Annotated in this window: 60 protein-coding genes; 17 read left to right on the top strand and 43 right to left on the bottom strand. The window is 29.9% G+C overall.

Annotated elements, in window-relative coordinates; translation table 11 throughout:
• The first annotated feature begins 281 nt into the window (after positions 1 to 281).
• From FIA58_RS19705 to FIA58_RS19680, 6 genes are all read left to right on the top strand, one after another.
• The gene (locus FIA58_RS19705) at positions 282 to 1,637 is read left to right on the top strand and encodes a M28 family peptidase (RefSeq protein WP_140964413.1); all 1,356 of its coding nucleotides are present in this window, start codon (positions 282 to 284) and stop codon (positions 1,635 to 1,637) included.
• Positions 1,638 to 1,730: 93 nt separating this feature from the next.
• Positions 1,731 to 3,200: a Na+/H+ antiporter NhaC gene (nhaC, locus tag FIA58_RS19700; RefSeq protein ID WP_140964412.1), complete on the top strand. Its 1,470-nt coding sequence runs from the start codon at positions 1,731 to 1,733 to the stop codon at positions 3,198 to 3,200.
• Between the two features lie 152 nt (positions 3,201 to 3,352).
• Entirely contained in the window at positions 3,353 to 5,536 is a 2,184-nt protein-coding gene (gene katG / locus FIA58_RS19695) for a catalase/peroxidase HPI (protein ID WP_140964411.1), read from the top strand.
• Between the two features lie 241 nt (positions 5,537 to 5,777).
• On the top strand, positions 5,778 to 6,413 hold the full coding sequence (locus FIA58_RS19690) for a peroxiredoxin (RefSeq protein ID WP_140964410.1): 636 nt from the start codon (positions 5,778 to 5,780) through the stop codon (positions 6,411 to 6,413).
• 90 nt (positions 6,414 to 6,503) lie between these two features.
• Positions 6,504 to 6,812 carry a thioredoxin family protein gene (locus FIA58_RS19685; protein WP_140964409.1) on the top strand — a complete coding sequence of 103 codons (309 nt, stop codon included), beginning with the start codon at positions 6,504 to 6,506 and terminating at the stop codon, positions 6,810 to 6,812.
• 62 nt (positions 6,813 to 6,874) lie between these two features.
• Entirely contained in the window at positions 6,875 to 7,135 is a 261-nt protein-coding gene (locus tag FIA58_RS19680; protein ID WP_140964408.1) for a DUF6952 family protein, read from the top strand.
• A gap of 146 nt (positions 7,136 to 7,281) precedes the next feature.
• Here FIA58_RS19680 and FIA58_RS19675 read toward each other — a convergent pair whose 3' ends face one another.
• From FIA58_RS19675 to FIA58_RS19615, 13 genes are all read right to left on the bottom strand, one after another.
• A complete protein-coding gene (locus FIA58_RS19675; RefSeq protein ID WP_140964407.1) occupies positions 7,282 to 10,116 on the bottom strand; it encodes a T9SS type A sorting domain-containing protein in 2,835 nt (944 codons plus the stop codon).
• A gap of 399 nt (positions 10,117 to 10,515) precedes the next feature.
• Entirely contained in the window at positions 10,516 to 11,166 is a 651-nt protein-coding gene (locus tag FIA58_RS19670; protein ID WP_165928961.1) for an MIP/aquaporin family protein, read from the bottom strand.
• Positions 11,156 to 11,773, bottom strand: a complete 618-nt coding sequence (locus FIA58_RS19665; RefSeq protein WP_140964405.1) for an arsenate-mycothiol transferase ArsC — start codon at positions 11,771 to 11,773, stop codon at positions 11,156 to 11,158. The genes FIA58_RS19670 and FIA58_RS19665 overlap by 11 nt, the downstream gene beginning before the upstream one ends.
• A 158-nt stretch (positions 11,774 to 11,931) precedes the next feature.
• Positions 11,932 to 12,405, bottom strand: a complete 474-nt coding sequence (locus FIA58_RS19660) for a DUF6428 family protein (RefSeq protein WP_140964404.1) — start codon at positions 12,403 to 12,405, stop codon at positions 11,932 to 11,934.
• Between the two features lie 31 nt (positions 12,406 to 12,436).
• Positions 12,437 to 12,760 carry an ArsR/SmtB family transcription factor gene (locus FIA58_RS19655; protein WP_140964403.1) on the bottom strand — a complete coding sequence of 108 codons (324 nt, stop codon included), beginning with the start codon at positions 12,758 to 12,760 and terminating at the stop codon, positions 12,437 to 12,439.
• A gap of 111 nt (positions 12,761 to 12,871) precedes the next feature.
• Positions 12,872 to 14,641 (bottom strand): 30S ribosomal protein S1, encoded by a 1,770-nt coding sequence (rpsA, locus tag FIA58_RS19650; protein ID WP_140964402.1) that lies wholly within the window; start codon positions 14,639 to 14,641, stop codon positions 12,872 to 12,874.
• A gap of 245 nt (positions 14,642 to 14,886) precedes the next feature.
• A complete protein-coding gene (cmk, locus tag FIA58_RS19645; protein ID WP_140964401.1) occupies positions 14,887 to 15,570 on the bottom strand; it encodes a (d)CMP kinase in 684 nt (227 codons plus the stop codon).
• Positions 15,571 to 16,057: 487 nt separating this feature from the next.
• Positions 16,058 to 17,074, bottom strand: coding sequence for a type IX secretion system protein PorQ (porQ, locus tag FIA58_RS19640; RefSeq protein ID WP_140964400.1), 1,017 nt, complete (start codon positions 17,072 to 17,074; stop codon positions 16,058 to 16,060).
• 8 nt (positions 17,075 to 17,082) lie between these two features.
• Positions 17,083 to 17,928, bottom strand: a complete 846-nt coding sequence (locus FIA58_RS19635) for a hypothetical protein (RefSeq protein ID WP_208022836.1) — start codon at positions 17,926 to 17,928, stop codon at positions 17,083 to 17,085.
• 129 nt (positions 17,929 to 18,057) lie between these two features.
• Positions 18,058 to 20,511, bottom strand: coding sequence for an endopeptidase La (gene lon / locus FIA58_RS19630; RefSeq protein WP_140964399.1), 2,454 nt, complete (start codon positions 20,509 to 20,511; stop codon positions 18,058 to 18,060).
• 198 nt (positions 20,512 to 20,709) lie between these two features.
• Positions 20,710 to 21,717 carry a DUF6252 family protein gene (locus FIA58_RS19625; RefSeq protein ID WP_140964398.1) on the bottom strand — a complete coding sequence of 336 codons (1,008 nt, stop codon included), beginning with the start codon at positions 21,715 to 21,717 and terminating at the stop codon, positions 20,710 to 20,712.
• Between the two features lie 39 nt (positions 21,718 to 21,756).
• Entirely contained in the window at positions 21,757 to 23,046 is a 1,290-nt protein-coding gene (locus tag FIA58_RS19620; RefSeq protein ID WP_140964397.1) for an MFS transporter, read from the bottom strand.
• A gap of 61 nt (positions 23,047 to 23,107) precedes the next feature.
• Complete coding sequence (locus FIA58_RS19615) at positions 23,108 to 23,926, bottom strand: M48 family metallopeptidase (RefSeq protein WP_140964396.1); 819 nt, start codon at positions 23,924 to 23,926, stop codon at positions 23,108 to 23,110.
• A 106-nt stretch (positions 23,927 to 24,032) separates the two neighbouring features.
• On the opposite strand from FIA58_RS19615, the gene FIA58_RS19610 reads away from it, so the two are divergent.
• Positions 24,033 to 24,893 (top strand): alpha/beta fold hydrolase, encoded by an 861-nt coding sequence (locus FIA58_RS19610; RefSeq protein ID WP_140964395.1) that lies wholly within the window; start codon positions 24,033 to 24,035, stop codon positions 24,891 to 24,893.
• 65 nt (positions 24,894 to 24,958) lie between these two features.
• Here FIA58_RS19610 and FIA58_RS19605 read toward each other — a convergent pair whose 3' ends face one another.
• The 7 genes from FIA58_RS19605 to FIA58_RS19575 form a co-directional block, all read right to left on the bottom strand.
• Positions 24,959 to 25,519 carry a chalcone isomerase family protein gene (locus tag FIA58_RS19605; protein ID WP_140964394.1) on the bottom strand — a complete coding sequence of 187 codons (561 nt, stop codon included), beginning with the start codon at positions 25,517 to 25,519 and terminating at the stop codon, positions 24,959 to 24,961.
• 89 nt (positions 25,520 to 25,608) lie between these two features.
• Positions 25,609 to 26,172, bottom strand: coding sequence for a chalcone isomerase family protein (locus FIA58_RS19600; RefSeq protein ID WP_140964393.1), 564 nt, complete (start codon positions 26,170 to 26,172; stop codon positions 25,609 to 25,611).
• 23 nt (positions 26,173 to 26,195) lie between these two features.
• A complete protein-coding gene (locus FIA58_RS19595; RefSeq protein WP_140964392.1) occupies positions 26,196 to 27,122 on the bottom strand; it encodes a YihY/virulence factor BrkB family protein in 927 nt (308 codons plus the stop codon).
• Entirely contained in the window at positions 27,122 to 27,979 is an 858-nt protein-coding gene (nadC, locus tag FIA58_RS19590; RefSeq protein ID WP_140964391.1) for a carboxylating nicotinate-nucleotide diphosphorylase, read from the bottom strand. Before nadC ends, FIA58_RS19595 begins: the two co-directional genes overlap by 1 nt.
• 110 nt (positions 27,980 to 28,089) lie before the next feature.
• Positions 28,090 to 28,431 (bottom strand): DUF2853 family protein, encoded by a 342-nt coding sequence (locus FIA58_RS19585; protein ID WP_140964390.1) that lies wholly within the window; start codon positions 28,429 to 28,431, stop codon positions 28,090 to 28,092.
• An 89-nt stretch (positions 28,432 to 28,520) separates the two neighbouring features.
• Positions 28,521 to 30,191, bottom strand: a complete 1,671-nt coding sequence (menD, locus tag FIA58_RS19580) for a 2-succinyl-5-enolpyruvyl-6-hydroxy-3-cyclohexene-1-carboxylic-acid synthase (RefSeq protein ID WP_208022835.1) — start codon at positions 30,189 to 30,191, stop codon at positions 28,521 to 28,523.
• 239 nt (positions 30,192 to 30,430) lie between these two features.
• Positions 30,431 to 31,018, bottom strand: a complete 588-nt coding sequence (locus tag FIA58_RS19575; RefSeq protein ID WP_140964389.1) for a glutathione peroxidase — start codon at positions 31,016 to 31,018, stop codon at positions 30,431 to 30,433.
• A gap of 107 nt (positions 31,019 to 31,125) precedes the next feature.
• Between FIA58_RS19575 and FIA58_RS19570 the strand changes: the two genes are divergently transcribed.
• Positions 31,126 to 31,482, top strand: coding sequence for a potassium channel family protein (locus FIA58_RS19570; protein WP_140964388.1), 357 nt, complete (start codon positions 31,126 to 31,128; stop codon positions 31,480 to 31,482).
• An 81-nt stretch (positions 31,483 to 31,563) separates the two neighbouring features.
• Here FIA58_RS19570 and FIA58_RS19565 read toward each other — a convergent pair whose 3' ends face one another.
• Positions 31,564 to 32,040, bottom strand: a complete 477-nt coding sequence (locus FIA58_RS19565; RefSeq protein ID WP_140964387.1) for a hypothetical protein — start codon at positions 32,038 to 32,040, stop codon at positions 31,564 to 31,566.
• A 129-nt stretch (positions 32,041 to 32,169) separates the two neighbouring features.
• Between FIA58_RS19565 and FIA58_RS19560 the strand changes: the two genes are divergently transcribed.
• From FIA58_RS19560 to FIA58_RS19525, 9 genes are read left to right on the top strand one after another with little or no spacing between them, the layout of a single operon-like run.
• On the top strand, positions 32,170 to 32,676 hold the full coding sequence (locus FIA58_RS19560) for a GbsR/MarR family transcriptional regulator (protein ID WP_140964386.1): 507 nt from the start codon (positions 32,170 to 32,172) through the stop codon (positions 32,674 to 32,676).
• A 59-nt stretch (positions 32,677 to 32,735) separates the two neighbouring features.
• Complete coding sequence (locus tag FIA58_RS19555) at positions 32,736 to 33,068, top strand: hypothetical protein (protein ID WP_140964385.1); 333 nt, start codon at positions 32,736 to 32,738, stop codon at positions 33,066 to 33,068.
• A gap of 3 nt (positions 33,069 to 33,071) precedes the next feature.
• On the top strand, positions 33,072 to 34,061 hold the full coding sequence (locus FIA58_RS19550) for a YqjF family protein (protein WP_208022834.1): 990 nt from the start codon (positions 33,072 to 33,074) through the stop codon (positions 34,059 to 34,061).
• On the top strand, positions 34,058 to 34,273 hold the full coding sequence (locus tag FIA58_RS21540; RefSeq protein ID WP_243754712.1) for a thiol-disulfide oxidoreductase DCC family protein: 216 nt from the start codon (positions 34,058 to 34,060) through the stop codon (positions 34,271 to 34,273). Before FIA58_RS19550 ends, FIA58_RS21540 begins: the two co-directional genes overlap by 4 nt.
• 42 nt (positions 34,274 to 34,315) lie before the next feature.
• On the top strand, positions 34,316 to 34,879 hold the full coding sequence (locus tag FIA58_RS19545; protein ID WP_243754711.1) for a hypothetical protein: 564 nt from the start codon (positions 34,316 to 34,318) through the stop codon (positions 34,877 to 34,879).
• 2 nt (positions 34,880 to 34,881) lie between these two features.
• Positions 34,882 to 35,790 (top strand): TIGR01777 family oxidoreductase, encoded by a 909-nt coding sequence (locus FIA58_RS19540; RefSeq protein WP_140964384.1) that lies wholly within the window; start codon positions 34,882 to 34,884, stop codon positions 35,788 to 35,790.
• Positions 35,787 to 36,131, top strand: coding sequence for a hypothetical protein (locus FIA58_RS19535; RefSeq protein WP_140964383.1), 345 nt, complete (start codon positions 35,787 to 35,789; stop codon positions 36,129 to 36,131). The genes FIA58_RS19540 and FIA58_RS19535 overlap by 4 nt, the downstream gene beginning before the upstream one ends.
• Before the next feature lie 10 nt (positions 36,132 to 36,141).
• Positions 36,142 to 36,528, top strand: coding sequence for a hypothetical protein (locus FIA58_RS19530; RefSeq protein WP_140964382.1), 387 nt, complete (start codon positions 36,142 to 36,144; stop codon positions 36,526 to 36,528).
• Positions 36,529 to 36,579: 51 nt separating this feature from the next.
• Positions 36,580 to 37,038 (top strand): SRPBCC family protein, encoded by a 459-nt coding sequence (locus FIA58_RS19525; RefSeq protein WP_140964381.1) that lies wholly within the window; start codon positions 36,580 to 36,582, stop codon positions 37,036 to 37,038.
• Between the two features lie 5 nt (positions 37,039 to 37,043).
• Here the strand turns inward: FIA58_RS19525 and FIA58_RS19520 are convergent, their stop codons facing one another.
• From FIA58_RS19520 to FIA58_RS19415, 22 genes are all read right to left on the bottom strand, one after another.
• Complete coding sequence (locus tag FIA58_RS19520; RefSeq protein ID WP_140964380.1) at positions 37,044 to 37,598, bottom strand: AidA/PixA family protein; 555 nt, start codon at positions 37,596 to 37,598, stop codon at positions 37,044 to 37,046.
• An 86-nt stretch (positions 37,599 to 37,684) separates the two neighbouring features.
• Positions 37,685 to 38,233 carry an inclusion body family protein gene (locus FIA58_RS19515; RefSeq protein ID WP_140964379.1) on the bottom strand — a complete coding sequence of 183 codons (549 nt, stop codon included), beginning with the start codon at positions 38,231 to 38,233 and terminating at the stop codon, positions 37,685 to 37,687.
• 399 nt (positions 38,234 to 38,632) lie between these two features.
• Positions 38,633 to 39,691, bottom strand: coding sequence for a linear amide C-N hydrolase (locus tag FIA58_RS19510; protein ID WP_140964378.1), 1,059 nt, complete (start codon positions 39,689 to 39,691; stop codon positions 38,633 to 38,635).
• Between the two features lie 21 nt (positions 39,692 to 39,712).
• Positions 39,713 to 40,243 (bottom strand): hypothetical protein, encoded by a 531-nt coding sequence (locus tag FIA58_RS19505; protein ID WP_140964377.1) that lies wholly within the window; start codon positions 40,241 to 40,243, stop codon positions 39,713 to 39,715.
• A gap of 282 nt (positions 40,244 to 40,525) precedes the next feature.
• Entirely contained in the window at positions 40,526 to 40,876 is a 351-nt protein-coding gene (locus FIA58_RS19500; protein ID WP_140964376.1) for an aegerolysin family protein, read from the bottom strand.
• A 108-nt stretch (positions 40,877 to 40,984) separates the two neighbouring features.
• Positions 40,985 to 41,209 (bottom strand): hypothetical protein, encoded by a 225-nt coding sequence (locus FIA58_RS19495; protein WP_140964375.1) that lies wholly within the window; start codon positions 41,207 to 41,209, stop codon positions 40,985 to 40,987.
• Between the two features lie 168 nt (positions 41,210 to 41,377).
• Entirely contained in the window at positions 41,378 to 42,124 is a 747-nt protein-coding gene (locus tag FIA58_RS19490; RefSeq protein ID WP_140964374.1) for a LytR/AlgR family response regulator transcription factor, read from the bottom strand.
• Positions 42,117 to 43,838 carry a tetratricopeptide repeat-containing sensor histidine kinase gene (locus FIA58_RS19485; protein WP_140964373.1) on the bottom strand — a complete coding sequence of 574 codons (1,722 nt, stop codon included), beginning with the start codon at positions 43,836 to 43,838 and terminating at the stop codon, positions 42,117 to 42,119. Before FIA58_RS19485 ends, FIA58_RS19490 begins: the two co-directional genes overlap by 8 nt.
• A gap of 28 nt (positions 43,839 to 43,866) precedes the next feature.
• Positions 43,867 to 44,355: a hypothetical protein gene (locus tag FIA58_RS19480; RefSeq protein ID WP_140964372.1), complete on the bottom strand. Its 489-nt coding sequence runs from the start codon at positions 44,353 to 44,355 to the stop codon at positions 43,867 to 43,869.
• A gap of 163 nt (positions 44,356 to 44,518) precedes the next feature.
• Entirely contained in the window at positions 44,519 to 44,974 is a 456-nt protein-coding gene (locus tag FIA58_RS19475; protein ID WP_140964371.1) for a hypothetical protein, read from the bottom strand.
• Positions 44,975 to 45,004: 30 nt separating this feature from the next.
• Positions 45,005 to 45,580, bottom strand: coding sequence for an AidA/PixA family protein (locus FIA58_RS19470; protein WP_140964370.1), 576 nt, complete (start codon positions 45,578 to 45,580; stop codon positions 45,005 to 45,007).
• A gap of 439 nt (positions 45,581 to 46,019) precedes the next feature.
• Positions 46,020 to 47,351 carry a beta-1,3-glucanase family protein gene (locus FIA58_RS19465; protein ID WP_140964369.1) on the bottom strand — a complete coding sequence of 444 codons (1,332 nt, stop codon included), beginning with the start codon at positions 47,349 to 47,351 and terminating at the stop codon, positions 46,020 to 46,022.
• Between the two features lie 174 nt (positions 47,352 to 47,525).
• The gene (locus tag FIA58_RS19460) at positions 47,526 to 48,272 is read right to left on the bottom strand and encodes a LytR/AlgR family response regulator transcription factor (RefSeq protein ID WP_140964368.1); all 747 of its coding nucleotides are present in this window, start codon (positions 48,270 to 48,272) and stop codon (positions 47,526 to 47,528) included.
• A complete protein-coding gene (locus FIA58_RS19455) occupies positions 48,265 to 50,016 on the bottom strand; it encodes a tetratricopeptide repeat-containing sensor histidine kinase (protein WP_140964367.1) in 1,752 nt (583 codons plus the stop codon). Before FIA58_RS19455 ends, FIA58_RS19460 begins: the two co-directional genes overlap by 8 nt.
• Positions 50,017 to 50,108: 92 nt before the next feature.
• Complete coding sequence (locus tag FIA58_RS19450) at positions 50,109 to 50,615, bottom strand: hypothetical protein (protein ID WP_140964366.1); 507 nt, start codon at positions 50,613 to 50,615, stop codon at positions 50,109 to 50,111.
• Between the two features lie 83 nt (positions 50,616 to 50,698).
• A complete protein-coding gene (locus tag FIA58_RS19445; protein ID WP_140964365.1) occupies positions 50,699 to 51,886 on the bottom strand; it encodes a hypothetical protein in 1,188 nt (395 codons plus the stop codon).
• 6 nt (positions 51,887 to 51,892) lie between these two features.
• A complete protein-coding gene (locus FIA58_RS19440) occupies positions 51,893 to 52,378 on the bottom strand; it encodes a T9SS type A sorting domain-containing protein (RefSeq protein ID WP_140964364.1) in 486 nt (161 codons plus the stop codon).
• Between the two features lie 350 nt (positions 52,379 to 52,728).
• On the bottom strand, positions 52,729 to 53,346 hold the full coding sequence (locus FIA58_RS19435; RefSeq protein ID WP_140964363.1) for a hypothetical protein: 618 nt from the start codon (positions 53,344 to 53,346) through the stop codon (positions 52,729 to 52,731).
• 339 nt (positions 53,347 to 53,685) lie between these two features.
• The gene (locus FIA58_RS19430; RefSeq protein WP_140964362.1) at positions 53,686 to 54,615 is read right to left on the bottom strand and encodes a hypothetical protein; all 930 of its coding nucleotides are present in this window, start codon (positions 54,613 to 54,615) and stop codon (positions 53,686 to 53,688) included.
• 182 nt (positions 54,616 to 54,797) lie between these two features.
• Positions 54,798 to 55,649: a hypothetical protein gene (locus FIA58_RS19425; protein ID WP_140964361.1), complete on the bottom strand. Its 852-nt coding sequence runs from the start codon at positions 55,647 to 55,649 to the stop codon at positions 54,798 to 54,800.
• A 120-nt stretch (positions 55,650 to 55,769) separates the two neighbouring features.
• The gene (locus FIA58_RS19420; protein ID WP_140964360.1) at positions 55,770 to 56,213 is read right to left on the bottom strand and encodes a hypothetical protein; all 444 of its coding nucleotides are present in this window, start codon (positions 56,211 to 56,213) and stop codon (positions 55,770 to 55,772) included.
• A gap of 467 nt (positions 56,214 to 56,680) precedes the next feature.
• On the bottom strand, positions 56,681 to 57,121 hold the full coding sequence (locus FIA58_RS19415) for a hypothetical protein (protein ID WP_140964359.1): 441 nt from the start codon (positions 57,119 to 57,121) through the stop codon (positions 56,681 to 56,683).
• Positions 57,122 to 57,671: the final 550 nt, after the last annotated feature.

Raw genomic sequence — 57,671 nt, 5'->3', positions numbered from 1 at the left:
TTCTTTGATTGATTTTTCTTAAAAGTAATACAATTCACAATATAAATAGTAAGTTTCGTTGGTTTAATATTTCAACAGCTCATAGTCAATATTGTATTCACTCTCATAATCGCTGCATTTTTAATATTAAGAAAACAGTTTAGACATTCCTCAAAATAAGAAAAATATAGATTCAATTGATAATTAAACATTTTACAATAAAATACTAATAATATGTTATAAAATCTAACAACAAATCTTATAGTTGGATTTTTTTTACCTTTGAAAAAACTACCTCCTCAATGAAAAAGATAATTTTACTATTTTGCATCTTACACTCGTTAATCAATTCTGCACAACAAGATCCTAGAATCTTTGATATCATTAACAAAATATCTTCTAAAAGAATAGAAAAAGACATCACTACATTAGCTAATTTTGGCACAAGAAACACATTTAGCGATACCATTTCAACCACTAGAGGAATTGGAGCTGCAAGAAAATGGATAAAATCAGAGTTTGAATCCATTTCTAAAGAATGTAAAAATTGCTTAAATGTTTTTTACCAAAAAGACTTTGTTACCACTAATGATGGAGAAAGAGTTCCAAAAGACACTTGGATTGTAAATGTTATTGCTATCCAAAAAGGAACCAAATATCCAAATCGCTATGTAATAATGAGTGGTGATATAGACAGTAGAAATTCAGATACTATGGATTTCACCACTGATGCTCCTGGAGCAAATGACAATGCTTCTGGAATGGCTGGAACTATTGAAGCCGCAAGAGTATTATCAAAATATAAATTTGAAAGTAGTATTGTCTATATAGGCCTTTCTGGTGAAGAACAAGGGTTATTTGGTGGAAAAGGATTTGCTACATATGCAAAAAACAAAGAATGGGAAATTATTGGAGTCTTAAATAATGATATGATTGGTAATATCGAGGGAGTTGATGGAATCATTGACAATAGAGCATTCCGAATTTTTTCTGAGCCAACACCAGCCAATGAAACCGAAAAAGAACGCAATATGAGACGTTTTTATGGCGGTGAAGTAGACGGAGTTTCAAGACAATTAGCTCGATACATTGAAAAGACAACAAAAACTTACATGCCAGAAATGAACCCTATGCTGGTTTATCGGTTAGATCGTTTTGGAAGAGGTGGTCACCATAGACCATTTAATGACTTAGGCTTTGCAGGTGTTCGAATTATGGAAGCGCATGAAAACTACAACCGTCAGCATCAAAATATTAGAACCGAAAATAACATTAAGTATGGTGATGTTTTAGAAGGTGTCAACTTTGAATATGCTAAAAAATTAACTTCGGTAAATGCTATTACATTAGCTTCATTAGCTTGGGCTCCTCCTGCTCCAAAAAATGTATTGATTGGAGGAATTGTACAACCAAATGTAAAATTAAAATGGGATAAAATTGAAAATGAAACCATTTTAGGCTATAAAATATATTGGAGATTAACTACCGCACCACAATGGGAGAATAGTCGTTTCGTAGGCAATGTAGATACTTTCGAATTAGAAGGAATTGTAATTGATAATTATTTCTTTGGTGTCGCTTCAGTAAGTAGAAACGGTCATGAAAGTCCAGTTGTTTTCCCAAATGACATTATAAGAGAGACCTTTAGAAAAAGATAACTTTCAAATCCCACATATCAGTAGTAGTTAATTAGCAAACTTCTTTGCCAATAGCTTCACATTGGCTATATTGCGTCTTCAAATAAAAAATAAATGGATACAAAAATAAATCGAAATAAAGAATTAAATATTTGGGAAGCTTTAATTCCTGTAATTGCTTTAATTTCTATGTTAGCATTTAATGTTTTAGTAGTTTATAGTGGAGAAGACGATGACCCGTTAGGAGGAAGCAATCAATTCGTATTACTTTTAGGGGCTGCTATTGCTGTTATTGTTGGATTATTTAACAAAGTATCCTTTCAAAAAATGATAGACGAAGTAGCTGAAAACATTAAATCTACAGCAGGAGCTATATTAATTCTATTAATGGTTGGTGCTTTGGCTGGAACATGGCTTATTAGTGGGATTATCCCTTCAATGATTTATTATGGTCTTCAAATACTTAGTCCTAGCATATTTTTACCAGCAACAATGGTAATTTGTGCCATAATTTCCATAGCAACTGGAAGTTCTTGGACTACTTCTGCAACAGTAGGCATTGCATTAATTGGTATTGGTGGAGCTATTGGATTCCCGGTTGGAATGGTTGCTGGAGCTGTGATTTCAGGAGCTTATTTTGGTGATAAATTATCACCCATGTCTGATACAACTAATTTAGCACCAGCAATGGCAGGAACAGATTTATTTACCCATATCAGATATATGGCTTTAACAACTACACCTACATTCATAATTTCTTTAATTCTATTTATTATACTTGGTTTAACTGTTGATATAAATGGAGCTGCTGATTCATCTCAAATGCTAATTGATATACAAAAATCATTTAATATTTCAGGTTGGCTATTCTTAGTACCAATTATCGTTATAGGTTTAATTTTCAAAAAAACCGAACCGTTAATTGCTCTATTTATAGGAATTTTATTAGGGGCTATTTTTGCCGTAATTTTTCAACCTCAAATATTAAATCAAATTGCAGGTGTAGAAACAATGAGTTTCAAATCAGCCTACAGAGGAGCAATGGATGCCATTACCATTGAAACAATAATTCCAACAGAAAACGAAAGTTTAGTAAAATTATTTAAAGCCAAAGGAATGTATGGAATGCTAGGTACTATTTGGTTAATATTGTGCGCCATGGTTTTTGGAGGCGTAATGGATGCTATTGGTGCTTTAGCTAGAATAAGTCAAGCTTTATTAAAATTAGCCAAAACTACATTTGGTTTATTTGCTTCGACTGTAGGAAGCTGTCTAGCTCTAAATATTACTGCTTCTGATCAATATTTAGCTATCGTAGTCCCTGGAAAAATGTTTGCAAAAGCATATAAAGATAAAGGTTTAGCTCCTGAAAACTTAAGTAGAACTTTAGAAGATTCAGGAACAGTTACTTCTGTATTAGTTCCATGGAACACATGTGGTGCTTATCAATCAGGAACTTTAGGGGTTAACACATTAGATTATCTTCCTTATGCCTTTTTTAATATATTAAGTCCATTTATGACCTTAATTTTTGCAGCATTCAATATCAAAATAAAACAATTAGTTTCAACTATCAAAGAATAGAATTGCTATAAATAAAATCTATTTTTAAATAAAAATTAACCATTACTTAAAAGAAGTAGTGGTTTTTTTATTTGTATTTTTGAGTACTAAACAATTGACTTTAAATCATTTTATAAACAAACAATAATTAATAATAATAAATCAGCAAAATTATGGAAAACTCAAATAGCTTAGGAAAATGTCCTTTTCATCAAAAGGAAGATGTTATAACAACAGGAACTAACAATCAATATTGGTGGCCAGAATCACTAAATCTAGACATACTTCATCAGCATGATACAAAAACTAATCCTCTTGGCAAAGATTTCAACTATGCAGAAGAGTTTAAAAAAATAGACTTAGAAGCTCTAAAAAATGATTTAAAAAACTTCATGACCAAAAGTCAAGATTGGTGGCCAGCAGACTGGGGGCATTATGGCGGACTAATGATTAGAATGGCATGGCATTCTGCAGGTACTTATAGAGTCACTGACGGCCGAGGAGGGAGCAATACAGGAAACCAACGTTTTGCACCACTTAATAGTTGGCCAGATAATGCCAGCTTAGACAAAGCAAGAAGATTACTGTGGCCTATTAAAAAGAAATATGGAAACAAACTTTCTTGGGCTGATTTAATAATTTTAGCAGGGAATATGGCTTATGAATCTATGGGACTTAAAACTTTTGGCTTTGCGGGTGGTAGAGAAGATATTTGGCATCCTGAAAAAGATATTTATTGGGGTAATGAAAAAGAATGGCTAGCTGAAACCAAGGAACGATACAATAATGACGAAAACAGAGAGTCTTTAGACAATCCTTTAGCTGCTGTTCAAATGGGATTAATTTATGTTAATCCTGAAGGAGTTGATGGTAAACCAGACCCATTAAAAACTGCTATAGATGTTCGAACAACATTTAAACGCATGGCTATGAATGATGAAGAAACTGTCGCATTAACTGCTGGTGGGCACACTGTTGGTAAAGCGCACGGAAATGGGGATGCTTCAATCCTAGGAAAAGAACCAGAAGCTGGTGAATTAAACGAACAAGGGCTTGGTTGGCACAATCCTACAAGAACTGGTGTTGGTACCGATGCAGTAACTAGTGGACTTGAAGGAGCTTGGACCACAAATCCAACGCAATGGGATAATGGTTATTTCTACTTATTATTTACTTATGATTGGGAATTAAAAAAGAGTCCTGCAGGTGCTTGGCAATGGGAACCTATAAATATTAAAGAAGAAGACAAACCAATCGATGCTTTTGACCCTACAAAACGAAATAATCCAATTATGACAGATGCTGACATGGCTATGAAAATGGATCCTATTTATCGTGAAATTTCAGAAAAATTCTATAAAAACCCCGACTACTTTACTGATGTATTTGCAAGAGCTTGGTTTAAATTGACTCACCGTGATTTAGGACCAAAAGACCGCTACTTAGGAGCTGATGTTCCAAAAGAAGATTTAATCTGGCAAGACCCAGTTCCAAAAGTTAATTACAAATTAACAGATTCAGAAATTGAAGAATTAAAAGAAAAACTTTTAAATAGTGGCTTAACTAAAACAGAGTTAATAAATACAGCTTGGGATAGTGCTAGAACTTTTAGAGGATCTGATTTTAGAGGTGGTGCAAATGGAGCAAGAATTCGTTTAGCTCCTCAAAAAGATTGGATTGGAAATGAACCCGAAAGATTACAAAAAGTACTAGATACTTTGACACAAATCCAAAATGGATTAACAAAAAAGGTAAGTATTGCTGACCTAATTGTTTTAGGAGGAACTGCTGCTATTGAAAAAGCAGCGCATAAAGCTGGTGTTACTATAAAAGCTCCATTTCTAGCAGGAAGAGGTGATGCAACGGCAGAAATGACAGATATTGAATCATTTTCTGATTTAGAACCAACACATGATGGTTTTAGAAATTGGTTGAAAAAAGATTATGCAGTAAAACCAGAAGAATTAATGCTAGATAGAGCGCAATTAATGGGACTAACTGCTCCAGAAATGACAGTTTTATTAGGTGGCCTGAGAGTTCTTGGAACAAATTATGGAGGAACTAATCATGGTGTATTTACCGATAAAGTAGGCGTTTTGAGTAATGATTTCTTTGTCAACCTAACAGATATGAAATATTCTTGGAAACCTACAGGTAAAAATTCATACAATATAGTAGATAGAAAGACTGGAGAAACAAAATGGACAGCTACTCGTGTTGATTTAGTTTTTGGTTCTAATTCTATTTTAAGAGCCTATGCTGAAGTATATGCACAAGATGATGCTAAAGAAAAATTTGTTAAAGATTTTATCAAAGCATGGACAAAAGTCATGAATACTGATAGATTTGACGTATAAACAGATTGCTCAAATAAATATTAAAATTAAAAAACCACCTTCAGAAGGTGGTTTTTTACTATATCAACAATAAATAATAAAAATACTGGATTATTCGTGAAAAAATAGTTAATATTTTGTAAGGAATATAGGTATAATTATTCTCTATTACTCAATAAAAACAAACCATTACATCCATTTAATTATATCCTTTCATTTTGTAATTTTGCAGTATTAAAATAACATTAAAATTATTTAACTTATGTCATTAGTAGGAAAAAAATTCCCAAACATTACAGTTGATGCCATCTCAGAAATGGGAGACAATTTAAGAATCAACGTTTTAGAAGAAGCTACAAAAAACAACAAAAAAGTGTTATTATTTTGGTATCCAAAAGATTTTACTTTTGTATGTCCAACAGAATTACATGCTTTCCAAGCTGCTTTAGGAGAGTTTGAAAAAAGAAACACTATAGTTATTGGTGCATCTTGCGATACTAATGAAGTACACTTTGCTTGGTTAAACACACCAAAAAACAATGGTGGTATTGAAGGAGTAACTTATCCATTAATAGCAGACACAACAAGAAACTTATCAGCAGCATTAGATATTTTAGATGCAGAATGGGTTTATGATGAAAATTTAGAAGAAGAAATTCTTGAAGGATCAAATGTAACTTTCAGAGCAACTTATTTAGTTGACGAAGAAGGTAAAATTTTCCACGAAAGTGTAAACGATATGCCTTTAGGTAGAAATGTAAACGAATATTTACGTTTAATTGATGCTTACACTCACGTTCAAACTAAAGGAGAAGTTTGTCCTGCTAACTGGGAAGAAGGTAAAGACGCAATGAACGCAGACCGTTTAAGTACTGCTGCTTATTTAAGTCAAAACTAATAAAAAAGTAACATTTACAACAAATTCAATGGCAATATTAAACTATTATTTTAAGTTTGATATTGTCATTGTTATTAAATAATTTAAACTATGTTTACAGAAATAGAACAAGATAATTTATCAGATATAGTAAATTCAAATGATATTGTAATTGTACAATATTCAGCTTCATGGTGCGGTAATTGTAGAATTATGAAACCAAAATTTAAAAAATTAGCTTCAGAAAATGAAAATATTCCTTTCTTAATGATTGATGCTGAAAAATTCCCAGAATCTAGAAAATTAGCAAAAGTGGACAATTTACCAACATTTGCTACTTTTAAAAATGGAATTTTGGTAAACCAAACACAAACTAATAAAGTAGAAGTATTAGTTGAATTAGTAAATGAAGTACTCTAAATTGATTGTTAGATTTTGGCTATTCGAATATTCCAAAATTAAAAAATCTAAAATTCATAAAAATGAAATTACCCGTTATTAAACAATTGACACAATTCATTGAAGATAATGATGCAGATTATATAGTAGAAACCATTGAAGTTTTAGAAAACCTAACCGAAGTATCTTCTTTAAAAGATGAAGAATTAGATGTCTTAGGGGAATTAATATCTAATATGTATGGCGCACTCGAGGTTCATAAAATGACCAAAGAAGGGAGAGACAAAAAAACAGCTTTGAACGATTTTATGAAACGCGTACTTGGTTCAATTGATAAAGAATAAGCTCTCATTATTGAGAGTTTTTTTTTATTAATACTCTAAATGCGATAATAAATCATTTCGTTAAATTAAAAAACAGCATTACATTTTCATGAAGATGAAAACATAACACTGTTTTAAAGAAAAAATATTAACTAATTCAAATAACCTTATTGTTTTACAATTTTTGTATTTCTAACTCCTTTTTTACCTTCTAATTGTACAAAATAAATTCCTGGGCTTAAATTAGAGGTATTGATTACAACTTTTGTAGCATCATTAAAACTTCTTTTTTCTAGAATTTGACCCGCGTTATTCATTATCAAAACGGTATCAAAAGAATTTACACCCTCAATTTCAATAATAGCTTCTTCTTTTATAGGGTTTGGATATATTTTAAACATATCCTCCATTACATTTTTACTCTCTATTTCATTTTCAGCTATTCTAGCATTGTTACTTGTACAACTTCCAAGAATAAAATTCATTTTATCATTAGCCGTATTATTCTCACCACCAGTTGGCAAGCTATAAGTATAATAAAAATAAATAGTTTGTCCAGCAGAAGCATTTACCTTAAAAGGCACATTTGCTTGAGCCAAGTAACCTGGATAAGTTGTATTAACCGAAGTGTTATAATATAAAATAAGTGTACTACTTCCAACACCTGTTTTGTTTGGAACAAAAGTTACATAAGACCCTGTAGCATCATTAGTAATCACAGCGTTAAAATCTCCATTAGCAGCTACTCTTGTACAAGAGCCTACCGGAGGTGGTGGAGGCGTTTGAGAAACTTCAGTAAAAGTAAATTGTTCCCAAGTATCTTGCGAATTTGTATCCACTTGCTTTAAAGTTCCTACACTATTCATCTGTAGTCTTCTTAAATTACTTTCCAAAGTAGTTAAATAAAACTTACCATTCCCCGCAGTAGTAATTTGCCATCTCTCCCAAGTACCTGCATAACTAGAAGGTTGCATATCTGTAAAATCTGAATTGTCTGATCGAAGCCTAGGATTTCCTTGACCTCCCACACAGTCTATATAATAACTATTATTTGGAGCTGCAGTAAATTTCCACTCAACAGTTGGTCCAGTTGTATTTATTGCTGTACTAAAAGGATCTTCAGAACCATTTGCACCAATTCTTTTATTATGAAAAGGGTTTGCTATATAATAAGTTTTATTAGGATCTGGTGTAAAAGTATTAGTTACAGGAGCAACTGTTACTGCAAAAGTCACAGTAGATGCTGTTCCACATGTATTAGTGAAGGTAGCAATATAATTACCTGAATTAGATATTTGTACATTTGAAAGTGTAATTTCTCTTGTGTTTGCAGTAAAATTATTAGGGCCTGTCCATGACCAAGTACCACCAGTTGTAGGTTGAGGACCAAAAGTCACACTATTTCCAGATTGAAGTGAAACAGTAGTATTAGATACCCAACTTTGACCGTTTATATTATAATATGGAGTAACTGCTGTTGGTTGACAAACTGTTGTATTCCCATCAACCCAAACAATATCATCTATAGCAAATTGAAAATTATTAGCTGGAATAGTACCATCACTACCAATTCTAAACAAATAAGACATATCTTGAAAAGCTACCAATCCTCCTAAATCACTAATTGGAATAGTAACTTGACCCCATTCTCCATTTCTAACCAATCCATATTTAGTTTGACCAGCTGGAAATTTAACTTCGGCTGAATTCGTAAAATTATCGTTTACTCCTATTAAAAAAGAAACATCAGCTGGAATCTTTATTTTAAATTTTAAAGAACCATTTTGAGGGTAATTAGACATATTCTTTCCAAAAAGACTTATGATTCCAGCACCAAACCATCCTTTTGTTTTGTCATTTGTAAAAGACAAAACATTTGCCCCTTCATAAGGAGGAATACCAGTGTTTTCAACTAATGTTTCACCGAAAATATAAAATTCAGCATCTGTTCCAAATGCTAGTTTTTTGGTCGTAGGAGTAGTATCCGTGAAAACTCCAAAAGTACCTGTCTCAGCAGCGATAGTACCATCTGATAGTGTTACACTTCCATGTCCATTCCATTTATATACACGAACATAATCAACATACATTTTACCAGGCAAAGGTGCATTAATTCCATTATTTGAAGTAATTCCTGTTAAAGTTCCACCAACAGCTAAATTAAATAACATGTAAAATGGTTTTGTAAAAGGAGTTGTATTAGAATCATTAGCATCAATCGGAAATGGATTTTCATACAAATCATATTCTGTAGCACCGTCCACTACTGTAAAACGAATTTGAGTTGGCTCCCAATAAATTCTATACTTTACAAAACGATCATTTAAAGGAGTTGCTGCTACATAAGGTTTATTATAATTTACATCATAAGCAATATTACCTACTCCTCCACCAGGTGTTGGAAAAAACGTATTGGCACCAACATAAGTATTAACTGTCGAGTTTGGTTCTAATTGAGTATTTCTTGCTGCTTGGCTAAAGCCCATTTCCATCATATCAATTTCACCTTTTGTTGGCCAAGCCAAATTAGCCGTTCCTAACATCCAAGCAGCTGGCCACAAACCCTGACTCAAATTAGGTACTCTCACACGCACTTCAACCATTCCATAATGAATGGCTACTTTTTTATCGCTATTTACTTTTCCAGAAGTAAATACTCTAGAACCTGAATTTTCTCTTTTAGCTTCTAATACCAGCGCTTTATTTCCAGCTTCACCAGGAATATCTGCTACGTAAACATTATTCGATTCATACGATTGTAATTCTTGGTTTCCCCAACCACATAATCCAATATTGCATCCATCACCAATATCTTTAGTCCATTGTTGTGCATTAAAAGTATTGAAATTATCTTCCCAAATTACTGGACCAATTTGTGAAAAAGTATTTAATCCAATCAATAAAAAAAACAAACTCCAAAATGAGTTCTTTTGTAATATTGAATTACTTTTTACTTGTTGTTTACGAAATTGTATCGCATAGCAAAATTCATTTGTTTTCATAATAATGTAGAGTTTGTTTTGTTTGTAATTAATCTTTTAATAGAATAGTTATTTACCTAACACTTCAATTCAATGATAAAATGAAAAATCAGAAAAAATAAACTTCTATTTTTATGATATTTCAAAAATAATGTTAAAAAAACAAGTATTAATCAATATGAGTATTACAAAAAACATACAACATTTAAAAAAATAAAAAACAAAGGTTTTATATAAAAAAACTACTTTTTATCGGATTTTTTTGACTTTAATAGAGAAAAAAAAGAGTAATTTCTGTTAAAAAAAATTAGAGAATTAGAAACGAAAACGTTTTTGTATAGGTCATGTAGAGTTAAAAAAGAAGTAGAAAAATAAATTTTTAATTTTTAAAACCAGAAAACAACTCGAAATGAAATATTTTTAATTTTTATAAATGAAATTCAACAGAACTACTGCCAAAATCATCCCAGAAATTGGTCCTAAAATATAAAGTGGTAAAAAAAACATATTTTCTGAAACCGCTGCTGGTCCAAAACTTCTTGCTGGATTCATGGAAGCTCCACAAATAGGACCAGCTAACCACGCTTCCAGAAAAACAGTACTTCCAATTAAAAAAGGAGCAAATTTCAACAAAACCTTTTGAGTTGTAGAAATTAATATCACCATCATTAAAGCAAAACTCAGAAAAAATTCTAAAATAAAGGATTCTTGCCAACTTCCACTTGGTAATGTATTCCCTAAATTTTGATTAATTTCAAATAAAAAATGCAAGCATATACTTGCACATAACGCACCGATCAACTGAAAAAAAACATATAAAAGAGCTTGTTTAAACTGTATTTGTTTATTCCATAAAAAAGCAATAGTAACTGCTGGATTGATATGACAATCTGAAAACTTACCAAAGAATTGAACCAATAACCAAACGGTTACACCAAAAACAATTCCAATTCCAAACGCCTGAATGATTCCATTATATTCTTCACTAATTATAACAGAACCTGTTCCCAAAAAAACCAATAAGAAGGTTCCAAAAAACTCACTTATATAATAAATCCTTCTATTTTCCATTTTTAATTTTTGAAAACACATAAGCCATTTCAGAAGCTATCACTTCACTACTTTCTAGATATTTTTCATCCATTAGAGCAGTTCCATCATATTCCTTTGGATCATTGTATCGAATAGGAAATCGTCTTTCTGCACCAGCAATAAAAGGACAGCCTTCATCTGCTGACGAACAAGTCATTATAGCTGCAAAATTAGATTTTGGATTAAAACTATTATCAAATGTTTTTGAAAAACCAACAATAGGTAATTCATTTTCATCGTATTTAATAGCCAAAACCGGATTATTACCTTCACTTAATTTTTGAATTTCAAAACCTTGAACCTTTAATGTATCTATAACTTTAAAAAACACTGCAGTTGCTTCTGTTCCTCCTGAATATGTGGTTACATGCTTAATGTCATAATAAAACGCCATAGTTTGTGCCCATATTTGAGACAAATGACTTCTCCTAGAATTATGAGTGCAAATAAAATTCAGGTTAATACTTTGTTTGGCATCAACTCTCTTTTGAATATAATCGACAAAGGGTTGCAACAGTTCTTTTCTTTCTTCAGAAACAGAATTACTAGCTAAATTCTCTACAATATTAGAAATCTTCTTATACATTTTATTTATGTTTTAGCCCAGACAGTAGCAACATCCTTTTGCAGTTGAAAGCTAATTTTTGTTGGTCTTAAAAAGCGACCTTAGAAGCTCTTTTAAGACCAACAAAAATAGCTTGAGACAATGAAGATAAAGTGAATGGCTGGATTAGCTTCTACTAATTAACAACACCCTGAGTCTGGAGTACATGATTTTTCTTTAGCATTCCATTCTCCAATTTTAACTTTTAATTTTTCGGGCGGAATACCGCATTTATCTTGAGCCAAACAATTTGTTAACTTAGAAGTTAGCAAAAAGTTTTCACCATTAAAATCCAAATTAAATTTACCAATCGTATCTTTCATTTGATATTCCACTTCTATTTCTAAATCTTCTATTTCAATATTTTTTTCAGACAATTCTATTATGTGAATCAATTTTTCAGGATGTAAACGATGATCATAATCGTTAGCTTCCCACAATTGAAAATTAACCACTTCTTCTTTACGAACGATTCCTCCACAATCAATAAAATGCTTAGAGACTTTCCCTACTTCAGTAACATGAAAATGAGAAGGCACTAACTCTCCGTTTGGCAATTGAAATGCAATTGTTGATAGTTCTTTTAGTTTGTTTTTTATTTCTGATAGTTTCATAATATAGTAATTAGTTGTTAATAAATTGTGATTAGCAACATTTGTTTTGCAGTTGCTTTGTTATTCCTTTAAAGTAATCTTGAATTACTGCAATAGTATCTTGGTTTAAACAATAACAAATGGCAGTTCCTTCAATAGTACCTTTAATAATATTAGCATTTTTTAATTCTTTCAAGTGTTGAGAAACGGTTGGCTGAGCCAATGGCAATTCGTTTACAATATCACCACAAATACAAGAATCGACACTCAGCAAATATTGAATAATCGCAATACGAGCTGGATGTGAAATAGATTTAAACAAAGATGCCATTTGATTTTGTTCTTCTGTAAAAAATTCAGTTTTAGAAACTCCCATATAAATATTATTATATTGCAATATTACGATATAATAATTAAAAGAAAAAATAATTCATAAAAAAAGTCCTGATAAAAATCAGGACTTTTAGTATTTAAAAGAAATTAGAGTTTATTTTTTTTCTCCTTTTTCCATTTTAGCTTTTAATTCAGCTAATGCATCGATATCTCCTAAAGTTGATTTCTCTACATTATTATTAGAAGAAGAGCTAGTTTCGATAGTTTTAGCCGCTTTTTCTTCTTCTTCACGGAAGATAGCTGTATGAGAAGCTACTACTCTTTTGAATTCTTTGTTGAATTCAATAACTTTAAAGTCAGCAGTATCTCCTTTTTTCAATTTTTTACCATCTTCTTTTTCTAAATGACGAGTTGGTATAAAAGCAACAACATCATCACCAAAATCTACAGTTGCACCTTTGTCAACGATTTCACCAATAGTACCATTATGAACAGTTCCTACAGCGAAAGCATCTTCATGCTTATCCCATGGATTTTCAGTAGTTTGTTTGTGACCTAAAGATAATTTACGACCCTCTACATCTAATTCTAACACAACAACATCCATTTTGTCTCCAACGTTTACAAATTCAGATGGGTGTTTGATTTTCTTAGTCCAAGATAAGTCAGAAATATACACTAAACCATCGATTCCTTCTTCTAATTCTACGAAGATACCAAAGTTTGTAAAGTTTCTAACAATACCTGTATGCTTAGAACCTACTGGATATTTAGCAGTGATATCTGTCCAAGGATCTTGAGACATTTGTTTGATACCTAAAGACATTTTTCTTTCATCTCTATCAAGAGTTAAGATAACTGCTTCTACTTCATCACCAATTTTCATGAAATCTTGAGCCGAACGTAAATGCGTTGACCAAGACATTTCAGAAACGTGGATTAAACCTTCAACACCTTCAGCAACCTCAATGAAAGCACCATAATCAGCTAAAACAACTACTTTACCTTTTACTTTATCACCAATATTTAAATCAGCACTTAAAGCATCCCATGGATGAGCGTTTAATTGTTTTAAACCTAATTGAATTCTTGTTTTCTCATCATCGAAATCAAGGATTACAACATTTAATTTTTGATCCAATTCAAGAACTTCGCTTGGGTGATTGATTCTAGACCAAGATAAGTCAGTAATATGGATTAATCCATCTACACCACCTAAGTCAATGAACACACCGTAAGAAGTGATGTTTTTAACCACACCTTCTAAAACTTGTCCTTTTTCTAATTGACCAATAATTTCTTTCTTTTGTTCTTCGATATCTGCTTCGATAAGCGCTTTATGAGAAACAACTACGTTTTTGAATTCGTGGTTAATTTTAACTACTTTGAATTCCATAGTTTTGTTAACATACTGATCGTAATCTCTAATTGGCTTCACATCAATTTGAGAACCTGGTAAGAATGCTTCAATTCCGAAAACATCTACAATCATACCTCCTTTAGTTCTACATTTTACAAAACCATTAACGATTTCACCAGACTCATGAGCTGCAATAACTCTATCCCATGCTTTGATAGTTCTCGCTTTTCTATGAGATAATACTAACTGACCTGTTTTATCTTCACGAATATCGATAAGTACTTCTACTTTGTCACCCACTTTTAAGTTTGGGTTGTAACGGAATTCGTTTAAAGAGATAACACCTTCAGATTTAGCATTGATATCAACGATTGCGTCTCTATCTGTAATTCTAACTACAGTACCTTCAACTACTTCCTCATCTTTAGTATCAATAAAAGTTTTTGACACTAATTCTTCAAATTCTAATAAGTTTTTTTCATCTACTACATCAATTCCTTCTTGGTAATTGTGCCAGTTAAAATTTGCTAAAAACTCTTCTTGTGTTTTGTTAATTTCAGACATGCTGATTTAAAAATTTGTATGTTGTGTTTTTAAAGGGTTTTTAATACAGACTAAAAACTACAACAGTGTTTACATAAATAATTGATACCTAGTGAAAACCCATTTCCGTCAAAAGGTGTGCAAAATTACAAATAATTTATTAACTACCAAATATTTATAAGAAGAAAAGACTCTTATTGAAGAAGAGTAAAGTATGATTCTGAAATAAATTCAGAATGACAAATTTTTCAAATCAAACCTATTCATTAAATTTTCTCTTCGATTAACTTCATAACAAGTTCAAATTGTTCCTTTTTACTCATCGCAGAATTATCTATTTCAATAGCATCACCTGCTTTTACTAAAGGAGAATCTTCTCTATGTGTATCAATATAATCACGTTGTTGCACATTTTCAAGTACTTCTTGAAAGGTAACATTTTGTCCTTTTTCCACTAATTCTTCAAAACGCCTTTGCGCTCTTGTTTCTGCAGAAGCATTCATAAACAATTTTAATTCTGCATCAGGAAAAACTACAGTCCCAATATCTCTTCCATCCATCACAATAGCCTTGTTTCTTCCCATAGCCTGTTGTTGTTCTACCAATTTAGCTCTTACTTCAGAAATTTCAGCAATTTGACTTACATTTCTTGACACATCAATAGTACGAATAGGTTCCTCAACATTTACATCATTCAAATACATTTCTGCAAAACCTAAATCATAATTTAACTGAAACTGTAATTGAATATTAGACAACTCTTTAATTAAACCTTCTTTATCCAAATAATTTTCTTTAACAAAACCATTTTGCATAGCAAAATAAGTTACAGCTCTATACATAGCACCTGTATCAACATACACATAACCTAATTGTCTAGCTAATTGTTTAGCCAATGTACTTTTTCCTGTTGACGAAAATCCGTCTATTGCAATTGTAATTTTTTTCATCTCTCAATTATCACTTTCACTAGCATAAATTAACCCTTACTTAATTAGTCTTAGAAATTTTTCCAATCCTTTTTTTGAAAAAATTTGTCCATTTATACTATATTTTTTTGAATTGTCTAAATCCGATTTTATTTCAATAATTCTATCATACTTAGAGCCTAACAAAAACAGCAGACTCTTATGGAGCAAAGGTTTATACATTGTCTTTTTCCCATTTATCTTTTTTAAATCAATTTCTTTTATCGTAAATCCATAAATATTCTTAAAACAAAGCTTTCTGTTTTTAAACAAAACATTTACTTTAATGAAGTAAAGAGAAAAAAAAGAAAAAGTTAAAAACAACAATATCTTTTCGATAAATAATAATTGAATTTTAAAAAAAAGACTTAATAATATGAATACAAAAAAGAAAGATGTATTAATTAACATCAATAAAATAAATAAAAATTTGTTATCTCTTTCAATTTTAATCATTATACTATAATTCTTATTCTAAATTAATCATCAACCCAAACAAACTAGTACTTGCTGCTAATGTATATCTTGAATACGAATAATCAAATTTAATTTTACCAAATCGCAATCCAAATCCAGCTGAAATTCCTGAAAAACTTCTTTGGTCTAAAATTTTTAATTCTTGTCCTCTCCTAAAATTATACCCCAAACGTATATTAAATCCTTTTTCGGGAAACAATTCGGCTCCCATAATCACATGGCGCAATGCATTATTAAAAAAAGAAACTTTCTCTTCATTCGTTTCTCCATCCAAGGTACTCTCTGCTCTATTAGGATTTGAAAAAGCAATATTCCATTGTTGTAAATTTTCTAAGGTAAGATGCCAACGAATAGGCACATTTTCTAATAATTGAGAGACTCCTGCATCAATGGATAATGGTAATTTTTCTCTTATATCCTGATAAGGCGTGATTTGAAAACCTAAATTACGAACTGCTAAACCCCAATTAATATCATTTTTTTCATCGACATATAAAAACCCTAAATCAGTTGCTACACCCCAAGAATTATAAGATTCTAAAGTAGAAGAAATTAACTTTACATTAGTTCCAATATACATATCTGTCCATGGAATATTGTAAGCATAACCTAAAGATAAAGCCGCCTCACTTCCTGTAAAATCAGAAGTAATATTTCCTAATTCATCTCTTCCTTCAAAGGTTCCATAATTGATATAATTAATTCCTGCATGAAAAGTTTGCACATGCTGATCCCATGTATATGCATAAGCAGCTGTACCATAAGATACTTCTCCGTAATAATTTCCGTAATTAACAGACAATCTATTACTCATTTTCTGATTAATAGTTGCAGGATTATAGAAAGCTTGATTCACATCATAGTCAACTACAGTAACCGTTTTACCTCCTAAAGCAGCTTGTCTAGGAGATTGAGCCAAATTTAAAAATTGGTATACATATTTACCTCCTATTTGCGCTTGGCAAAAAGTAATTGATAAAATAAAAAACAATTGTAATCTTAATTTCATTCTTAATTTTAATTACCAACCAGCAACCAATAGTCTTTTAGCTGATTTTCACTGCATTTTTGATACTTAGCATATACTTTAGCTACCGCGTCAACTATCATAAACTCATTTCCTCCGTTACAGTATTGATTTATAGCATCATGAATCGAATAGGCTTCAGGGCACATCAAACCTGTTGTCCAAACTAAAGGTTTTGACTTAGCTTCATTCATATCTGAAGAAAAAAAGCGTTTACTATAGCAAGCTAATGTAATACAATCTCTTTCTTTATTATCAGTATTTTTAATTTCTTCATGGATTTTAAAATCCATTAATCCATCATGACCAATATAACCTACTAAATTTGAATTCCCGTTTATTCCCAAAGTCTTGTCACCAACAACTATTGCATCTTTTAATTGACCCGAACAACTTTTCAAAAAATCAATAGTACACTGTTTGATAAACTTTCCATTATAAGCATCCGCAACAATATAATTATCTTGAGTTACATGCTTAAAAACCAATCGTTCCATTTTAACACTATCAATTGCTATTGTTTTTATCAGTTTCCAGCTAGTACTTTTCTTAAAATAGGTTTTCACACCAAAAGCACATCCCCAATACAAATTATTTTTAGGATCTTGTCCGTTTCCAATACTTTTTGGAACTGGAACAATGCCTTGATACTTATTATCGCACAAAGCTACTAAAATATGTATAACTTTCTTCGATTTATTATGAGACTCATTATTAAATACAGTATTACATTCTATTGGAACAACAGAATGAGTTTTAGCAAATTGTTCTTTTTGGTTTTTAGCACCACTAAAAACCAAAAAAAAGAGTTGGATAACAGCAAAAAAATGATTCATCAAATAATTCAATTCTATAAGATAACGTATTTCTAAATTTAAAATTATAAAAGCAAATCCATAAAACAATAAAAAACCTAAACTTTATATAAAGTTTAGGTTTTCATCTTATTATAAAATTCTAAAAAACTAATCTAATTTCTTAGCATTTTTTACTTTTTGATCAGTAATTGCAATAGCAACTACTTCACTCATTCTATCAACATAATGAAAAGTTAGTCCTTTTAAATATTCTGGTTTAATTTCATCTATGTCACGTTTATTTTCATAGCAAAGGATTATTTCTTTAATATTAGCTCTTTTGGCTGCTAAAATTTTTTCTTTAATTCCTCCAACAGGCAACACTTTTCCTCTTAAAGTAATTTCACCTGTCATAGCTAAACTTTTCTTGATTTTCTTTTGTGTATACGTAGACACCATCGAAGTTAACATAGCAATACCCGCACTTGGTCCATCTTTTGGTGTAGCACCTTCTGGAACGTGAATGTGAATATTATTATTGTTAATTACTTCACTTGGTATACCCAATAATTCACTATTCGATTTAATATACTCTAAAGCAATTGTAACAGATTCTTTCATAACCGTCCCAAGGTTTCCCGTCATAGTCATTGCTCCTTTTCCTTTAGAAATAGTCGATTCAATAAATAAGATATCACCACCCACAGAAGTCCACGCTAAACCTGTAACCACACCTGCTGTATCGTTATTCTCATACTTATCACGCTCCATTCGAGGAGCTTTCAGAACCGTTAAAATATCTTCGTCAGTCAACGTTTTATTATACACTTCTTCCATAGCAATAGATTTTGCTGCATGACGTACTACTTGTGCGATTTTTTTCTCTAGACCACGTACACCTGATTCTCGCGTGTAACCTACCACAATTTTTTCTAATTGTTTTTTACCAATATGCAAATCATCTGAACTTAATCCGTGTTCTTTTAATTGTTTTGGCAACAAATGTTTTTTTGCAATCTCTATTTTTTCTTCAATAGTATAACCCGACATTTTAATGATTTCCATTCTATCTCTCAAAGCAGGTTGAATAGTTGACATGCTATTTGATGTTGCAATGAACATTACTTTAGATAAATCATACCCTAACTCAAGAAAATTATCATGAAACTCCCCATTTTGTTCTGGATCTAAAACCTCCAATAAAGCCGAAGAAGGATCTCCATTGAAACTACTTGATAATTTATCAATTTCATCCAAAACAAACACCGGATTTGAAGTTTTTGCTTTTTTAATACTTTGAATAATACGTCCAGGCATAGCACCAATATAGGTTTTTCTATGACCACGAATCTCAGCTTCATCACGCATTCCTCCTAAGGAAATTCGAACATACTCTCTTCCTAATGCTTCTGCTACAGATTTTCCAATAGAAGTTTTACCAACACCAGGAGGTCCAAATAAACAAATAATAGGAGATTTCATATCATTCCTCAATTTCAAAACTGCTAAATGCTCTATAATTCTTTGTTTTACGTCTTCCAATCCAAAATGATCTCTGTCCAAAATTTTCTGAGCTCTTTTTAAATCGAAATTATCTTTAGAGTATTCGCCCCAAGGTAAATCAAGAAACAATTCTAAATAATTTCTTTGGATTCCAAAATCTGGAGAATTTGGATTAGAGCGTTGCAACTTAGACACTTCTTTCTCAAAATGAGTAGCTACATTTTCATCCCATTTTTTAGCTTTCGCTTTCTCACGCATCTCTTCAATTTCAGCTTCATAGGAAACTCCACCCAATTCTTCCTGAATGGTTTTCATCTGCTGATGTAAGAAATACTCTTTTTGTTGTTGATCTAAATCAAATCGGACTTTAGATTGAATATCGTTTTTCAATTCAAGTTTTTGCAACTCTAAATTCATAAAACGAAGTGTTTCTAGCGCTCTCTCTTTCAGGTCATTAATAGAAAGAAGATTTTGTTTTTCCTCAACCGAAAGATTCATGTTTGAAGATACGAAATTGATTAAGAAAGGGTTACTTTCAATGTTCTTAATTGCAAAAGTAGCTTCCGTTGGAATATTTGGGCTTTCTTTAATAATTTGGATAGCCAAATCCTTAATAGAATCGACTATAGTATTAAATTCAACATCATCCACATTAGGCCTAGCCTCACTAACTTCCTTTATTGTTGCTTTTAAATAGGGTTCTTCCTGAGTAAACGCATCAATCTCAAAACGTTTTTTACCTTGAAGAATTACAGTAGTATTACCATCTGGCATTTTTAAGACTCTAATAATTCGAGCTACAGTACCTATATGATGAACATCATTTGGAGTTGGCTCTTCAACATTTTCATCTATTTGAGCTACAACACCAATAACTTTTCCTCCAGCATTAGCATCATTAATCAATTTAATCGATTTATCTCTTCCAGCCGTAATTGGAATAACTACTCCTGGAAATAAAACAGTATTCCTTAATGAAAGAATAGGCAAGTCATTTGGTAATTCTTCATTATTCATTTCTTCCTCATCCTCAGGGGTTAATAAAGGTATTAATTCTGCATCTGAGTCAATTTCTTGAAGTGACAAGTTGTCAAATGTTAGTATTTTTTGATTTGGCATAATTATAAAAGGGTCATTTTGTCATTAATAACTAGTACAAATTGTTATTATTGCATTACAAAATCAGCATTAAAACACTGATAATCAACAATAATAAACAATTTAGCTTTTTATAAGCATAATAAGAAGTCAAGAGTTGTGCCATAAAAAAATCCCGAAAGTAAATTTTCGGGATTTTTGTTTATTTTTATAATTTTCCTACTGATAATAAACATCAAAAGTTCCTTGTGAGATACTATGAGTTGTAGCACTAGTAAAACTAGTTCCAGTAAACTGAAATGTACCAACTATATGCTTTGTTCCAACATCATGAGTAGTAATCGTTACCGTACCAGGGTTAGCACCAAATGAATTTACGCCAGACGCATCTTGATTATACAATCCAATATTATTGGTACCTAAAGGCAAATTCTCCAAATCATATGTACCTGGAGTCATTCCTCCTACTAAGCTCAAAGAAATATTTTCTATATTCCCTCTTCTACCGATTATTGTTATAGAATTATTCGCTTGAATACCATCAACATTTGTAGGAATAAAATCTGAACCATCTAACTTACAGAAAAAACTATTCGTGGATGGAGATGTATTATTTGCAGTAAATGGAACTGAAAATTGTCCATTAGTAAAAACTTTTGTTTCTGTTTGTGTTAAAGTGCCATCATACCTTACTCCTGTAAACTTAAAATTTCCTGTAATAATATTTGTAGTTGTATTGATTGAAGATATTACTAATTCAGCAGTATCTACATAATTAGTAAAGCCTTGATTTGTAGCATCTGAATTACTCAAACTAACGTATGGGACCTGACCACTTCCAGCAGAATAAACCAATCCTAAAGAAGTTATAGATGTTGCACTAGCCCAATTATAAGTACCCACAGCTCCTTGCGGGACAGTGATTTGAAAAAAACTACCATTACTCTTCATTGCTGAAATAGAAATATAATCGGAATTTACAATTGCCTGTATATTAGAAGCATTGTTCCATGTTTGTCCATCAAAATCAGCTTTAAAAACTGTTGCAGTACTTCCACCACCACCAGAATTTCCTCCACCAGTACTACCAGATCCAGAACCATTTCCATTACCTGAATTTACTTGATTTGATAAAGCAGGATCTAAAGGTTCAACCTCACTACATGAAGTGATTGAAAAAATAGCTATTAAAACAATAAAAGCAAAAAGATTGTTTATTTTTTTCATTACATATAAATTAAAAGTAGCCAAAAATAGTTTTTATTTTTATTTTTTAGGCACTCTTATTAATAAAAAGATACCTATTATAAAAAAAACAGCTAAAAAAACAATTGCATTTCGCATAGAACCAGATATTTGATCAATCGTTGCAAATATTCCCATTCCTATTACAATACCTATTTTTTCCGCCACATCATAGAAACTAAAATAAGATGCTGTATCTTCCGTTTCTGGCAAAAATTTAGAATATGTTGATCTAGATAAAGATTGAATTCCTCCCATAACTAAACCAACAAACCCTGCTGTTACATAAAAATGGATAGGCTCCGTCACAAAAAAGGCAAAAACACAAATTATTGCCCAAATTACATTAATAATCAGTAGTGTTTTAATATTTCCGAATTTCGAAGCCATTTTTGAAGTAAAGTAAGCCCCTAAAACAGCCACTAATTGAATAACTAAAATACTTATAATTAATCCTGATGTTTTTTGACTATCAGTTTCCCAATTAATCTCTTGTTCTCCAAAATAAGTAGCCACAAGCATAACCGTTTGTACCGCCATACTGTATACAAAAAAAGCTATCAAATACCGTTTCAAAGCTAAATTATGAAACAACTGGTCTTTAACTTTCAATAATTCTTTAAAGCCATTAAAAAGCACTTTACTAGAAACTTTGTTATTTGATTTATTCCCTTTAGGCAAATAATAAAAAGTATATTGACTAAATAACAGCCACCAAATCCCCGTAAACACAAAGGATAATTTCATAGCTTCCATTGATTCAATCTTATTTTCTTTTGACAAAATTAAACCCAAGCAAATAAGCAATAAAATAACACTACCCACATATCCAAAAGAAAATCCTTTTGCACTTAAAGAATCTTGTTGATCCTTATGAGCAATATCTGGTAAGTAAGAATTATAATAAACAATACTTCCCCAAAAACCAATTAAACCAAAGTAGAAACAAGAAATTCCAAAATAAACATTATCTTCTGTAAACCAATACAAACCTATACATGAAAAAGCCCCTAAATAACAAAAAAATTGCATGAATCGCTTTTTATTACCTACGTAATCTGCTATTCCCGAAAGTAACGGTGATAAAAAAGCTACCGTTAAAAAAGCAAAAGCTGTTACATAACTAATTAATGCAGTACTTTTAAAGTCATTTCCTAAAAAATGTATTGTAGGATTCTCTTTAGAATAGAGAAAACCAAAATACAAAGGAAATATACTAGAAGAAATAACTAACGAATATACTGAATTTGCCCAATCATAAAATGCCCAAGCATTTAATAATTTTTTATCGCCTTTTTGCAATTTTTCCATAATAATATTAAAATAAAAATCCCGATTTATAAATCGGGATTGAAGATACATATTTTTTTATTTACTTGAAAGTTACTCCAAATTTTGCTGCTTCAGCTTTTGCTTGTGGTATCAAACTAGTTAAATTACTAATTCTAGTTTCATTACTTGGATGCGTACTTAAAATTTCTGGTGGTGCAGAACCAGAAGACATAGCAGACATTCTCTCCCACAATCTAACCGCATTTACTGGGTCATATCCAGCAATAGCCATTAGAGTTAAACCAATCATATCCGCTTCACTTTCATGACTTCTACTGAAAGGCAACATAACACCAACTTGAGAACCAGCTCCATATGCCTGCATGACCAATTGCTGTGTTTCTTCGCTTTTATTACCAACTGCAACTTGAGTACCCACTGCTCCTAATTGCTGAATTAACCCAGCACTCATTCTCTGTTGACCATGATTCGCTAATGCATGTGCTACTTCATGTCCCATAACTGCAGCTATTCCAGCATCATCTTTACAAACTGGAAGAATTCCTGTATAGAAAACAATTTTCCCACCTGGCATACACCAAGCATTCAATTCTTTACTATCAACTAAATTATACTCCCAAGCATAACCATCTAAATAGTCCGATTTACCATTAGCATTTAACCATCTTTCAGCAGCCGTTTTAATTTTCATTCCAATGGTCTCAATTTTTTTTGCATCTGCTGTTCCTTTTATAACTTTGCTTTCAGATAAAAACTGATCATACTGTTGAAAAGCTGAAGGGAAAATTTGACTATTTGGAACTAGAGCCATTGTATTTTTTCCCGTAAAAGGATTTTTAGCACAGGATAAAACCAAAGCAAAAACCAATACAAATAGAAACTTTATTTTATAATTCATTTTTTTTTGTTTTAAACAAAGTTACTACATTTAAAAAATGATTTCAAACATTCATTGAAAAAAAATAATAGTATTTTTGTATTTAAACCGTCGAACAATATTCATAATGTCAAAAAGAAAAAAAAATATTTCCACTAATTCCATTCCTTCTTCACTACTCAAATTTATTTCCATTTTACAAAAAGTATCAACCAAGCTTACTGTTAAATTTGCTTCAAAACTTTTTGGTTCACCTATAAAGTATAAAATTCCAAAAAGGGAATTTCATATGGAAAAAAAAAGCAAACAAGAATTACTTTATATCCCAAAAATTAAGAAACAAATAATGATTTATCAATATGGAGAAAACTCTAAAAAAGTACTATTAGTTCATGGTTGGTCTGGCAGAGGAACCCAACTTGTAAAAATAGCTGATAAATTAATAGAACTTGGATATTCCACTATTAGTTTTGATGCTCCTGCTCATGGCAAATCTCCAAGTAAAAAGACTTTAATGCCCGAATTTATTGAAAGCATCCTAGAACTTGATAGAAAATTCGGCCCCTTTGAATATGCAATTGGACATTCACTAGGGAGTATGTCGATTTTAAATGCAATCAAAGATGGTTTAAAAGTTCAAAAAGCAATTATTATTGGAAGTGGTGATAGCGTGAATGACATCTTAAAAGATTTTGTCTCGAAATTAGGATTAAAACCGATTATTGCAGAAAAAATGAGAGATTCATTTGAAAAAAAACATGCTATTGACATGGAGAGTTTTTCTTCCAATATAGTAGCAAGAAAAATTAATATTCCTACTTTAATAATTCATGATAAGAATGACACTGATGTTCCTTACACAGCTTCCAAAAATATACATTTACATTTAAAAAACAGTAAATTAATTTTAACAGAGGACTTAGGGCATCGAAAAATATTAGGAGACGAGAAAGTAATCCAAGAGATTGAATCATTCTTATCAAACTAAAACAAAAAACACTTCTGATTACACAGAAGTGTTTTTTATTATTTTGTAAAACATTATTTAGCCTATTACATTCCTAGCATTGATTTTCTTAAATCTTTATCTGCAGGATTGTTAGAAAGCCAAATACCAAATAATGCTTTTTTAAAATCTTGTCCATCAACAGAACCTTTTTTAACATTATTTTTATAAACTACAACTCCAGTACCTGGAACATTTGCAAAGGTAAAAGAATCTCCTTTTTTAAATTTTTCATTAAAAAAAGATTTAAATTTAGTAATGTCATCTTTAATAGGATCAATATTATTATTTGTCGATTTTAAAAACCCTTCATCTAATGCTGTCATCATTTTTTCAGCGGAAACCATTCCTGAAACAACATCAAGTTTTATTGCTGCTATTTCTGTACTATTTACTACTTCTGTCCCATTAGTGCTTTTTTTAGGGAGATATAATGACCCAACATATAAATCTATCCACCATTTCTCCCTAATTCCTGCTCCATTAAGAACTAACTTCTTACCTTCAACTGTAATAGTTTCATCTAATTTCACACCTGAAACTGTTGTTTGTGCATCAGCATATGACGAAATGAGAATAATTAAAAATGTTAAAAAATACTTTTTCATAATTTATTTATTGTTTTTTTTGCTAATATATATTTTTTTATTGAAATTATTATCAAATTAATCAATTAGAAAAAGCATTTCAATAAAAACTACAAACCTAGCATAGCTTTCTTTAATTTTTCATCAGCAGGTTTTACACACAACCAAACACCAAATAAAGCTTTTTTGAAATCATGTCCTTCAATAACACCTCTTTTTACGCTATTTTTAAAAACAGTAATGCCAGTTTTAGGATTATAAACAATCATAAATTCATCGTTTTCTTTCATTGTACTATCAAAAAATGAAATAAACTTATCTATTTCAGTTTTCAAGGCACTAGTACTTCCATTCATTGAATTTTGAAAACCTTCATCAAACATTTCCTTCATCCTTTCTGATTTTAGTAATCCAGAAACTACGTTAATTTTAATAATTGCAGGTTCAGTACTGTTAATAATTTGATCCGCATTTGTGGTTTTTGATGGCACATATAAAGACGCAACATACATATCTATCCAAACTTTTTCTTTAACACCCGCACCGTTTAAAACAAGGCGATTGCCTCCAAAAGATAAAGTTTCATAAATACTTACACCAGATAATTTTGATTGAGCTGGAGCATAAATAAGGGGTAACATTGTAAAAGTTAACAGTAGGTAAAGTTTTCTCATAGTTGAAACATATTAAATAATTGTTAAATATATAAATTTTTTCTTTTTAATTTGTTAATAGTTGCATTTAATTCAAAACCGAGTAAAAGAACCATACAATTTATCCAGATGTAAAACATTAAAACAAGAAGCGTGCCAATTGACCCATACAACTCATTATATCTTGCAAATTTTTCGACATAAATACCAAATATATAAGAAGTTAGAACAATTAGCAAGGTTGTAAAAACCGCACCATAACTAATAAAAGAGATGTTTTTCGTCTCAGTTGTTCCAAATTTATATAGAATTGATGTTGTTATTAAAATCATTAAAATCACAAATAAATATCTTCCCCATTCAATCAAATGAACATCATTACTTATAAAGCCCTGTGTCTTAATCTTTTGAATTAACACTTCAAAAATTACAATTGAAGCCACAGTAATAATCAATATTAAAGACAATGTTATTGAAATAGCTAAAGCTATAAAATATTGCCGAAAAAAACCTCTTGTAATTGTTATATGTGTCGACATTTCAAAACCTCCTAATATTGCATTAACTCCATTTGTCATTAAAAAAATAGATAAAATAAAACCAGAAGAAAGTAAACTTTTATAACTAGTATTCATTATATCTTTGATAATCAACTCAATAGCTTCATAAGTATTTGGAGGAACACCCTTTTCTACAAAAAACAAAAAGTCATCTTGAAAATTTTCGATCGGAATATAAGGAATTAAATTTAAAATAAATAATGCAAATGGAAATAATGCCATAAAAAAGCTAAACGCAACAGCACTAGCTCTATAAGAAAAGGCTCCTTTTAAAATACCTAAAACATATAATTCAATTATATCATAAAGCGATAATCCTTCAAGTGAGGACAAAGTAATCTTTTTCCCTAAAATAACAAGGTGCTTTATTACAGGAATTTTACCTAATTTATTTTCAATCACTTCAGACATTAAATCGCTTTTAAGCTTAAATCCATATTGTAAACAGAATGTGTTAATGCTCCGGAAGATATGTAATTAACTCCACATTCTGCATATTGTTTTATTGTATTTTCATTAATATTACCTGAAGATTCTGTTAAGCATGTATTACCAATTAAAAGAACCGCTTCTTTAGTCATATCAAAAGTAAAATTATCCAATAATATTCTATAAACCCCTCCTGCCTGTAGAATTTCTTTCACTTCATTCATATCTCTTGCCTCGACTATTATTTTTAAATCTTCATTATTGTCTCTCAAATATTTTTTAGTTTTTTCTATTGCTTTAGTTATTCCTCCTGCAAAATCAATATGATTATCTTTAAGCATAATCATATCATACAACGCAAATCTATGATTTTCTCCACCTCCAATTTTAACTGCCCATTTTTCTGCCGCTCTAAGTCCTGGTGTAGTTTTCCTTGTATCTAAAACCTTAGTTGAAGTTCCTTTTAATAAATTAACAAAATAATTTGTCTTAGTTGCAATTGCACTCATTCTTTGCATTGCATTTAATACCAAGCGTTCTGCTTTCAATATAGACTGAGATCTTCCTGACACATGAAAAACAACATCTCCATAAGCGACTTCTTGTCCATCATTAATAAATGTTTCAACTATTACATCTTTATCTACGTAAGCAAAGACCTTTTTAGCAAATTCAACTCCTGCTATAATACCATTATCTTTAACCAATAATTTAGCCTTGCCTTTTGCTTCTTTTGGAATACATGCTAAAGAGCTGTGATCACCATCTCCTACATCCTCTCTTATAGCATTAGCAATTATTAAATCTAATTCTTTTTGAAATTGTTCTTCTGAAATCATATTCTAAAATTTGAATTGCTAAATTAAGAATTCGATTTCATAAATATTTTATTTTTAACATAAAAGCAAAAAAAAATCCCGATTAAATCGGGATTACATCAAATATCTTTTTACTTGTAAATAGTCTCTTTTTTAAAATGCTTAGTTAATAAATAATAAAAGACTACTCTGTATTTATTTTTATTAGATTTTCCATACTGCTCTATTACTGCTGAAATTGCACTATCTAGCTCTGGTCCATCTTTCAAGCCTAATTTTTTTATTAAAAAATTATTTTTTACAGTCGCTAATTCTTTATCATCCGTTCCAGAAACTGTTGAAGAATCGGCATTATAAATTGATGGTCCACAACCAATTGTTACTTTAGTTAGCAAATCCATATCTGGAGTAACACCGCACTTATCTTTCAAATCAGCAGCATATTTAGTAATCAACTCGTCTCTTTTACTCATAATTTTTGTTATTTAAGTTATTTTAGATTTTATTTTAAATTTAGTTAATTTTACTAAAAAACACAATATTTATTCATAAAAGTATAATTTTATTTTAAATTTTTAAAATAATCTAGCAAAATTTTATCATTTAATTTTTCAGGAGTTTGAATCTCTAACAAACTAGGTTTGTCATTTGAAGCTAAAAAAACTGAAAGAGAATTCTCTAATTTTACTATATCTGAAATCTTTCTATAAGTGAATCCAAACATTTCAGCTAGGTACTTTGCATTTAAATTATGGGAAGTTTCGAAATAAGTATTAAAAACTTCATTTTCTGAGTGTCCTGGCAAAATTCTAAAAATACCTCCACCTCCATTATTAATTAATATAATTTTAAAATTCTTTGGAACATAATTATTCCACAACGCATTACTATCATAAAAAAAACTAATATCTCCTGTAATAAAAACCGTTTGCTTATCAGAACCAACTGCAGCACCAATAGAAGTTGAAGTACTTCCATCTATACCACTAGTTCCTCTGTTACAAAAAACAGAAATCGATTTATCAATTTCTACTAATTGTAAGTACCTTACAGCCGAACTATTACTTATTTGCAACTGACTATTTTTTGGCAAATTTTTAGTAATTACATCAAATACTTTAAAATCAGAATAAGGAATAGTTTCTAAATAGGTGCTTGTTTTATTTTTTCTCAACTGAATAATCTCTTGCATTTTTAAATTATATCCTTCTTCATAAGAGAGACAAGAAATCATAAGCTCTTTGAAAAAGGCTTGAATGTTTGTTTGAAAATGCTTTGTAAGACTTCCGTAAGTATCATAAGCTCTTAACTCGTCAACATGCCAATGTTCATTTGGTTTGTATTTTCTAAGAAATGCTTTTATCCGTTTTGAAACTACCATTCCTCCGAAAGTCAAAAGAATATCGGGTTGAAAAAAAACAAATTCTTCCTCAGAAAAGGGTGTTATAATGGTATCAATATGATTTACAAAGCTAGTATGATTCAGATTGGATGTTTTTTCAGTCATGATAATTATAGAATTATCTTTGGCTAAAAAGTCTATAATGGATTCTTCAATACTATTAGGTTTACTTTCTCCTACTACTATTAATTTTTTTTTACTTGAATTCCATCTATTAATATAAGCATCACTTAAAACAAAATTAGATTGCACTTTAGTTTCAAAAGAAGTCCACTTTGGATCAACTAAAATTTCATCTATAGTATCGTACAAAGGCTCTTCAAAAGGCACATTAATATGTACAGGTCCTTTTTGACTCACAGCCAAATGCAAAGCATATTGTATAGCAATATCGTTTTCTTCAGAAATTCTTTCAGTTAAATTAGCACTATTAATAATATGATTGGAAAAAACATTTTCTTGACGAATCGTTTGCCCATCACCAATATCAATTTTATCATGGGGTCTATCTGCACTAATGACCACTAATGGAATTTGACTGTAAAAAGCTTCTGCTACAGCTGGATAATAGTTTAAAACAGCAGAACCAGAAGTACAAACAACCGCAACAGGTTCGTTTAATTGTTGTGCAATTCCCAAAGCAAAAAAAGCTGCACAACGCTCATCTGCAATGCTATAACATTTAAAAAAAGAGTTACTGGCAAAACCTATGGTTAAAGGAGCATTTCTAGAGCCTGGAGAAATAACAATATGTTTTAGTCCTTTAGCTTTACAAATAGCAATAATAGTTTGTGCTAAAGGAATTTTAGGGTATTTATTTTTTGGTATCAAATCTTTACAGTAAAAGTTCTTAAATGGAACGAATAAATTGAACTACAAAGGTAAAAAGTTAACCAACTTTTTAAATAATTTTATAGAAAAATAAATTCTCCAACACTACCTGTTACGACAAGACCTTATCATTACTAAGATTAAGAAGCTATTTTAAAACTAGATATTAAGAATACCTTATTGCTTTACAAAAACAGAAGTTTAAAAATTATTTAAAATTCTAGTCTGTATTGATGTAATTATCCTTTATTTTCAATCCAATTAACTACTGAAGCATCCGTTGGTAAAGTACGTGGTGAAATTATTTTTTCCAATTCTCCTTGCTCATTTATAAGGTACTTCTGAAAATTCCAAGATACTTCACTATCTTCTAAACCATTTTTATCTTTTCGAGTTAAAAACTTATAAATTGGATTCATATCTAATCCTTTGACAGAAATTTTACTCATCATAGGAAAGGTAACTCCATAATTTCTTTCGCAAAAAGCTGCTATTTCCTCATCATTACCTGGCTCTTGAGATGCAAAATTATTTGCAGGAAAACCAATAATTATAAAATTAGCATCTTTATACTTGTCATACAAAGCCTGTAAATCTTTATATTGAGGTGTTAATCCACATTTAGAAGCTGTATTAACTACCATTATTTTCTTTCCTTTCAAAGTAGAAAAATCAAATTCATTTCCTTCAATGTCTTCTACTTTAAACTGATATATAGTCTCTTTCATAATTTCATTTTTAGTTCCCATTTTATTAAGAGTCTTTTGAGCTTGTAAATTCTGATTAGCCGAAAACGCAATAGTACAAATAATTAAAAACTTTTTCATATCTATAATTTTGTATAAAATTACGTTTTTTAGTAAGCTATTATTCTTAAACAAATCATAAATATTAATAAAATTTTGTATTTTAGAAATCTAAATAAACAACCAATATGTTTTTCTATCGAACCTTGATTTCATTTATACAAGATGATGAATATAGAGATTTACTAATTACTACAATTTTGATTGTACTAACAGGAACAATAACATATCATTATTTAGAAGGTTGGAGCATTATTGATTCTCTTTACTTTTCTGTAGTAACACTAACTACAATTGGCTATGGTGATTTTGCTCCAAAAACAGATGGAGGTAAGTTATTCACAGTTTTATATATAATAGTTGGTATTGGAATGATTCTTAGTTTTATAAACACTATTCAACACCATTACACACACATGCGTTATAAAGAGCGTAAAGAAATTTTAAGAAAGAAACTAAAGAAACAAAACAAGGATATTAAATAACTATTATTATATACAATAGCAAAAACGAATTATCAATAAATGACAATTCGTTTTTTATATAAATTATGGCAGCAATTTATCTTAGTATTTTTTATGACCTTTATGTTTCCCTTTACTATGTTTGTCTGCATAATAATGCTTCTTTATTTTATACTTCATTTTATGGTCATGAAAATGGTTGTAAGGTCTTTGTCCATGATAATCTAAACCAACTCTATATCCTCTCTGTATATTATAATGACTACAATGTCTTGGTAAATATCTTGATCTAGTCCATCCCTTTGAGGTATGATATAAATATACCGCAGCTTGTACATCAAAATAAACTTCAATTTCTGGATAATAATAATATTCGACTACTTCACGATGGTTACATCTAGAATCGTGCACGTGTCTGTATTCGGTTTCATAAACACGATTTGTATTTGCATTAATGTTAATACTAACAGAAAGCTGTGCGTTACTTTGCAAAGCAAATAACAAAGCTATTACTATAAATAAAATTCTTGTCCTTTCGATTACTACTTCGCTAGGGTTCTTAATTTGTATCGTTTTCATAATGTATTGTTTTTAATCTGTTACTATAAGTATAAATCCAAATACTGTGCCAAAACAAACTTTCATTTTTTTTTGAAAGTTTAAAAACTTTTGTATACATTTGCATTATCAAATAAGATAAACCATCAAATGGAATTCAAAGAAGCAAAAAACAAATTCGTTCAAACATGGGGAGCACTTGGTTCTCAATGGGGAATTAACAAAACCATGGCTCAGATTCATGCTATGTTAATGATCAGTAACGAGCCTGTTTCTATGGAAGATATTATGGAAGAATTACAAATTTCTCGTGGAAATGCAAGTATGAATATTAGGGCTTTAATGGATTGGGGCATTGTTTACAAAGAGTATAAACCTGGAGAAAGAAGAGAGTTTTTTACAGCCGAAAAAGATTTAGACGAATTAGCCGTTAAAATTTCTAGAGAGAGAAGCAAAAGAGAAATCAAACCTGCCTTGAAAGTTTTAAAAGAAGTTTCTTCAATTGAAGTCAATAATTCATCTGAAGAAAAACATTTTGTGGAGCAAACTTCAAAACTATATGATTTTGTTTTAAAAGCAGATAATGTTTTGGATAAGATTACTGAATACAAAGACAATTGGTTGGCTAGACTAATTGTAAAAATAATGAAGAAATAACTAAAAAAATTTAATCAAAACTTTCATTTTTTTCTGAAAGTTTAAAAATAATAAGAATTATGAAAGCTATAAAATATTGGAACACATTTGCAATAGGATTACCAATTGTACTTTTATTTTTGGGTTGTATCAGTGAAGCATTCTTATTCTATGCTGCTTTATCTACTATGTTAACAGGAATAATTCAAGTTGTTTTAGGATTAAAAATGTTATTTAAAAATCCTGAAAATAAAAGTTTACAATTGTATGCAGGGAGTGTTGGTTTATTTTTCATGACTTGGGTGATAAATGCAGGATTAGATTACATAGATATTGTTACTTATATATTAGTACCTATACCTTTTATTTTACTGGTTTATCTTTCAGTAATTATTTATAACTCTAAAAATTAAGCTATGGAATTCTCATTAAAATATAGTAAAGTCATCAATATAATTGCACTTCTCTTTTTACTTCTTGGTGGATATGGAATAGCTCTTACAGGACTATTTCAAGTTTTAGCGGCCATTCTATTTCTACTACATTCTCCAAAAAACAAACTAATCTATATCTATTTTAGTTTAGTATTCTTGTTTTTCTTTATTTGGGATGGAGAGTTTACTTGGTTATTTTTAATTCCAGTTTTTTTAATTTTCTTTTTGACTTATATTATTCATTTTTACAATAGAAAACCTATTAGCTTCTTAACCGCAAACTGGGAAAACCTAGTCTTAATCAATTATGAAATTGATGCAACAATTTTAGAGAAGCACCTTCCAAAAGGAACTGAAATTGATTTATACAATGGCAAATGCTATGTAAGTCTTGTTGGGTTTTTATTTCAAAACACTCGAATTTTAGGTTGGAAAATTCCGTTTCATGTGAACTTTGAAGAAGTCAACCTTAGATTCTACGTAAAACGAAAAGAAAACAACGAATGGAAACGTGGTGTGGTTTTTATTAAAGAAATTGTCCCAAAACCAGCTTTAACATTTGTTGCAAATACTATTTACAAAGAGCATTATCAAACACTTCCTATGAAACACAGTATTACCTCATCTCAAGAAGGTTCACAACTTGTTTACCAATGGAAATCAGGCAATAAATGGAATTCCATTGAAATAAATGTAAAAAAAGAATTGCTTCCAATTGAAGAAAATACAGAAGCTAAATTTATTTGCGAACATTATTTTGGGTATACCAAATACAGTGCAAACAAAACCTTTGAATACGAAGTAAAACATCCAAGATGGGAACAATATGAAGTTATAGCCACCAAAATTGAGGTTGATTTTAGTAGTAATTATGGAAGTGATTTTGCCCATTTAAAAGACCTAAAACCAACTTCCGTAATTCTGGCAAAAGGATCTGAAGTAAGTGTTGAAAATAAAAGAACAATCTCATGAAAACATTAAATGATCACACTCTGCTTTACGATGAAGATTGTCCGATGTGTAACCTTTATACTTCTGGATTCATCAAAGTAAATATGCTAGATGAAAACGGAAGAAAACCATTCGCAAAGCTATCGAAAGAGGAACAAGACTATATTGATTTAGATAAAGCTAAAAATGAAATCGCATTAGTAGACACCAAAAACAAAAAAGTACTTTATTGAATTGACAGTTTACTAAAAGTAATAGGAAATTCTTTTCCGTGGATGGAGAAAGTTGGGAATTGGAAACCCATCAATATCTTTTTAAAAAAACTATACAAATTCATTTCTTACAATAGAAAGGTAATTGCTCCAAGTACAAGTAAAAATGAAAACAACATGCAATGTGTTCCAACTTTTAATGTAAAATATCGCTTGTTATATATCTTATTCGCAACGCTTTTTACAGCAGTTATATTATTTCAATATGCGGAATTCATTACACTTTTACCCAAAGCTAATTTTGGTAGAGAATTACTTTTAGCAGTTGGTCAAATTGGTTTTCAATATGTATTTATTCGTAAAATAAGCAAACAGAATCAACTCAATTATATTGGAAATTTAGTTACTGTTTCAGTAATGGGAAGTTTATTTTTATTGCCAATTTTAATACTAAATCAATTTATCGAAATTAATGAATATGTAGTTTTAGGTTGGTTTGGATTAACGGTAAACCTAATGATTTTGGAACATTATAGAAGAATAAACATTCTTGGATTACCAAAATTTCTAACACTAACTTGGATTTTGTATCGCGTTTTAGCTTTAGGAATCATTTTAATATTTTAATTATGAAAAAAATAGTCATAGCAGCAGGAACTGGATTTCTAGGAGAAGTCTTAGTCAATTATTTCAAAGATAAATGTGAAGAAATAGTAGTTTTAACTCGAGGGAAATCTAAAATTAGAAACACTATAAAGTATGTACATTGGGATGCCAAAACACTCACAGGTTGGGAAACCGAATTAGAAAACGCAACCGCCTTAATTAATCTGGCAGGAAAATCGGTAGATTGTCGTTATACTGATACTAATAAAAAAGAAATTTTGGCTTCACGTGTTGACAGCACTGCTATTTTAAACATAGCCGTTTTAAGTTGTAAAAAACCACCAAAACATTGGCTAAATTCATCAACAGCTACAATTTATCGTCACTCAGAAGACAAACAAATGACCGAATTAAATGGAGAAATAGGCAATGATTTTTCTATGAATGTAGCTAAAACTTGGGAACAAACTTTTTTTGAAGTTCCTACAAAAAACACTTTAAAAACAGCTTTACGAACGTCTATTGTTTTAGGCAAAAACGGAGGTGCCTTTATTCCGTTAAAAAGATTGTCACAATTTGGATTAGGTGGTAAACAAGGGAATGGCAATCAATTTATTAGTTGGGTACACGAATATGATTTTGCTAGCGCTATTGATTTTATAATTCAGCAAGAAATGACAGGAGTAATCAATATAGTTTCACCAAAACCTATTCAAAATAAAGTATTCATGAAACAATTGCGAAAAGTTGTTGGAATGTCAATAGGTTTTCCTATTTCATTAGCACTATTGAAATTAGGTGCAAAAATCATTGGTACAGAACCAGAATTGGTTTTAAAAAGTAGAAACGTCATTCCAGGACGATTACTTCAAAATGGATTTCAGTTTGAATTTGATACATTAGAAAAAACATTTAAAAATTTAGTATCATGAACCTCAATATCATTGGTTATCTCATCTATTTTAGCATCACTTTTTTCATCATCATAAAAGTAGGCAAGATATGTTATGACAATGGAAATATTTATGTGTTCCAATTAATTCCTGATCATGAAGCACTTTGTCAAAGAATCAATCAAATGTTATTACTTGGTTATTATTTGCTTAACATTGGTTATTGTGCCATGACGATTATTTCTTGGCAAAAAATAACAACTCTTCCTTATTTAATAGAACTAATTGCTTCAAAATCAGCAATTATTATTGTTACTATTGCTCTTATGCATTACCTCAACATTTTTTTACTCACTACATACATTAAAAAATTAATTTAAAATCAAAATTATGGAAACTTCAAAAATTTTAATTGGATACGCTATTTACATACCAGTAGCTTTATTTTTAACCTATTATGTTTCAAAGACTCTTTTTAAAAATAGTAAAATCTACATGCTCGATATCTTTAAAGGACGTGAAGAAATTGCATTAGCAACAAATAAACTTTTTGAAACAGGATTTTACCTTTTAAATATTGGATTTGCATTACGCATTTTAGAAATGAGTATCAGAGATAATTCGCACCAATCCTTAATAGAAAATTTGAGTTATAAAATAGGAGGTTTTTCAATTTACTTAGGAGTTATGTTGTTTTTAAACTTATATTTATTCTTTAGAGGAAAACGCAAAGCCAAAGAAAGTCAGAAAGCACAATCACTAGTAATTAATGGATAAACACATAGACCTTACAGGTTTTAAAACATCTGTCAGGTCTAAAAAATAATTATGACAACAATACATATCACTACAAAAATAAATGCCCCAATTGAAATTGTTTTCAACAACAATAGGAACATTGATTTACACCAACAATCAGCTAGTCAGACCAATGAGAAAGCGATTGCAGGAAGAACTTCTGGATTAATAGAAAAAGGAGAAACCGTAACTTGGAAAGGAAAACATTTTGGGTTTTATTTTCAACATCAAAGCATTATATCTGAAATGGAAGTACCAACATATTTTGTGGACGAGCAATTGAAAGGAAACTTTAAAAGCTTTAAACACCAACATTTCTTTGAAGAAAAAAATGGTGTTACCATTATGCAAGACATTTTACAATATGAAACACCATTTGGAGTATTTGGTAAATTATTTGATGCTTACTTTTTGAAAAAGCATTTAAAGAGTTTTCTTGAATATCGAAATGGAGTTTTGAAAACTATTTCAGAAATAAATTACTTGTAAAGAGTTTACTTATGAATATTAACATTTAAATTAAAGACGAAACAACCATATAAACTTTGCTGATTACCATCCTCGTCTAAATTATAAAGTAAGAAAATAACTTCAATCTTACTCTTTCCAAAATCTAAAATTACGGATTCAAACCACATTACATTTTGATTACTATTAACAATAGATAGTTCAGCATCACTATTTGGATTATTAAGAATTATTTTTTTAGACACACAAAAAGATTCAAATGAACTAAAAAGCTCTTTTTTTGATTTGCAATTCTGAATTCTATTCAAAATAATTGAGTCAGAAGAACCTCCATCAATAGAAATTCCTGAAATTATAATTTTATCCTTTTTTTTAATTTTAAGAGAAGTGAAGTGTAAAGAATTTGCTGATTCAATATCATCACTATAAGGATTAATAATTAACCAATTTGACTGATCTATTCTAATCGGCTCATTAAGGTTATTGTTAGGATTTGGATACTTCTTTTTGATCTCAATTGTATCAATTACAATCAAAATTTTAAAAGTTGCTTTTTGAATAATTGAAATAGAAGGTGTCATTATGCTTTTAATTTTATAAAAACACGAACTAGGCTTTCCTTGTTCGTGTTTTCAATTATATCTTTATTAAATAAAGTTGATAAAAACTAAGAAGGAACTACAACTTGAGGATCCCAATAATAATATCCGTATAATTCTTGTGTTTGACCATCAGATGCAAGGGTATAAACAGCAATGTAAACATAGAAATTTTCAGTTCCACCTTTAGCAATTTTAGAATCATAACTTGTAAAATTCTGAGACGTCAAAATTGGAGGAATACCATTCAATTGGTCTGGATCAGGTTGAACTGCTCTATTTCTTGTAACAATATTTGTAGTAAATGTATTAAACACTTTATCTCCTTTCCAGTATTTAATTCCGTAAAGAATTACGGCATCGTCAGAATTTTGTTGAATTGATGTGCTCCTAAAAGAAACATTATCTCCAACATTAGCTTTAAAACTTAAATCTGCAGTTCCTTGACCAGAAACAATTCCTCTAGGACTATAACAAATCATATATTGACTATTATGATTTATTCCTTGAGCTTTATTAGGATCTGTGTTTTTTGGAAAGTTACTTTTAATATATTCTGTATCTATAACTACAAGAACATCTATCTGTGCCGAAGAGGCTGCTAAACTTTGACTCATGATTTTTTGATTTATTTGTTTCCCTACTCATAAGGCTTTTCAGGTTACGCCTCGTTTTTTATTGTGATTTCTGAACTTCACTTTATTGTTTTGTAATATTACAATGTAAAACTACTACTAATTAAAAATATTTTTTAGCGCATAAATAACTGATTTTCAAAACAGTATAAACACTCGAGATACAAGTACAAATACCTACTTAGTAGGTCGAGCAAGAAAATAATATTTTATATTTACTTAAACTTTTAGGAAGTTTATAATATTTGTGAGGTGAGGTGAGTTTATTTTAGGTCGTATTTTTTCTAACAGAGTAGTTTACGTTATTCAATAAGTGTAGTCTATTTGAGGGAGATAGAAATATAAAAAGTAAGGCTAACAAAATAATTGTCAGCCATATTTTTATTTAACTTTAAAAGGGTCATTAGTACCTTCAAAATCATTGTTTTTGAAACCGTAAAGTGATTTATTTATAAAACTAGAATCTTCTTCTTCAACCAAAATAAGTCGTGAGACAGGAGCAGGAAATAAATCTTTTTTATTTAAATCTATCCATATGATTCCAGGTGTTCTTGAGTTACAAAAATAATATTTCAAGTCATTATGACAAGAAATAGTTGTCCAAAGAGTTTGTGCAATGTTTGGATATTTTGAATCACCCGATTTAAAGTTTACTGGAACAGAGGCATTCATAACAACTGATTTAGATTGTGCCAATGAATCATCAACACTAACAGTCGCATTTAGATGATTTAGGTAATAGGAAGCTCGTGCAAAACGGTCAGATGGAAAAGGACCTCCAGGTAAAGTGTTACTTGGAAAATGATTTATATTATTCCATTGCCATCTCCAAAATTGATTCAGTTCAATTTGTTTTGCATAAGAAGGCTCATTGGTCATTACTCTAAATTCAGGATTATTATAAATAACATATTCCCCTTTATCTACCTCAATAATTGCTGAATCTCCAAATTTGTCTGAAATAGATAAATGTAATGAAGCAGGTTTGGTACTACCTGGTACTATACCTCCTATAATTTGTATTTGTGGAGTTGCTTCTTTACTAAATTTTTCAACAACTTCTTTTACAGAGCTACAAGTATCCAATACAAACTGAAGCCAACGTAATACATCTAAATTTTTGCAAGAGCTACCATCTTTACGACTATAACTAGCATTACTATCATAAAGTAAATTTGCCACAAGTCCTTCAGAGTTTATTCCATCAGAAGCTCCATATTGATTATCATCACCTACCATTGTAACAATACTATCGTATTTTGCTGTCCAAATTAGTGAATTTTCGTCTTGCGAACTTGTACCAGTTTTCACCATCGGGTTATTGCTTTCATTTCTAAAAGCAAATAAGCTTGTTGGTAATTCAGTAGCCCAATCCATATTGCGAGCTGTAGTTAAAAATTGATTTTCTTTATTAAAATTATTAAATATTCTTGTACACATACTGTTTTGACTTTTATTAGTTTAAATTGAAATAATACTCATACTCATTGAAGAAACATCACCTATAGCTACAGTAAAGGTTACTTTGGCTTTTAATAATTTTCCTTGATTAAAGTTTTGAGCAATTATTGAAAGAATACCAGCAGGAAGGTCTGTAATTGTTGACATATTTGATCCACCAATCCACCAGTTATTTCTAGAACCAGCCGTACTTCCTTGAGCCAGAACAATATTTTCTCCTAAATAGGAGTTTCCTCCATGAGAAAAACTCATAGTTCCTTTGAAAGCAAAATTTAGTTTTGTAGGTAATTTGTCTATCGTTTGACACCCAATAGCTGAACCATTTTTTATTGATTCCTTAAACCAATCTGCTGTTTCTTTTGATGCTTTTCTACCTGCTTTTGCGGTAATTGTAGTTCCTTTATTGTTTGTAGAAGTTGTTACTCCATCCCAAGGTTGACCAGATGTTATATAATGATCTGTAACGGTAAAATTAAAATCAGATAAGCCTATCATTTTTAATTTGAATTCATTATCGTGTTCTTTTGCCATTTTTTTATTTTAAATAGTTTATACTAATACAACCCTTGTGTTTACTCTTTAAAAAGCTAATTTTCACCTTACGGACTTGTTACCATTTTTACCATTAGATTGTTGTTTTCATTTCTAAAAACGAATAAACTTGTGGATAATTCGCTAGCTCAATCCATATTACGAGCTGTCGTTAAATTTTCTTTATTGAAATTATTAATGTTTCCTTTTGATTAAAAAACCTTTAACACAAAATCCCTCTGGACTATTTAAGAGGGATTTTTTGAATTGTACTGTCCGTTCTTATAGTGTTTTTTCCAATTTAACTGTACCAGAAATTACTTCACTAGTTTTTATAACTCCGTAAACTTCTACTGCAACTCCATGCTCGTCTGTAATTTTTATATATGAATTACTTTTCCCATAAGGTTTTTCAAACTTAACTGTGAAAAGTCCCTTATCGCATTCATACTGAACTAATCCCTCAACACCATATAATGCTCCAGTTTCTTTTTCAGCTTGAAATTCCAAAGATTCATCTGGACCTACAGAAACTGGGGCTATTCGCCATTTTCCATGTGTAAGCTCTTTTCTTTTTACATGCATCGTGTGTTTTGTATTATTAAATACTGTTATTTCTACTCTTCTAGTCATAATTTAAATTATTAATATTCTTACTCATAAAGCTTTTCAGATTTCGCCTCGTTTTTTATAGTAGTTTCTGAACTCTACTTTTTTAATCTTAAAAACAATTTTCTAGCGCTAGTTTTTATTTTCTGAGATAAAATTAGGTTTTGAATAAGAGGCAAATAGAAAAGATGATGTGAATGAAAGTTTTTTTGCTGTGAATGGAAGGTTTTCTGTTGTGAATGAAGTGGTATTGGTTGTAAATGAAATTGGTTTCACTTCAATGAAGGTGAATATAAAATCATGGAAATAATGTATAGGAATTAAAGACGTCATTTTTAGCCCCGATAGTAGTGGCATCCTTTTCTTTTTCTTAAAGAAAAAAGAAAAGATATAGCGAATAGCGGGACTAGTTTTCAACCGAAGGACTAGTTTTGTGCTCCTAAAAAACAAGAAACAAAATGAGTCATAAATAAAAAAAAATCCCGTTTGAGAAGATTTAAGTGTTTGAAAATAGGTTGTAATTGATTATTTTAAAATTGTAAATGTTTTTATGATTTCTTTATATTTTCCGCTAAACGTAACTTGATTATTGCCCTTTAAAATCAATAAATTGTCCTCAAGAATAATTTTTTCGATAGCCTTGATATTCACAATATATTTTCTGTGTGTTTGCACAAAAGTTTTGCTACATAATAATTCGTTAATTTTTCCTAAAGAGATTTGAATGACAAATTTCTCTTTTTCAGTAATAATAGAGCAATAACGATCTTCTACTTCGATGTATATAATATCATTAACCTTTACTTTGTTTAATGCATTTTTCTTCTTAATAAAAAGGTAGTTATCGCTGATAACTGTATCTTGGTGTTCGCTTACAAAAACATTGGATTGGTCATAAAATTTTTCGACAGCCATTTCTATAGCATACAATACTTCCAACTCGTTGAAAGGTTTTAATAAGAAACTAAAGGGTTTGGTTAATTTGGCTCTTTCAAAGATTTGTCGATCTTTGGAACTGGTTAAGAAAACAAAAGGTTTTAAAGCATTTGGTACAATTGAAATAGTTTCTGCAAAAGTAATTCCATCTGGGTTTCCATCTAAAAAAACGTCTATAATAACAATATCAATTGTTAATTCATAGAATAGAGATAAAGCTTCCTGATAGGTGTTAGCAATTCCAACCACATTATAGTTGTTCTCTTCTAACACTTCTTGTAGTATCATTGCATCTTCAAGTGTATCTTCAATAATGAGAATGTTTATTTTATCCATTGGATGTGAATTTAGGAAGTGCAATTATCATTTTTGTTCCAATATTTTCAGTGCTTTCTATGGTTAATGTTCCTTTATTTTTTTGAATCATAGATTTACAAAGTTGCAAGCCTAAACCTGTTCCTATTCCTTTTTGATTTTTCCTTTTGTTGAGTAAATTCCCTTCTTTGAGTAGATTTGTTCTTGTTTCTTCATTCATTCCAATTCCTGTATCTTCAATGACAAGATAGTGAAAAACAGTTTCTTTATCAAAAGTATAGACTGAAATAGTATCGTTTTCATTTGAAAATTTTATGGCATTATCCAGTAAATTTCGAATAATTATTTTTAAAGAATCTAAATCGGCTAACACAAAAGTGGCCTTTGGAATAGTGTTCTTAAAAAAAAGATTTTTGTTTTCAAATAAAGGCTTGTAATTGAACTCTATCTGTTGTATGACAGAATACAAATCGACAGATTCTATATAAAAATAAAATTGTTGCGTTTGTAAAGTTGCCCAATGTAAGAGATTTTCTAGTAAATTGAAGGTGCTATTAGCAATGGCTGCATTTTTATGAGCCGTTTTATCTAATGCGTCATAATTACGATTGGCAATGTCTTTTAATAATTTTGTATTAGTAGCTTGCATGGTGTTTACAGACGAACGCAAATCGTGACTTACAATAGAAAAAAGTTTGTCTTTTGTAGCGTTTAAAGCATCTAAATCTTCTTTTTGAGCATTAATAATTTTATTTGTTTTATTCTTTTGACTATAAAAATAAAAAGCTGTTCCAAAAAGTAATAAGAATAATATTGAAGACGCTAAAAAACCATTTCGCTGTGAAACTTTTATTTTGTTTTCTGAAGCTAATAATTGTATTTCTTTTTGTTTTTGATCTACAGCATATTTTTTTTCTATTTCTGCTACAGCCCAAATTTTATTTTGATTATTTAAAGAATCTTTCCAAATATCATACTCTTTCCTGTAAATCATTGCTTTTGCTAAATCTTTTCTATTTTCTTCTACAACAGCCATATTTAATGCCGCATTTTGTTTTATCTCAAAATTCTTTATTTTTTTTGACAAGGCATACGCTTTTTCAAAATAAGGAATGGCCTGACTGTCTTTGTATTGTTCGTAATAAAGATTGGCTATATCTGTAAATGAACCCATCAATAACAATGTGTCATTTTCTTTTTCTTGTAATTCTGTACTTTTTAACAAATAAAACTCTGCCTTTTCAAATTGTGATAAATGAAAATAACAAAGACCAATGTTATGTAGTATAGCACTTTTTTTGGGTTTAAAAGTAATTGATTTATAATTTTTTATTAAGGGATTAAAGTATTTTAATGCTTTATTATATTCTTTTTGATTTAAAAATATTTCTCCAAAGGAACATTCAACATAAGAGTAAAAAGAAAAGTCTGATGATATTAGAGTATAATCTTTTAAAGCCTCATTAAATATTTTTTTTTGTCTAAAACTTTGTCCTCTTAAATAATGAGCCAAGTTTAGTAACTCATTATTTTTTGTTCCATCTAATAGTTTTCCAGAATATATTAATGTAGAGTCCCATTCGTTTAGTCTATAAAACTCATAAGTTTTTTGTAAATAATCTGTTTTCTTATTTTTGTTTATTATATTTTCAATTTCTCGATTTATCTCGTTCACCTGAGCAAAAGAGCTAACATTTAGAATTATAATAAAAAACAATAGCTTATGCGTCTTCATGTATAATTATTTGGAGATCTCAATTTAACTATAAAGTAGCATCTTGAACAATTGTCACAGTTCCTCTTGAAGTTTTAGGGTCAATGTTCCATAGGAAAGTTTGCACGTATTTAATGTCTTTTATTTCAATTCCTTTAGGGAATCCTAAAAAATTATCAGTAGTAAATTCTACTTTGAAAGCCTTGTAGGTAGTACCCGATGATTCACTTAGTATTTTTGAAATTTCCTCTTCATCACAATGAATAAAAACTTGAAGTTGCGTTTCCCCATAACTACTCATTGAGAAAAGTTGGTTCACTATTAACTTGGGACATTCTATTTTTGTATCTATTAATACTATTGCCGCTATTTTTATGCTTAAATTATCTTCACTTTTTATGGCTTGTACTAAAGTTGGTAAAGGTTGATTAAATGAAGTACCTAATTCCATAAAACCTATAGAAGTTACAGTTACAGTAGTGTCTAATTTATTTCCTGGAGGATAAATAATGTTTTCAGTTGAGTTTACTGGATTCATCTTTATAATTTTAATTTGTTTATTCTCAGTAAATTTACTGTTTATTTTCAGGGTTTTTGTATTCAATTAATTAATTTTTTGATATAAAGACAAAAAAGTTACAAGTGTATTTTGTAACTTTTTTGTTATTAATTGATTAATGAAAATTTAGAATATAAATACTTTACCCTTGCAATTGTGGATTAAGCACACCCGCTGTTACCGTGTAAATTAAACCATTTGGACCTTCTTGTGCGAATCCAAAAACACCATACTCTCCTCCTTGATAAATTTGATTATCTCTATCATTATAAGGTATTGCTGCCCATATCTGAACATCTGATGCTTTAACAGTAATACTTGTTGTTGGGTAGTTTGAATCTGACGGACATGAAATTTGTAATTCAAACGAGGTGTTTGAAATATCATTATCTGGTATTAAAAACCAAGTTGGAGTTGGTCCAGAACCGTCTTGTCCAGGAGGAGTTGTCAAATGAACTTCCTTATTAATAGGAAATGAACCAGTTCTCAAACTCCCATTGGTAATTTTTGTGATTTCACAAAATATTTTGCTACCGTCTGCAGCTCCATTGTCATTTTGACTTAATGCTGATAATTGAAATACTTTAGTTGTTTTCATAATTTTTATGTTTTAAATGAGACATTATATTTAAACTACTGCTTCCTGTTTTTTTAAATAAGCTTCACGTGTCTTTAAATAATCCCCTTCATTCGGTACCTTTACGAAAGGATCCCATGAATAATAACCAAGACTATTTCCTAGATTATCCATTATTTGAAAAATGATTGAATATTGAGTAGTTCCTGAAGCTTTAACATTAGAAGTATAATCCGTTTGTTGCACTACTTGATAGCCAGGAATTCCTGCTTTATCAAAAATATGTCTATTGGTGACAACAGAAACTGGAGGAGAAATTGAAACCGGGTTGGGTTGAGAGCCTAGAATGACATTTGCAATGATTGCATCATGCTCTAAACCAGATCCTGGACAAGTTAATTCCCATTGAATAGTATCTCCTATATTAGCATCAATTACCAATTCAGAATCTGCTCTGGTTTTATCCGTACTATCTATATAACCTCTACTCGTAATCATATACACATATATATCTGATGTGCTATATGACCCCAAATTTGTTGGATTTGTTAATGTCCCTTCTGGAAGTTTATTTGTAAGAATCGTTTCAACATCTATTACACTGAGAATATTTATTATTTTTGTCATGATTTCTAAAATTTATTTATTTGCTCCTACTCATATGGCTTTTCAGATTTCGCCTCGTTTTTATAGTGGTTGCAGAACTCCACTTTACATTTTATGCTTTTATTTAATACACAGCAAAAAGTAAAATTTTATAACTACTGTAAACACAGTTGGGTTTATACTTTTGAAATAATACTTAAAAAACATAATTTGAAAATAAACCTAGCTAGTTTTTAATTTCTGTAATGAAGTTATTGATTATAAGTGTTTTAAAATAAAAAAATGTAATAAGGTAAGACTTTTTCACCCATGAGGAAGTGTAGTTTTGGAACAAGATTATTCTATAGTGCATTTTGGTTATGGGAAATTGAAAAAGAGGTTAGTTAGCATATTTCAGTAAACAAAATGAGCTCAATAATTATTGAGCTCATAGAGGTAAAATGATATCTATTCTTTCTAGTTACATAGGTTGCGCTACATTTAGCAACGAAATTTGTAACGTATTCACAGTCGCTGGATTTAAAGAAACTAATACGGGTGAAAAACGATCAGAATAAGCAAAGTTATAAGCGTCTGAAAGGTTTTGTAAGGTAGCTGCATATTGGTTGTAATTTGAAGCACTACTTTGCAAATTACTAAATAAAGAGGTATTTGGTATTGTAAACCATTCACTACTTGTCATAGCTCCTACCTTTGTTCCGTTAATTGTAGTTTCTGAACCAATGGCTCCAATGTTTAAACCTGCTAATAAATCACCTGTTATCCAACCATAAACATCGTTTGCTGGATTTTGTGGCAATTTCGCTCCGTCAAGAAAAAAAGGAGCATTAGCCCCATAAATACCACTTGGGTTTATAAGATCACTTTTTTTGTAAACGATAGTAGTAGTTCCTTTAATGCTTTCTACAGTTCCTGAAAGTGTTATGTCACCTGAGGCATCTATTGAAGCTGTTAAATCATAAGTTTGTGCACTTTGTGGTCCTGAAGCAGGTACATTAGGTCCAACACCATTAAACTTACCTGAAATGGTAGCTATAACCCCTTTTCCTAATCCAGGAATCGTTTCACCAACCGCTGTAGTTGGTCCAAAATTTTTGATTAAATCGTTTAAGTATCCTTCAAAAAGATTATATGGAGTAACAGGAACTCCTCCAACTGGCGGATAAGAAGAAGGTCCAATTATCCTTGCAAATCCAGTACCTGGTTGTGTGGGTAATTGGGTAAAACTTCCTGGAACAAGAGCAGGTAAAGCATTTTTTAAACCCGATTGAGGAGGTGTTGTTAGCGCATTTAATTGTGAGTAAATAGCAAGCGAAGTTACTCCTGTTTTAATTCCGTTATCGGTTTGAACCGTTGTTTCGTTTAGATAAGTTTCTAATTGCATCGGAATACTCCAATAATCGATACTGGTTAAATCGGCTACGTCCGCTGGGTTTCCGTTAAACGTCAATTCCATTTTATCATAGCGAAGAAAGAAATTTACATCGGTAATGTTTTGAGCAGGTTCATAACCTGGATTTAAAACCGACCATGTTTGACCATAAGAGATATAAATTCTACCACTAAAATTTTCAATGGAAATACCGTTTTTTAATTGCTCAAACGAATACCAATTTCCTTCACCTTTTATTTGATTTAAGGGTTGTATTTCTAATTCTAAGGGCTCTAATGGATTCGAACTTGGGTAATTTATACTAAATGGAGCTGTCGTACTTCCTGAAACAAATCCAATGGATACAAGTTTATCTGATAAGCCACTGTTATTCTTAAAAATTACTTTTAATGTTGCCATATTACTTTTTTAAAGTTTATAAATTAAGTTTATTTACTTGTATAAAGTTAGGCTCAAAAAAAAAGGTAAATTTTAAAAAAGGTATAAGATAGTAGATTATTAGTATAAGATTGGATTTAAAGTTATTTAAATCCAAAATTCAATTTTTAAAAAAAGGGAAATCTAAAAAATTGTCTATTTTAATGTACGTATTTTCTTTATGATATCCTTATACTTCTCACTTAATGTGGCTTTGTGTTCTCCTGTTAAAATAATAAGATTATCCCTAGGAATAATTTCTGTTATTTTTTGAGTATTTACGATGTAATTTCTATGAGTTCTTGCAAAAATAGTGTCATCTAATAATTCCAAAATTTTAGTTAGCGAAATTAGAATCACAAATTTTTCTTTTTCAGTAATTATATTACAGTACTTCTCCTCGACTTCAATGTAAATTATATCTGCTATAAGTACTTTCTTTAGCGATTTTCCTTTTTTTATAAATAGATATTCTTCACTAATAACGGTATTTTCTTCCTCACTAAGAAAAACATCATTTTGTGCATAGAATTTTTCAACTGCTAGTTCTAATGCGTATAAAAGTTCAAGTTCATTAAATGGTTTCATTAAATAACTAAACGGTTTCGTTAGTTTTGCACGCTCAAATATTTGTCTATCAGTAGAACTGGTAAGAAACACAAAGGGCTTTGAAGCATTAGGCACTACATTAATAGTTTCTGCGAATGCAATACCATCAGGTGAACCGTTTAAGAAAATATCAACAATAGCAATATCTACTTTATTATTGTAAAATAAGGTTAAAGCCTCTTTATGATTCGTTGCTAAACCTACTACATTATAATTGTTAGCTTCTAATACTTTAGTTAATGCTTCACTCTCTGAAGGAGTATCTTCAATAATTAGTACATTGATATTATCCATTTGGGGGCGTTTTTAACAAAGATACAATCATTTTAGTACCTTTCCCAAATTCGCTTTCAATATTTAATTTTCCTTTATTTTTTTGAATCATCGATTTACACAATTGCATACCTAAACCAGTTCCTATAGTATTCTCGTTTGCTTTTTTAGCTAATAATGTTGTTTCTTTTAGAAGACTAAACCTTGTAGGTTCAGTCATTCCTATTCCATTATCTTCAATAACTAATTCGCAAAAAGTATCGTTATTATTTTGCGTATATATTTTTATGACTCCGTTTTCATTGGAGAACTTAATGGCATTATCCAAAAGATTTCGAAGTATAATTTTTAAGGACTCTTGATCGGCAAAAACCATATCGCTTTTTAAAACTATATTTTCTAAATGAATATTTTTTTCTACTAGCAAAGATTGATAATTATATGCTACTTGTTCTACAATAAAGAACAAACGCATAGCAATAATTTCAAAATAAGATTGTTTGGTTTGTAATAATGCCCAATGCAATAAATTATCTAACAGATTATAAGTTCCATTTGCAATAGCACTATTTTGATGCAGAAGAGAGTCTAGTTCCTCTAGGTTTTTAGTTTCAAGATTTTCTAACAACTTAGCATTACTGGTTTTCATTGCATTTACAGAAGAACGTAAATCGTGACTAACGATTGAGAAAAGCTTGTCTTTTGTAGCATTCAATTCGTCTAACGTTTCTTTTTGGGCTAAAATAACTTTATTTGTTTTTATTTTTTCTCTGTAGAAGTAAAAGCTAGTTCCAAGTAATAATAGCAATACAATTGCTGAATAAAAAAAGCCATTTCGTTCTGCTATTTTTATTTTGTTTTCGGCTTGTAGGAGACTTACTTCTTTTTGTTTTTCTTTAACCGCAAATTGCTTTTCTAACTGTGCAACTTGCCATATTTTATTTTGATCGTTTAAAGAATCTCTCCATTGTTCATATTCTTTTCTGTACACTAGTGCTTTTGGAAAATTTTTACGATTTTCTTCTACTACAGCCATGTTTAGCGCTGAATTTTGTTTCAACTGAAAATCTTTTATTTTTTTTGATAAATTATATGCCTTTTCAAAATAAGGAATAGCTAAATTATCTTTGTATTGTTCGTAATAAAGACCCGCAATATCTCCGTATGAACCTACTAGTATTACAGAATCATTTTGTTCTTCTTGCAGTTTTACACTTTCCAGCAAGTAAAATTCTGCCTTATCAAATTCTTCCAGATGAAGATAACACAAACCTAAATTATGTTGCACTGTACTTTTATTAAAAAAATATTCTTTATCTTTAGGTAAATTTTCTACTTCTAGAAAATAAGGTATTGCTTTTTTATATTTATTCTGCTCTAAAGCAATTTCACCAAAATATATTTTTACAAAATAATGAAAAACAAATTTAGTTGATACCAAACTGAATTCATTTTGAGCTTCTATCAGTAATTTTTTCTGCTTAAAACTATAGGCCCTAAAAAAATGGCAATAATCGAGTAAAGAATTATCCAAATTGGGTAAACTTAATTGTTTCATTGAATAAACCAAAGTAGAATCCCATTCTTCTTGTATGAAGTAGCTAGTTGCTTTAGTAAAGTATTTTTCTGTTTTAAATTCTTCAGCTTTTCTACTTATTTCAATACTAAATAAACTATCTAGTAATTTCTTTTGAGAAAAAACAGAAAAAGAAGAAAAAAATAAAGCTATAACAATTAATAATTTAATTTTAATCACTGTACTCATAGATTAAGACAAGTACAAATGTATTTAAAATAAAAGTTTTACAAACTTTTATATTTGTAAAACTTTCTTAAGCTTATTAGAAACTATTGCAACTAAGCCTGTTGCACAGTCGTAACCGTTCCTCTTGATAATTTAGGATCTTCGTCCCATAAAAAAGAAACAATTTCTTTTAAATCCAAGATGTCTGGCATAGGCATATCATTAGGTAAAGTCATATTTGGAGTGTATCCTTTAGACGAATTAATAGCATTGAATGTCAATTGAAAAACATTAAATACAGAACATAGCTTTGGAACTGCATCATAACATACGTAAAAATTAGCAAAAGGTATTTGTTCGTTAGTATAACTAAATTGTTGAATAACATATAAATTTTCTAAATCCACATCTGTTTTTTTGCTTACAAACACCACGATACTAATTTCCATATTACTATCAGCGTTTATTGTTACTTGAGCAATTGGAGGTAGCGGTTTGTCATGCCTTGGATTAGGAAATGTTATTTGAAACCCTAAGTTAGTTACCTTAACATCTGATATTAGAACACCTGCTGGTATTACTGGAGTACAAGAACTGTCTTTTTGGTTTGTTTTGCTCATAATAATTATTTTTAGGTTAAAATTAAGTTTAAATGATAGTTTAAAAAAAAGAGAAGCTTAAAGCTTCTCTTTTTAAATTTGATTTATATTCTAAACGTAGTTAATTTCACTTCTGTATATGCACCTGCTACCCCTCCTGTAGTCATCGTACAAGAAGTTCCTGAGACATTTAATGTTATAGTTATGGTTCCACATCCAGATTCTAAAGAAATTACATTACCTGTAGCAGACATGGTTGCTGTTGCTAATACATTTGCGTAGTTTATAATTGTCACTTGTCCGGTTGGGTCAATCATCATAGTTCCTCCATATGCTGAACCTTGAGCGCAATTATTATAAATAGCAAAAGTAACCATTGTTCCATTACCTCCAAGTGTAAAAGGAGCTGAAGGTGTCCCATATACATTCGTAAGATGATAGTAAGGTGCTGCATCAGTCCAAGTAGCTAATCCGTTAGCATCTGAAGTTAAAACTTTTCCTGCACCTTGTGTTCCATCACTAATTTTCACATTACCCGCAATATCTAATTTTGCTGTTGGATTATTATTACCAATACCAATATTATTATTTAAACCCCAAACTTCTGGACCTGTACTCCCTAATTTTATAGCTGCACGATCTGAATCTTGAACGCCATAAATTCCTAGAACATTAGGTACATCAACATCACTTAAATAAACATCATCTCCAATTTGAAGGTTTTTTCCTCCTGCATTGTAAATATCTGCTAATTCTAATTGGGCCGTTGGAGTTGTAGTATAAAGACCTATATTCGTACCGTTGTTATAAAAATTAGTGTTATTCGTTACCCAAGATGTTCCATTCCAAAAAGGAGAAACTCCAATTGCCGAACCGTTTGCTAGACCTCCTCCAGCATTGCCTGCATACATTGCATAAGGCACACTTAACAACTGGCTTGTGCCAGAAATAGTATAAGATGTACCGCCAGCTAAATCCGTTTCCGATTTGATGTAATAGTTTCCAGTAGACCAATCAATAGTAGAAAAATTTCCAGAAACAACTGATCCTGAACCAATTTCAATACTAACTAATCCATTTGCGTTTGTTGATGGTGTTTGTGTTTCAACATAAACTGCTGTACCTGTTGAAGATCCTTGTAAAATACTAATTTGCATTCCAATTGTTGTTGAAACTACCAATGCATCGCTACCATCCCTAATAACAGCTTGATAACTCATTTTTTGTGGAGCTTGTGCAAATGCAATTGTATTAATTAATAATACAGTTATAAGAGTAATTATTTTTTTCATATATTTTTATTTTTTAATAATTTTAAAAGTTTTAATAATGGTATTGTTTTGAGTTACATTAAGAATGTAAATCGCTTTTTGATATTCTGCCATAGAAATAGTAGTACTTTGGCTTGAGATTACACTACTTTTAATTACTCTGCCATTAAAATCAACAAGCGCATAAGACATGCCTGACAATTCGCTTTCATCAATAGATAAATTTAAAACATCAGTAGTTGGGTTTGGGTAAGCCAACATTTTTAATTGAATTGAAAACAATTCGGTTCCTAATACCTCTTGAATTTCAAAAGGTTGTTGCACTCCTTGTGATACTGAGCCATTTGTACCAGTGTTGGTAGTGTAAAATGGCTGAGCTACTGAGTAAGAAACACTTCCTTGTGCTGCAGCAGCATCTCCTCCAGAACTAACTGTCCCGTTTTGGGCAAAACTACAAGAAACACCTAAACAGGAAAGAATGATTAAAAAAAATAATAGATTGTTTTTTTTCATACATTAATTGGGTTATTAGTTAATAAACAATAATCAAAAATAATACTTATTGATACAGATTTTGAAAAAATGGTGTCAAATGCGAAACTTTGTATGTGAAAAACAAGTCTTACAATTGAAACTTATCTCATTAAAGACAAATCGAATTAATCTTGATTATACGCAGTAATTATTTCGATTCAAATGTATTATAAAAATAAAAGCAAAAAACAAAAAATGTCATAAGATGGCTTTTTTGAGGAACGAGATAAACTACAGATATCATTATAAAGAAAAAAGATACTTTTCTAATGACAGAAAAATATCTTTTTTTAAAGTACTTATTACAATTGAAATAGAAAATTACTTAGTTAGTTTTTAATGTTTTCTAAAGTAAACTCAAAAGGAGTTGCATCTGCTCCTGTACCTCCACCTGTCATAACGATATCAGCACTAGAGATTCCTATCAAATTAATTTCAGAATTAATTTTAGATTGCATTTCAGAATTCAACAAACTACCTTCTTCTATTTGCGAAGCTACTCCGATATATATTTTTGAGTTAAATTCAAAAGAGGCTTTCTGTCCTGGTGTTATTCCTTTTTTAGTTGCCAAAAGGTTTCCATCTTTATAACAAGATGCATCAATAACTCCAACAGCTAGTCCATTTTTTATTTCAACTACATTAACAGAAGAAGCAAATGTTTTGGAAAGCTGTAAAACATCTCCTGAATTTCTTTTAACCATTTCATAAGTTTGTCCTAAATAAGTCGTTAATCTAGGAGTAAAATTCCCATAAGAGTCACTAGTATTTATTTCAAAATTATTTGAAAATGTAAATGGATGACTATCTAATCGTCCACTATTTTTAATTACTTTCCAAGCAATTGCAAAATTATCATGTTTTTCAGCTACATTATTTTGAAAAACAACAATATTATTGTTCAAATCTTCTGATTTATTAATGAAAGTCAGTTTAATACCACTCATTTCGTTTTTATTTGAAAATTAAATCTATTTTCAAAAGTACAACAAGGATTTTAATTAAAATAGAGTAGAAATACCTGTTTTTTCATTCCTTAGATATTTATAGATTATAGTAATTCCGATTATTATAAGATGATAAAAAAACAAAACACACACCATATATCAAAACTACTAACGAAGTTCTTCCTTTAAAATTCTCTGGATTTATAAAAAGAAAAAATAAAGTTCGGACTAAAGAATTTCTTATCAGTAAAAAGTAATAGAAGTACTAGAAGTACTAGAAGTAATACAAACCCATATAAAATAAAAGACCTACAAACTCAGAGTCATCGAATCAGATTATTAATTTGTCTCAATTACTTCTACAGAAAGATATAAACCATATTGAGCTTTTTTTCCACATAATGCAATGGCAGATTTTGAACTAAAATAAATATATTTTTGCATATCACTTCTATCTTTAATAAACTCTTTAAAAGGAATTTGAATTCCATTTTTAACAACTAAAGGTTCTCTTGGCTTTTCTGAATAAGAAGATATACCTCCCATAACAATATTTAAAGGTCTTGCTTGTATTGAAATTATTGAATTAATTTCTTTTTTGGTCAATACTAAATCTTCTGTTTCAAAACCAAAAAAATAATCCTCTTTATTTTTATACTCCACTTTATCAAAAGAAATTCGCATTACATTATCATCATCGATAAATTCAGTAGGAACTTGCATAGAAAAAGTTCCATCTTTAAGTGTATGCGTAATCCAAATTTTTTGAGAAGTTACAAAAGTGATTTTTGCATTTTGAATAGGTAAGCTTTCTTTTTCAGAAACAACTTTCCCTTTTACAATTGTAAATAATGCATTAGAAGTAGTATTATTTATAGGTCTCTTTTTGTTTTTAGATTTTAAGTTTGTGGTAAACGCTTGTTCGATTTTATTTTCAATTTTATATTCTTTTGCTAATATAGGCTGACTTACCACAAATGAAGATGCTAGAATAATTCCAGCAGCAATTTTAGAATAAGGAAAACAATTCGAGTTTTTGGTATGATTCTCTAGTTCAAAAAAAGGAGCATTTAGTTGCTCACTAGTTACTCTAGCACATATATTTCCATTAGCGAGTTTCATTTCTTGAGCTATTTCAAAATGGCTTAATCCTGTAAAATCAATAACATTTTTGGCACACAAATTACAATAATTACCCTTTTTATTAGGAACCATATCTTCCCAGTTTTCAGTACAGGGCTTTTCTAATTTTAAAAATTTATTTTGCATCCTTTTTAATTGTTTGATAGGAAAACCTTAATTTATTCCAAAAGCAACAGAACCATAGATAAAAAAAGAGTCACTTTATTATTTTAATCTAACCACTAAAAGTATGCCAATTACTTAAATTCAATAAAAAAACCGTAATTCAAAAGAGTTACGGTTTTCTGTAGTAATTGCAAATTGTACAATTATTCATATTCGTAATCAACAATTGTTTTTAATTTACCTGTATGTTCTATATGTGTTTTAGGATAATTTAAATCATTGTAAGTATACACATATTTATATTCTTTTTTAGAAGGTGTAGTAGAGGTAAATTTTAAGAAATTATGATAAGAAATACTTTCTAACGGAAATTCTCTTTCATGAGGGGCAATCAAAGTAACAATGGTTTTGTAGTTTTTACCAAAAACGTTTTTTACAACTAATCGCATAGCTGATTCTTTATCATCGTAATCATAACTATCTGTTGATCTATCTCCAAATACTCCTTTGTAAGCAATTAAATCTCCTTCAATATAGTCTATTCTTCTATTACTAATCACTTTTTGATTAATATCTCGTTCTGATTCATTAATGATTCGTCCGTTCTCAAGTGTATAATCTACCCATTGTACAAATTTAAGCGTGCTATTACTTTTTTTGGTTACAGCTCTAATTTTACTTCCATCATAACTATAGTTTATAGTTTTGGTAACACTCTTTCCTCCTTCTTCATATTCATTCACATATTTAATTAAATTATTTCTCCCATCATAAAAATATGAAGCCACTTCTTTCCAATCACTCATTTCATTTTCACGAACAGTTCTATCTAAATTACCATTTGTATTATAAAAAAAAGATTGAATGATGTCTGAGGTTTTAATAGATACCAATTTACCGTTTTGAAAGGAATAAGTTTTAGTAATAACTTCTCCAGTACTAGTGTTTGTTTCGGTACTTTTAATTTGTTTTAGCTTTACTGAAACTTCATTCTCTTGAGCATAAGTAAATAACGCTAACGCAAACCCTAATAGGGCAAGTAATTGTTTTTTCATAGGTGTATTCTGTTAGATTTGGGACAACAAAAGTACAAAATCGTTTTTTATAAAAAAACTATTATCACATTATTATCAAAATAAATACTTATAATTAATTGATTTTCAATAAAATAAAAACTACACTATATAATAAAGGTATAACAATACTGAAGCAATTTGTAAAAAGCCTCTTTCCGTTGGATAAATTGTAATTCCAGTATTTTCTTTTCCCTTCATTAACTCTCCAGCATCAGACCATTGTATCAATTCTCCAGAGGAGTTCGTAAATTGACCGTCTTTATAAATTCTAATCACGGGTTTACCTTCATTGTCTAAAAACTGAGTCTCATCTTTTCCTAATTTCAAGATAGTTCTCCCTTTTTTATCAGCAATGATACCGTTTTTCTTTACATAACCCACTGCATCACCATTTTTAGTTATATTACCTTTTTCATCAATTTTAATTATAGATTGTCCATTGACATTTGTAATTTTAAATTTAGAAATAGTTAATTTATCTGGTTCATTTTCACAAGCCAAGACCACTCCTAATAATACTAACAAACAAATACTCTTTTTCATTTTATCTCATTTAAACGGTTATTTCATTGATACTACTCTTAATCCTTCTGATTTTTTTTACTTGTTGTTTGTGTTTTTCTTTTGATAAGAAACATTTAACATTTTGAATTTGATTTAAAAGAATAGTACTTCACTGTTTAAGCAAATTGGGTACTTAAACTATTTTAATAGGTTATTTTCTAGGGCTTGAAAATTCAGTAGATGTAGTTAATTTAAAATTCAGCTTAGAATTGTTGTTTTTATTTAATTTATCTAATTTTCACTTAGCTAAAGTGGTATCTTTGCTGTTTTATACTATTAGTATTAATTAGAATGAAAAAATATCTATATAAATATAACTTATTTAAAATTGGTTTTGCTGTTTTTCTTCATTCTTTCATTTTACATAATCTTTAGAATCTTAACTTTAACACTTATAAATTCTTAATTCATTATGTTACATCTATTCTTTTTTCTTGAAGATTATTTTATTTAATGCTAAGGTGCAAAAACAATAATAGTGAAGCTGTTTGAAAAGAGTCTTTATCTACTGGGAAAATTTTAAATCCAATAGGTTCATCATTTTTTAACAACTCTCCATTGGCAGACCATTCAAATTCTCCAGAATTATTCTCTACAGCACCATTCTCATCAATCCTAATTAAAGTTTTTCCTTCTCCATCGATGATAAAATTGTCTTCCATTACCTCAGCCAATACTGTACCATGTTTTGTAATTATGGTTCCTTCTTTATCAATCATTCCAATTAGGTTATCACTTATGAAAATAGTTCCATTATCTTCAACTTTTATCTCTGTTTGACCTTTAATATTACTAATTATAAATTTTGAAAAGGTTAACTTTTCTTTTTTAGTTGCGCAAGAAATTAACAGTACAAATAGTAGTAGAAAAATAGTAATTGTCTTCATAGGCTTCTCTTTAGTTATATTTATTTTATTGATTTTCATTACATTAAACCGAATCAAAAAAATCATATTTCTTTTTAACCTTTTAAAACTACAAAATATTAAAACACTAGTCAATACGTATTTACACGTATTTTTTTCCTTTTTCCTACGTATAAATACGTACGTTTTCTTACAAAAAGCCTCTTTTTGTTAAAATAGGTACATTTATATTCTATTTTTTTTATGTGATTTATTAGTACAAAAAACGGTGAAGATTAGTTTTAAAATCAGTAAAATGAATTTTATACGAAAAGATTAGAATCTAAAGTTAAACTACTTTATAAAAATAAATATTTGATTCTATTTCCATACTATTTACTCCCAATATCCTAACCTTTGATTAACCTTTGACTGGTAGTAATAAGCAAGTAAGGATAAAGTATGACCCTAAAATATAGCTTTAACACAAACTACAGTTTTTATATAAATATAGTTAAAGTTGAAAAAAATATAAATCTAAAAGAACTTGGTTCTATTTTTGTTGCAGAAAAAAATAAAAGCCTTTTAACCA

It is taken from the genome of Flavobacterium jejuense (genome assembly GCF_006491595.2).
GTDB lineage: Bacteria > Bacteroidota > Bacteroidia > Flavobacteriales > Flavobacteriaceae > Flavobacterium > Flavobacterium jejuense.
Note: the sequence above shows the minus strand (reverse complement) of the source record. Positions and strands in the feature narration are given on the sequence as shown.

Excerpts from the sequence above, each read along its gene's own strand:
- FIA58_RS19585 (WP_140964390.1), bottom strand. The coding sequence starts at position 28,431 with ATGAGTAAAAGAGACGAGTTGATTACTAAATATGCTGCTGATTTGAAA.
- FIA58_RS19575 (WP_140964389.1), bottom strand. The coding sequence starts at position 31,018 with ATGAAAAAGTTTTTAATTATTTGTACTATTGCGTTTTCGGCTAATCAG.
- FIA58_RS19500 (WP_140964376.1), bottom strand. The coding sequence starts at position 40,876 with ATGACTAGAAGAGTAGAAATAACAGTATTTAATAATACAAAACACACG.
- FIA58_RS19525 (WP_140964381.1), top strand. The coding sequence starts at position 36,580 with ATGACAACAATACATATCACTACAAAAATAAATGCCCCAATTGAAATT.
- FIA58_RS19455 (WP_140964367.1), bottom strand. The coding sequence starts at position 50,016 with ATGAGTACAGTGATTAAAATTAAATTATTAATTGTTATAGCTTTATTT.
- FIA58_RS19420 (WP_140964360.1), bottom strand. The coding sequence starts at position 56,213 with ATGAAAAAGAGTATTTGTTTGTTAGTATTATTAGGAGTGGTCTTGGCT.
- FIA58_RS19690 (WP_140964410.1), top strand. The coding sequence starts at position 5,778 with ATGTCATTAGTAGGAAAAAAATTCCCAAACATTACAGTTGATGCCATC.
- FIA58_RS19625 (WP_140964398.1), bottom strand. The coding sequence starts at position 21,717 with ATGAAAAAAATAAACAATCTTTTTGCTTTTATTGTTTTAATAGCTATT.
- FIA58_RS19665 (WP_140964405.1), bottom strand. The coding sequence starts at position 11,773 with ATGTATAAGAAGATTTCTAATATTGTAGAGAATTTAGCTAGTAATTCT.
- FIA58_RS19705 (WP_140964413.1), top strand. The coding sequence starts at position 282 with ATGAAAAAGATAATTTTACTATTTTGCATCTTACACTCGTTAATCAAT.
- FIA58_RS19570 (WP_140964388.1), top strand. The coding sequence starts at position 31,126 with ATGTTTTTCTATCGAACCTTGATTTCATTTATACAAGATGATGAATAT.
- lon (WP_140964399.1), bottom strand. The coding sequence starts at position 20,511 with ATGCCAAATCAAAAAATACTAACATTTGACAACTTGTCACTTCAAGAA.
- cmk (WP_140964401.1), bottom strand. The coding sequence starts at position 15,570 with ATGAAAAAAATTACAATTGCAATAGACGGATTTTCGTCAACAGGAAAA.
- FIA58_RS19460 (WP_140964368.1), bottom strand. The coding sequence starts at position 48,272 with ATGGATAATATCAATGTACTAATTATTGAAGATACTCCTTCAGAGAGT.
- FIA58_RS19685 (WP_140964409.1), top strand. The coding sequence starts at position 6,504 with ATGTTTACAGAAATAGAACAAGATAATTTATCAGATATAGTAAATTCA.
- FIA58_RS19675 (WP_140964407.1), bottom strand. The coding sequence starts at position 10,116 with ATGAAAACAAATGAATTTTGCTATGCGATACAATTTCGTAAACAACAA.
- FIA58_RS19660 (WP_140964404.1), bottom strand. The coding sequence starts at position 12,405 with ATGAAACTATCAGAAATAAAAAACAAACTAAAAGAACTATCAACAATT.
- nhaC (WP_140964412.1), top strand. The coding sequence starts at position 1,731 with ATGGATACAAAAATAAATCGAAATAAAGAATTAAATATTTGGGAAGCT.
- FIA58_RS19485 (WP_140964373.1), bottom strand. The coding sequence starts at position 43,838 with ATGAAGACGCATAAGCTATTGTTTTTTATTATAATTCTAAATGTTAGC.
- FIA58_RS19620 (WP_140964397.1), bottom strand. The coding sequence starts at position 23,046 with ATGGAAAAATTGCAAAAAGGCGATAAAAAATTATTAAATGCTTGGGCA.
- FIA58_RS19430 (WP_140964362.1), bottom strand. The coding sequence starts at position 54,615 with ATGCAAAATAAATTTTTAAAATTAGAAAAGCCCTGTACTGAAAACTGG.
- FIA58_RS19470 (WP_140964370.1), bottom strand. The coding sequence starts at position 45,580 with ATGACAAAAATAATAAATATTCTCAGTGTAATAGATGTTGAAACGATT.
- FIA58_RS19610 (WP_140964395.1), top strand. The coding sequence starts at position 24,033 with ATGTCAAAAAGAAAAAAAAATATTTCCACTAATTCCATTCCTTCTTCA.
- FIA58_RS19520 (WP_140964380.1), bottom strand. The coding sequence starts at position 37,598 with ATGACACCTTCTATTTCAATTATTCAAAAAGCAACTTTTAAAATTTTG.
- FIA58_RS19415 (WP_140964359.1), bottom strand. The coding sequence starts at position 57,121 with ATGAAGACAATTACTATTTTTCTACTACTATTTGTACTGTTAATTTCT.
- FIA58_RS19475 (WP_140964371.1), bottom strand. The coding sequence starts at position 44,974 with ATGAAAACAACTAAAGTATTTCAATTATCAGCATTAAGTCAAAATGAC.
- FIA58_RS19555 (WP_140964385.1), top strand. The coding sequence starts at position 32,736 with ATGAAAGCTATAAAATATTGGAACACATTTGCAATAGGATTACCAATT.
- FIA58_RS19535 (WP_140964383.1), top strand. The coding sequence starts at position 35,787 with ATGAACCTCAATATCATTGGTTATCTCATCTATTTTAGCATCACTTTT.
- FIA58_RS19615 (WP_140964396.1), bottom strand. The coding sequence starts at position 23,926 with ATGAATTATAAAATAAAGTTTCTATTTGTATTGGTTTTTGCTTTGGTT.
- FIA58_RS19425 (WP_140964361.1), bottom strand. The coding sequence starts at position 55,649 with ATGAAAAAACAATTACTTGCCCTATTAGGGTTTGCGTTAGCGTTATTT.
- FIA58_RS19680 (WP_140964408.1), top strand. The coding sequence starts at position 6,875 with ATGAAATTACCCGTTATTAAACAATTGACACAATTCATTGAAGATAAT.
- FIA58_RS19565 (WP_140964387.1), bottom strand. The coding sequence starts at position 32,040 with ATGAAAACGATACAAATTAAGAACCCTAGCGAAGTAGTAATCGAAAGG.
- FIA58_RS19530 (WP_140964382.1), top strand. The coding sequence starts at position 36,142 with ATGGAAACTTCAAAAATTTTAATTGGATACGCTATTTACATACCAGTA.
- FIA58_RS19510 (WP_140964378.1), bottom strand. The coding sequence starts at position 39,691 with ATGTGTACAAGAATATTTAATAATTTTAATAAAGAAAATCAATTTTTA.
- FIA58_RS19655 (WP_140964403.1), bottom strand. The coding sequence starts at position 12,760 with ATGGGAGTTTCTAAAACTGAATTTTTTACAGAAGAACAAAATCAAATG.
- FIA58_RS19605 (WP_140964394.1), bottom strand. The coding sequence starts at position 25,519 with ATGAAAAAGTATTTTTTAACATTTTTAATTATTCTCATTTCGTCATAT.
- FIA58_RS19445 (WP_140964365.1), bottom strand. The coding sequence starts at position 51,886 with ATGAAAAAAATAATTACTCTTATAACTGTATTATTAATTAATACAATT.
- FIA58_RS19600 (WP_140964393.1), bottom strand. The coding sequence starts at position 26,172 with ATGAGAAAACTTTACCTACTGTTAACTTTTACAATGTTACCCCTTATT.
- FIA58_RS19490 (WP_140964374.1), bottom strand. The coding sequence starts at position 42,124 with ATGGATAAAATAAACATTCTCATTATTGAAGATACACTTGAAGATGCA.
- FIA58_RS19670 (WP_165928961.1), bottom strand. The coding sequence starts at position 11,166 with ATGGAAAATAGAAGGATTTATTATATAAGTGAGTTTTTTGGAACCTTC.
- nadC (WP_140964391.1), bottom strand. The coding sequence starts at position 27,979 with ATGATTTCAGAAGAACAATTTCAAAAAGAATTAGATTTAATAATTGCT.
- FIA58_RS19465 (WP_140964369.1), bottom strand. The coding sequence starts at position 47,351 with ATGGCAACATTAAAAGTAATTTTTAAGAATAACAGTGGCTTATCAGAT.
- FIA58_RS19480 (WP_140964372.1), bottom strand. The coding sequence starts at position 44,355 with ATGAATCCAGTAAACTCAACTGAAAACATTATTTATCCTCCAGGAAAT.
- FIA58_RS19550 (WP_208022834.1), top strand. The coding sequence starts at position 33,072 with ATGGAATTCTCATTAAAATATAGTAAAGTCATCAATATAATTGCACTT.
- FIA58_RS19540 (WP_140964384.1), top strand. The coding sequence starts at position 34,882 with ATGAAAAAAATAGTCATAGCAGCAGGAACTGGATTTCTAGGAGAAGTC.
- FIA58_RS19450 (WP_140964366.1), bottom strand. The coding sequence starts at position 50,615 with ATGAGCAAAACAAACCAAAAAGACAGTTCTTGTACTCCAGTAATACCA.
- FIA58_RS19595 (WP_140964392.1), bottom strand. The coding sequence starts at position 27,122 with ATGTCTGAAGTGATTGAAAATAAATTAGGTAAAATTCCTGTAATAAAG.
- FIA58_RS19560 (WP_140964386.1), top strand. The coding sequence starts at position 32,170 with ATGGAATTCAAAGAAGCAAAAAACAAATTCGTTCAAACATGGGGAGCA.
- FIA58_RS19515 (WP_140964379.1), bottom strand. The coding sequence starts at position 38,233 with ATGAGTCAAAGTTTAGCAGCCTCTTCGGCACAGATAGATGTTCTTGTA.
- FIA58_RS19440 (WP_140964364.1), bottom strand. The coding sequence starts at position 52,378 with ATGAAAAAAAACAATCTATTATTTTTTTTAATCATTCTTTCCTGTTTA.
- katG (WP_140964411.1), top strand. The coding sequence starts at position 3,353 with ATGGAAAACTCAAATAGCTTAGGAAAATGTCCTTTTCATCAAAAGGAA.
- FIA58_RS19495 (WP_140964375.1), bottom strand. The coding sequence starts at position 41,209 with ATGCCACTACTATCGGGGCTAAAAATGACGTCTTTAATTCCTATACAT.
- porQ (WP_140964400.1), bottom strand. The coding sequence starts at position 17,074 with ATGAAATTAAGATTACAATTGTTTTTTATTTTATCAATTACTTTTTGC.
- FIA58_RS19505 (WP_140964377.1), bottom strand. The coding sequence starts at position 40,243 with ATGGCAAAAGAACACGATAATGAATTCAAATTAAAAATGATAGGCTTA.
- FIA58_RS19545 (WP_243754711.1), top strand. The coding sequence starts at position 34,316 with ATGGAGAAAGTTGGGAATTGGAAACCCATCAATATCTTTTTAAAAAAA.
- FIA58_RS19435 (WP_140964363.1), bottom strand. The coding sequence starts at position 53,346 with ATGAGTGGTATTAAACTGACTTTCATTAATAAATCAGAAGATTTGAAC.
- FIA58_RS21540 (WP_243754712.1), top strand. The coding sequence starts at position 34,058 with ATGAAAACATTAAATGATCACACTCTGCTTTACGATGAAGATTGTCCG.
- rpsA (WP_140964402.1), bottom strand. The coding sequence starts at position 14,641 with ATGTCTGAAATTAACAAAACACAAGAAGAGTTTTTAGCAAATTTTAAC.
- FIA58_RS19635 (WP_208022836.1), bottom strand. The coding sequence starts at position 17,928 with ATGAATCATTTTTTTGCTGTTATCCAACTCTTTTTTTTGGTTTTTAGT.